The 57,671-nt window shown below is 40.8% G+C and carries 45 protein-coding genes and 1 tRNA gene (1 of these 46 running past the window's edge); 16 read left to right on the top strand and 30 right to left on the bottom strand.

What is annotated here, in order from left to right:
* Positions 1 to 193 carry the start of a polysaccharide biosynthesis/export family protein gene (locus KXQ82_RS10130; RefSeq protein WP_219488142.1) on the bottom strand. Its footprint begins 605 nt before the window's first position, so the window shows 193 of its 798 coding nt (coding positions 1-193); its start codon is at positions 191 to 193; its stop codon lies beyond the left edge, outside the window.
* Between the two features lie 410 nt (positions 194 to 603).
* Here KXQ82_RS10130 and KXQ82_RS10125 point away from each other — a divergent pair, with 410 nt between their 5' ends.
* Together KXQ82_RS10125 and KXQ82_RS10120 are read left to right on the top strand one after the other, a co-directional pair.
* Positions 604 to 2,223, top strand: coding sequence for a gliding motility protein RemB (locus KXQ82_RS10125; protein ID WP_219488141.1), 1,620 nt, complete (start codon positions 604 to 606; stop codon positions 2,221 to 2,223).
* Between the two features lie 16 nt (positions 2,224 to 2,239).
* Entirely contained in the window at positions 2,240 to 3,862 is a 1,623-nt protein-coding gene (locus tag KXQ82_RS10120; protein WP_219488140.1) for a gliding motility protein RemB, read from the top strand.
* Here the strand turns inward: KXQ82_RS10120 and KXQ82_RS10115 are convergent.
* The 9 genes from KXQ82_RS10115 to KXQ82_RS10075 form a co-directional block, all read right to left on the bottom strand.
* Positions 3,859 to 5,241, bottom strand: a complete 1,383-nt coding sequence (locus KXQ82_RS10115; protein WP_255563590.1) for an undecaprenyl-phosphate glucose phosphotransferase — start codon at positions 5,239 to 5,241, stop codon at positions 3,859 to 3,861. The genes KXQ82_RS10120 and KXQ82_RS10115 overlap by 4 nt on opposite strands.
* A 78-nt stretch (positions 5,242 to 5,319) precedes the next feature.
* The gene (locus tag KXQ82_RS10110) at positions 5,320 to 6,078 is read right to left on the bottom strand and encodes a WecB/TagA/CpsF family glycosyltransferase (RefSeq protein WP_219488137.1); all 759 of its coding nucleotides are present in this window, start codon (positions 6,076 to 6,078) and stop codon (positions 5,320 to 5,322) included.
* A 104-nt stretch (positions 6,079 to 6,182) separates the two neighbouring features.
* Entirely contained in the window at positions 6,183 to 7,283 is a 1,101-nt protein-coding gene (locus KXQ82_RS10105; protein ID WP_219488136.1) for a glycosyltransferase family 4 protein, read from the bottom strand.
* 81 nt (positions 7,284 to 7,364) lie between these two features.
* Complete coding sequence (locus tag KXQ82_RS10100; RefSeq protein WP_219488134.1) at positions 7,365 to 8,801, bottom strand: DUF4832 domain-containing protein; 1,437 nt, start codon at positions 8,799 to 8,801, stop codon at positions 7,365 to 7,367.
* Between the two features lie 72 nt (positions 8,802 to 8,873).
* Positions 8,874 to 10,040 carry a glycosyltransferase family 4 protein gene (locus KXQ82_RS10095; protein WP_219488133.1) on the bottom strand — a complete coding sequence of 389 codons (1,167 nt, stop codon included), beginning with the start codon at positions 10,038 to 10,040 and terminating at the stop codon, positions 8,874 to 8,876.
* Between the two features lie 12 nt (positions 10,041 to 10,052).
* Positions 10,053 to 11,495, bottom strand: coding sequence for an oligosaccharide flippase family protein (locus KXQ82_RS10090; RefSeq protein ID WP_219488131.1), 1,443 nt, complete (start codon positions 11,493 to 11,495; stop codon positions 10,053 to 10,055).
* A 1-nt stretch (position 11,496) separates the two neighbouring features.
* Positions 11,497 to 12,777 (bottom strand): O-antigen ligase family protein, encoded by a 1,281-nt coding sequence (locus tag KXQ82_RS10085; RefSeq protein ID WP_219488129.1) that lies wholly within the window; start codon positions 12,775 to 12,777, stop codon positions 11,497 to 11,499.
* A gap of 69 nt (positions 12,778 to 12,846) precedes the next feature.
* Positions 12,847 to 15,228, bottom strand: coding sequence for a GumC family protein (locus KXQ82_RS10080; protein ID WP_219488127.1), 2,382 nt, complete (start codon positions 15,226 to 15,228; stop codon positions 12,847 to 12,849).
* A 6-nt stretch (positions 15,229 to 15,234) separates the two neighbouring features.
* A complete protein-coding gene (locus tag KXQ82_RS10075) occupies positions 15,235 to 16,029 on the bottom strand; it encodes a polysaccharide biosynthesis/export family protein (RefSeq protein WP_219488125.1) in 795 nt (264 codons plus the stop codon).
* 239 nt (positions 16,030 to 16,268) lie between these two features.
* Here KXQ82_RS10075 and KXQ82_RS10070 point away from each other — a divergent pair, with 239 nt between their 5' ends.
* Positions 16,269 to 17,336: a glycosyltransferase family 4 protein gene (locus KXQ82_RS10070; protein ID WP_219488123.1), complete on the top strand. Its 1,068-nt coding sequence runs from the start codon at positions 16,269 to 16,271 to the stop codon at positions 17,334 to 17,336.
* Entirely contained in the window at positions 17,329 to 18,246 is a 918-nt protein-coding gene (locus KXQ82_RS10065; protein WP_219488121.1) for a polysaccharide deacetylase family protein, read from the top strand. Before KXQ82_RS10070 ends, KXQ82_RS10065 begins: the two co-directional genes overlap by 8 nt.
* A 24-nt stretch (positions 18,247 to 18,270) precedes the next feature.
* Here KXQ82_RS10065 and KXQ82_RS10060 read toward each other — a convergent pair whose 3' ends face one another.
* From KXQ82_RS10060 to KXQ82_RS10050, 3 genes are all read right to left on the bottom strand, one after another.
* Positions 18,271 to 19,038 carry an exodeoxyribonuclease III gene (locus KXQ82_RS10060; protein WP_219488119.1) on the bottom strand — a complete coding sequence of 256 codons (768 nt, stop codon included), beginning with the start codon at positions 19,036 to 19,038 and terminating at the stop codon, positions 18,271 to 18,273.
* Between the two features lie 73 nt (positions 19,039 to 19,111).
* Positions 19,112 to 19,816 (bottom strand): peptidylprolyl isomerase, encoded by a 705-nt coding sequence (locus KXQ82_RS10055; protein ID WP_219488117.1) that lies wholly within the window; start codon positions 19,814 to 19,816, stop codon positions 19,112 to 19,114.
* Positions 19,817 to 19,825: 9 nt separating this feature from the next.
* A complete protein-coding gene (locus tag KXQ82_RS10050; protein ID WP_219488116.1) occupies positions 19,826 to 20,170 on the bottom strand; it encodes a hypothetical protein in 345 nt (114 codons plus the stop codon).
* 215 nt (positions 20,171 to 20,385) lie between these two features.
* Here KXQ82_RS10050 and KXQ82_RS10045 point away from each other — a divergent pair, with 215 nt between their 5' ends.
* Together KXQ82_RS10045 and KXQ82_RS10040 are read left to right on the top strand one after the other, a co-directional pair.
* The gene (locus KXQ82_RS10045; protein ID WP_219488115.1) at positions 20,386 to 20,706 is read left to right on the top strand and encodes a hypothetical protein; all 321 of its coding nucleotides are present in this window, start codon (positions 20,386 to 20,388) and stop codon (positions 20,704 to 20,706) included.
* Positions 20,707 to 20,803: 97 nt separating this feature from the next.
* A complete protein-coding gene (locus tag KXQ82_RS10040; RefSeq protein ID WP_219488114.1) occupies positions 20,804 to 23,311 on the top strand; it encodes a TonB-dependent receptor in 2,508 nt (835 codons plus the stop codon).
* Positions 23,312 to 23,401: 90 nt separating this feature from the next.
* Here the strand turns inward: KXQ82_RS10040 and KXQ82_RS10035 are convergent, their stop codons facing one another.
* Positions 23,402 to 23,770: a hypothetical protein gene (locus tag KXQ82_RS10035; RefSeq protein ID WP_219488113.1), complete on the bottom strand. Its 369-nt coding sequence runs from the start codon at positions 23,768 to 23,770 to the stop codon at positions 23,402 to 23,404.
* Between the two features lie 118 nt (positions 23,771 to 23,888).
* Between KXQ82_RS10035 and KXQ82_RS10030 the strand changes: the two genes are divergently transcribed.
* Positions 23,889 to 25,430, top strand: a complete 1,542-nt coding sequence (locus KXQ82_RS10030; protein WP_219488112.1) for a YifB family Mg chelatase-like AAA ATPase — start codon at positions 23,889 to 23,891, stop codon at positions 25,428 to 25,430.
* Positions 25,431 to 25,497: 67 nt separating this feature from the next.
* Positions 25,498 to 25,899 carry a hypothetical protein gene (locus KXQ82_RS10025; RefSeq protein ID WP_219488111.1) on the top strand — a complete coding sequence of 134 codons (402 nt, stop codon included), beginning with the start codon at positions 25,498 to 25,500 and terminating at the stop codon, positions 25,897 to 25,899.
* Between the two features lie 810 nt (positions 25,900 to 26,709).
* Here KXQ82_RS10025 and KXQ82_RS10020 read toward each other — a convergent pair.
* From KXQ82_RS10020 to KXQ82_RS10005, 4 genes are all read right to left on the bottom strand, one after another.
* Positions 26,710 to 27,099, bottom strand: coding sequence for a hypothetical protein (locus KXQ82_RS10020; protein WP_219488110.1), 390 nt, complete (start codon positions 27,097 to 27,099; stop codon positions 26,710 to 26,712).
* A gap of 253 nt (positions 27,100 to 27,352) precedes the next feature.
* Complete coding sequence (locus tag KXQ82_RS10015) at positions 27,353 to 28,873, bottom strand: lipase family protein (RefSeq protein WP_219488109.1); 1,521 nt, start codon at positions 28,871 to 28,873, stop codon at positions 27,353 to 27,355.
* A 171-nt stretch (positions 28,874 to 29,044) separates the two neighbouring features.
* Positions 29,045 to 29,614, bottom strand: a complete 570-nt coding sequence (locus tag KXQ82_RS10010) for an N-acetylmuramoyl-L-alanine amidase (RefSeq protein ID WP_219488108.1) — start codon at positions 29,612 to 29,614, stop codon at positions 29,045 to 29,047.
* Positions 29,615 to 29,932: 318 nt separating this feature from the next.
* Complete coding sequence (locus KXQ82_RS10005; protein ID WP_219488107.1) at positions 29,933 to 31,924, bottom strand: ATP-binding protein; 1,992 nt, start codon at positions 31,922 to 31,924, stop codon at positions 29,933 to 29,935.
* Positions 31,925 to 32,090: 166 nt separating this feature from the next.
* On the opposite strand from KXQ82_RS10005, the gene rsgA reads away from it, so the two are divergent.
* On the top strand, positions 32,091 to 33,011 hold the full coding sequence (gene rsgA / locus KXQ82_RS10000; protein WP_219488106.1) for a ribosome small subunit-dependent GTPase A: 921 nt from the start codon (positions 32,091 to 32,093) through the stop codon (positions 33,009 to 33,011).
* Here rsgA and KXQ82_RS09995 read toward each other — a convergent pair whose 3' ends face one another.
* Both KXQ82_RS09995 and KXQ82_RS09990 read right to left on the bottom strand, forming a co-directional pair.
* Complete coding sequence (locus KXQ82_RS09995) at positions 33,012 to 35,381, bottom strand: hypothetical protein (protein ID WP_219488105.1); 2,370 nt, start codon at positions 35,379 to 35,381, stop codon at positions 33,012 to 33,014.
* Positions 35,344 to 36,363, bottom strand: coding sequence for a hypothetical protein (locus KXQ82_RS09990; protein WP_219488104.1), 1,020 nt, complete (start codon positions 36,361 to 36,363; stop codon positions 35,344 to 35,346). Before KXQ82_RS09990 ends, KXQ82_RS09995 begins: the two co-directional genes overlap by 38 nt.
* Before the next feature lie 33 nt (positions 36,364 to 36,396).
* Between KXQ82_RS09990 and dtd the strand changes: the two genes are divergently transcribed.
* Positions 36,397 to 36,849 (top strand): D-aminoacyl-tRNA deacylase, encoded by a 453-nt coding sequence (gene dtd, locus KXQ82_RS09985; protein ID WP_219488103.1) that lies wholly within the window; start codon positions 36,397 to 36,399, stop codon positions 36,847 to 36,849.
* Between the two features lie 4 nt (positions 36,850 to 36,853).
* Here dtd and KXQ82_RS09980 read toward each other — a convergent pair whose 3' ends face one another.
* The 5 genes from KXQ82_RS09980 to KXQ82_RS09960 all read right to left on the bottom strand — a co-directional run bounded on the left by KXQ82_RS09980 (position 36,854) and on the right by KXQ82_RS09960 (position 42,353).
* Entirely contained in the window at positions 36,854 to 37,393 is a 540-nt protein-coding gene (locus KXQ82_RS09980; RefSeq protein WP_219488102.1) for a YceI family protein, read from the bottom strand.
* A gap of 148 nt (positions 37,394 to 37,541) precedes the next feature.
* Positions 37,542 to 39,992, bottom strand: coding sequence for an outer membrane beta-barrel family protein (locus tag KXQ82_RS09975; protein ID WP_219488101.1), 2,451 nt, complete (start codon positions 39,990 to 39,992; stop codon positions 37,542 to 37,544).
* A 132-nt stretch (positions 39,993 to 40,124) separates the two neighbouring features.
* A complete protein-coding gene (locus tag KXQ82_RS09970; RefSeq protein WP_219488100.1) occupies positions 40,125 to 40,355 on the bottom strand; it encodes a hypothetical protein in 231 nt (76 codons plus the stop codon).
* Complete coding sequence (locus KXQ82_RS09965; RefSeq protein WP_219488099.1) at positions 40,352 to 41,989, bottom strand: PspC domain-containing protein; 1,638 nt, start codon at positions 41,987 to 41,989, stop codon at positions 40,352 to 40,354. Before KXQ82_RS09965 ends, KXQ82_RS09970 begins: the two co-directional genes overlap by 4 nt.
* Before the next feature lie 25 nt (positions 41,990 to 42,014).
* A complete protein-coding gene (locus tag KXQ82_RS09960; RefSeq protein WP_219488098.1) occupies positions 42,015 to 42,353 on the bottom strand; it encodes a PadR family transcriptional regulator in 339 nt (112 codons plus the stop codon).
* A 169-nt stretch (positions 42,354 to 42,522) separates the two neighbouring features.
* Here KXQ82_RS09960 and KXQ82_RS09955 point away from each other — a divergent pair, with 169 nt between their 5' ends.
* The 3 genes from KXQ82_RS09955 to KXQ82_RS09945 are packed head-to-tail and all read left to right on the top strand — an operon-like array spanning position 42,523 to position 47,598.
* Positions 42,523 to 45,672, top strand: coding sequence for a SusC/RagA family TonB-linked outer membrane protein (locus tag KXQ82_RS09955; protein ID WP_219488097.1), 3,150 nt, complete (start codon positions 42,523 to 42,525; stop codon positions 45,670 to 45,672).
* Between the two features lie 10 nt (positions 45,673 to 45,682).
* Positions 45,683 to 47,149, top strand: a complete 1,467-nt coding sequence (locus tag KXQ82_RS09950; RefSeq protein ID WP_219488096.1) for a SusD/RagB family nutrient-binding outer membrane lipoprotein — start codon at positions 45,683 to 45,685, stop codon at positions 47,147 to 47,149.
* 11 nt (positions 47,150 to 47,160) lie between these two features.
* On the top strand, positions 47,161 to 47,598 hold the full coding sequence (locus tag KXQ82_RS09945; RefSeq protein WP_219488095.1) for a hypothetical protein: 438 nt from the start codon (positions 47,161 to 47,163) through the stop codon (positions 47,596 to 47,598).
* Positions 47,599 to 47,661: 63 nt separating this feature from the next.
* Here KXQ82_RS09945 and KXQ82_RS09940 read toward each other — a convergent pair whose 3' ends face one another.
* Entirely contained in the window at positions 47,662 to 48,069 is a 408-nt protein-coding gene (locus KXQ82_RS09940; protein WP_219488094.1) for a DoxX family protein, read from the bottom strand.
* A 1-nt stretch (position 48,070) separates the two neighbouring features.
* Positions 48,071 to 48,976 carry a S66 peptidase family protein gene (locus KXQ82_RS09935; protein WP_219488093.1) on the bottom strand — a complete coding sequence of 302 codons (906 nt, stop codon included), beginning with the start codon at positions 48,974 to 48,976 and terminating at the stop codon, positions 48,071 to 48,073.
* A 169-nt stretch (positions 48,977 to 49,145) separates the two neighbouring features.
* Here KXQ82_RS09935 and metG point away from each other — a divergent pair, with 169 nt between their 5' ends.
* The 3 genes from metG (at position 49,146) to KXQ82_RS09920 (ending at position 51,687) form a co-directional block, all read left to right on the top strand.
* Positions 49,146 to 51,212, top strand: coding sequence for a methionine--tRNA ligase (gene metG, locus KXQ82_RS09930; protein ID WP_219488092.1), 2,067 nt, complete (start codon positions 49,146 to 49,148; stop codon positions 51,210 to 51,212).
* Positions 51,213 to 51,351: 139 nt separating this feature from the next.
* A tRNA-Arg gene (locus KXQ82_RS09925) sits at positions 51,352 to 51,423 on the top strand.
* Positions 51,424 to 51,528: 105 nt separating this feature from the next.
* Positions 51,529 to 51,687 (top strand): hypothetical protein, encoded by a 159-nt coding sequence (locus KXQ82_RS09920; protein ID WP_219488091.1) that lies wholly within the window; start codon positions 51,529 to 51,531, stop codon positions 51,685 to 51,687.
* A gap of 787 nt (positions 51,688 to 52,474) precedes the next feature.
* On the opposite strand, the gene KXQ82_RS09915 is transcribed toward KXQ82_RS09920, so the two are convergent.
* The 3 genes from KXQ82_RS09915 to KXQ82_RS09905 all read right to left on the bottom strand — a co-directional run bounded on the left by KXQ82_RS09915 (position 52,475) and on the right by KXQ82_RS09905 (position 57,097).
* Positions 52,475 to 54,064 carry a TROVE domain-containing protein gene (locus tag KXQ82_RS09915; RefSeq protein WP_219488090.1) on the bottom strand — a complete coding sequence of 530 codons (1,590 nt, stop codon included), beginning with the start codon at positions 54,062 to 54,064 and terminating at the stop codon, positions 52,475 to 52,477.
* Positions 54,065 to 54,766: 702 nt separating this feature from the next.
* Positions 54,767 to 56,209 (bottom strand): DUF2971 domain-containing protein, encoded by a 1,443-nt coding sequence (locus tag KXQ82_RS09910; protein WP_219488089.1) that lies wholly within the window; start codon positions 56,207 to 56,209, stop codon positions 54,767 to 54,769.
* Positions 56,210 to 56,341: 132 nt separating this feature from the next.
* Positions 56,342 to 57,097 carry a hypothetical protein gene (locus KXQ82_RS09905; RefSeq protein WP_219488088.1) on the bottom strand — a complete coding sequence of 252 codons (756 nt, stop codon included), beginning with the start codon at positions 57,095 to 57,097 and terminating at the stop codon, positions 56,342 to 56,344.
* Positions 57,098 to 57,671: the final 574 nt, after the last annotated feature.

The raw sequence follows: 57,671 nt of genomic DNA, 5'->3' as shown, positions 1-57,671 counted from the left end.
GCTCAATACGGTGGGGGCCAATATTTACTTTTTTACCTTGTTGTACAACGTAAACAGTTTTTACAGAATCTAAGGGTACTTGTTTATCAGTTTTAAAAAAAACGTTTTTTGTTTTGTATGAACAAGCGCTAAATACAGAAATACACAAGCACAATATTATACTATTTACAACTATTTTGTTGGTTTTAAGCATTCGATTTAATTATATGCACTAAATTTTACGAATATATCAAAATTATTTGATATCAAACTCTGACTTTATTGTTTCGGTGGGGAAAATGAAAACTTGTTGAACTATTAACATAACGTTAATCATCATAAAACACCTGTGCTTAAATTTAATATGACCTTGCCTGTAGTTTTAATAAACTTTTTCAACAATCAAATATAATAAATTGACACGTTTAAACTAATATAGAAAGTTTGCATTTTAACTTTATTAACCCAGGGCAGAACAATATTTAAATTATAATGTTTTAAAAATTAAATCGAATCATTAACACTCTTTTAAAAACCTCTTACCTTTATTGCTTAGTTTTGATTTTTTTATATAAACCATCTGTTTTGATATTACATAAGCCTGCAAACAACATATTCTTTTATATGAAATACAAATTACCGGAGTGTTGTAAAATATTTACCGTCTTTTTTATTACTGTAAGTTTTACTGTAAATGCTTATTCACAAATCATATATCAGCCTTACTCATACCAGTTCTATCAAAAATTGAACAGTGATATATATTCAACAGGTTCGGCATTACATACAGCGATAAAACCATATTGTATTGCTGACTCGGCTCTGAAACTTAAATACGACTCCTTACTGCATACAGATTTACATACACCAAAAAAAAGTTGGTTACATCGTATTTTATTTGATCAGCACATGGTTGATATTAAAAAGGAAGATTACACTTTTTACTTTGATTATATTACCGACTTACAATTGGGCCGCGAGTTTCAGGCAGGTACGAGTACCAATTTGAACACGCGGGGCTACCAGGCAGGGGGCACAATAGGTTCAAAATTCTTTTTTTATACCAGCGGTTTTGAAAACCAGGGTAAGTTTGCCAACTACGTGCAAAACTATATCAACACGGTTAAAGTTGTTCCGGGGCAAGCGCCCGACAGATCGCTTATCGGGCAAAGTAGCATTAAAAATAGCAGCGATTGGTCTTACGTAACCAGTATGATTGGGTTTGCCCCAAGCAAAAATTTAAGTTTTGAGCTTGGGCAGGATAAAACCTTTATTGGTGATGGTTACCGTTCTGTGCTGTTATCGGATTATGCAGCAAATTACCCCTTATTGCGTTTAAAAGCTGATTTTGGCAAAGTGCAATACATGGCCATGTGGGCTTATATGGATGATCAGCGTGCCGTTACGTTTGACCTGAACAAGAGCGGACCAAGTAACAGAAGAAAATGGGGCGTATTCCATTATATCGACTGGAACGTAACCAACAAGCTATCCGCCGGTTTTTTTAATGCCTTAATTGCAGCCGAAACTGACGATAAGGGTAACCGCCACGGGTTTGATTTTAATTATATCAACCCTGTTTTATTTGTACCATCATTAGGCCCCGGCGGCCCTATACCCGATCATGCTTTATTTGGCTTTAACGGCAAATATAAAGTGTTAAGTAAAACTACAGTGTATGGGCAGTTACTTTTTGACCAGAGCACGGGCAGCAGTGATACACGCACTGCATATCAGCTTGGATTTAGAGGGGCTGATCTGTTTAAAGTTAATACCTTAAATTATTTATTTGAATACAATACCGCATCGCCTTACACTTATGCAAACCAAAACCCCGTTGTTAGCTATGCTAATTTTTCAGAGCCGCTGGCGCATCCATTTGGGGCAAACTTCCAGGAGTGGTTAGGTATTATGAATTATTCGGTTGGTAAATTTGATTTTCAGGGAGAGGTTATTTATAGCCGTTATGGGCTTAATACAAATAGTTTAAATTATGGTAAAGATATAACCCAGGCTGATAATGTTTCATTACCGGCCGGTAACGCGTCTACCACGCAAGGATTGGCCACAAGTTTGAAGTATGCCGAAGGTACGGTATCGTATATGCTTAACCCGAAGTTTAACTTAAGGGTAGAGCTGAGCGGTTTGTACAGGGAAGAAACCAATAACTTATCGACAACAAAAACTACGCTGATCACAATTGGGTTGAGAAGCAGTTTCAGAAATCTTTATCATGATTTTTAAAATACAGGATACAACTATGTTTATAAAAAGATACCGTATTATATTAACTGTTATATTAATTGCATTTGGCCTAAAGCAAGTGAATGCGCAAGCTATATATCAGCCCTATTCATACCAGTTCTATCAGAAATTTAATGCTGATGTATACTCGGTCAAAACAAACTTTCATAGTAGCATTAAACCATATTTTATTGATGATACTTTGATAAAACACACTTACGACTCGCTGATGCTATCGGGCGTTAAGCAGGGTGCTAAGGGTTGGGGTAAACGTAAATTATTGAATGAGCATTTGGTTGATGTACAGCAACCCGGTTATACGGTATATGCTGACATTTTACCCGACCTGGTAACAGGGTATGATTTTACTGCAAACAAAAGTACCTGGCAAACAACTTTAGGCTATCAGGTTGGCGGCACAATTGGCAGTAAGCTTTCTTTTTATGCGGCCGGCTTTAACAACCGTGCATCATTTGCTGATTATGTTGCCACTTATGCAAACACTGTTGGAGTTGTACCCGGGCAAACGCGGGTTACCGGTTATGCAAATGGGGTAACGGATTGGTCGTACTATACGGGAGCTTTATCATACACTCCTGTTAAATATGTAAACTTTACCGTAGGGCAGGATAAAACCTTTATTGGTGATGGTTACAGATCAATGCTCCTGTCGGATTACGCCTCACCCTATCCTTTTGCAAAAGTTACGTTTAGTTTAGGCAGTGTAAAATATATGGCAATGTTAGCCAAATTTGAAGATGGCATAAGCACCAAAGTACCCGGCAGTACTGATAACAGAATAAAATGGGGCTATTTTCATTACCTTGATTGGAACATTAGTAACAGGGTAACTATCGGTTTCTTTGATTCGGTAGTATCAGCCGATCAGGACAGCGTGGGGAATAAACGTGGGGTTGATTATAGCTATTTAAATCCATTCAACTTTATGCGGCCCATTGAAGCCTCGCATGGTTCGCCTGATAAAGCAGGCCTGGGCTTAACAGGTAAGTGGAAATTCGCAGATAAGAATATAATATATGGTCAGTTTGCTTTAACGGAGTTCCAGGCTAAAGATTTCTTTTCCAACAATGGGAGTCCGCGCAATAAATATGGCTGGCAATTGGGTTTACGTGGTGCCGACTTGCTTAAGGTTAAAGGCTTAAACTACCTGGTTGAATATAATACAGCTAAGCCATACACCTATTCGGAAACAGAATCTTTCAGAAATTATTCGCAATACAATGAGCCCTTAGCACATCCGTTTGGTGCTAACTTTAGGGAGTGGCTAAGCATTGTAAATTACTCGATAGGGCGCTTTGATCTGCATGGTCAAATAAATTATGCTTATTATGGCTTGGATATAAACGGGCTTAATTATGGTAAGGATATATTCCGGTCATACCAGGTGCCTGCTAAACAATCAGATAATTTTACCGGGCAGGGTTTACGCACCAATTTTTATTACCTGGAAGGGCGGATCGCTTATATTTTAAATCCAAAATATAACCTCCGTTTAGAGTTAGGTGCAATTTATCGTGATGAGAAAAACAGTGCCTTCGATCATCAATCGCCTATGATAACATTTGGATTACGCAGCTCTTTCAGGAATTTTTATACCGATGGAATTACATCGCATTAAAAAGCGTTATCATCGCCTTTTACAGTAAGCCAAAATGTTAAAACAATGATATTGATATCTAAACCCAATGTCCAGTTTTCAATATACCATACATCATGTTCAACCCTTTTTCTTAATTGCTCATCTACCTTGATTTCGCCCCTGAAACCGTGTATCTGTGCCCAGCCTGTTATGCCGGGTTTTAAGAAGTGACGTATCATATACTCATCGTATATTTTTGAGTATTCATCGGTATGTTTAAGCATGTGCGGCCTTGAACCTACTACCGACATATGCCCCATTATAACATTAAAAAACTGGGGCAGTTCATCTAAGCTCGATTTACGTAAAAAACTACCCAGTTTTGTAAAGCGGCTATCATTACGGGTTACCTGTAACGTGTCCGATTCTTTATTTACCTTAAGGCTCCTGAATTTTATACATGGAAAAGGTATGTTGTTTTTGCCTGATCGTTGCTGAACAAAAAATACGGGTCCGCGCGAATCTAATTTGATGAGTAATGCAATAATTGGTACTAACCACGATAATAAAAAGATGCATACCAGACCACTGAATACAATATCAAATACCCTTTTTTTCAATCGGCCGGCACTGCTTTCCAATGGCTCTGATCGTAATGATAATACGGGTATATCTTGTATGTAATCTAATTTAATTTCGCGATTAACAAATAAGCGCAAATCAGGCACGAATTTGAACCGGATAAAATTACGCTCCGCGTTTTCCGAAAGCTTATATATTTCAGGATCTTTTTCGGGCGAAAGGGTACAATATATTTCGGATACTTCGTTGGCAACACAATAGGCAAAACATTCCTCAACTTTCCCCAAAAAAGGAAGGTTGGGTATATGCTTTGCATTCTCTTTATAATCAAAATAGCCTTTAATTAATACCGTTTTGTTGAGCTGCGAAAAGTGATGAACAATGGTATCCGAAAGCTCATTATAACCAATTATTATAATTTTTTTCTTCGCGTTATCATCCTGGTACATGAAAAAGTTAATACCTACAATTAGCGCCCGGCTTAAAAACAGGTATGTTATAAAACCCACCGCACTAAAAATTACAAATTGCCTGTTATAGTATGGAAGAAAAAAGTTGAATAAAAGAACCAGGGATAAAAAGATAAGAAAGGCACTTCCTGACCGTTTAAAATTGCGTGAAAAATCCGTAAAATCATTATTTACATACACTCCGGTAAGATAAGAGCATATTAACCATACCATGATTTGGTATATATATGATACGATATAAAAGTCCGGTTTGGCAATTACATAATCCCTGTAAATGTAAATTAGGATAAGTTGCACCGCACTTAATGCAAAGAGATCGCAAAAAGAAATAAAAATTCTATAGGCGTTATTATATCTTGTTATCATTTACCGCTTATAATACTATTTGGCTCCTAAATTATTAAAATTTGTATAACAATACTGTTTACCAGCTAAGAAACAACGCTATCTTTTCCGGTTAAACTTTTGTTCCAGCATTAACTTAACAAAAACCGGCCCATAATATAAATAGCGTCTGGACATTCGTTTGGGTTCCTTTGCCAAACGAATAAACCATTCAAGCCCCAGTTTGACCCAGAATTTTGATGGGCGTTTAACTGTGCCCGCAAAAAAATCAAAAACGGCACCTATTGAGCATATTATTTTTGCATCAATTTGGTTACGATGTTCATAAGCCCAGGTTTCCTGTTTTGGCGCTGTCATCCCTACAAAAAGCACATCGGGTTTAAATGCATTTATAGCGGCATGCATCTTATCATTATCCTCGTCAGAAAATTGTGATTTGTAAGGAGGAGAGTAACTGCCGAACTTAATATTTGGATATTGGCTATGTATACGTGCGCCAATTTTTTGTAATGCATTTTCGGTAGATCCTAAATAAAAGCAACTACCGCCCGAAGCATTCAATAGGTCTAAAAGATGAAAGTGAATATCGGCACCGGCTATTTTTTTCAGCTTGTCGCCGCTTATCATTCTTATCGCGAGTACAACGCCAATACCATCAGGCAGTAATATAGCGCTTTTGGCCAGTGCATTTTTAAATGCCGGATATAACTCGGCCATGCAATAAGAATACTGGTTAATGGTGTTAATAAGGGTTTGTTGATTTACATTAAGGGTGATGTCTTCAAGAAGGCCCTTGTACACATCATAACCAATAAATCTCGAAGTTAAATAGTTTGTCCCCGTTTTTTGATCTGCCATTTAGTTTTGGAAACAATTACAGTTGTTAATTATACTTAATAAGGGCGGCAATGTATCGCTGCTGATTATCTGCAATATAACAATTGCAAGATAATACAAATTAATTAGTTATTTAAAACAGAGCTATAAAAAGTAACATACTTAGCCGCAACTTCATATATACGATATTTATTGAGCGCCGGTTTTCTAAATTCCCGCATTTCTGCTTTTGAAGCATTAGCTGCTAAAGCTTCATCTATCTTCTCAATAAAGGCTTCTTTATCAAATGAACCGGGTATGTAGCATCCGGGCATTTCGGTACCTATTTCCCTGTGCGGCAATATTGGCGAAAGTACGCATGGCGTTCCGATAAAAAATGCTTCCAGCACGGTAATGGGTAAGCCTTCATAATGCGATGTATTTAAAAAGCAATCGCACCGGTCCATTAGCGAATATATTTCGGCAGGTACTTTAATACCCAGGTAGTGAATGTTGTTTACTGTTTTAAACGATATCAGATCCTGATCGGCAGTTTCTTCCAAAATCCCACATATCAAAAATGAAATATCCTTTCCCTCGTAATGTTTAGCAATAGCTACCGCTAAAGGGTAATTTTTTTGGTGTGATAATTTGCCTACCATTAACACCAACTTATGGGCCGGGTTTACTTTATAATCTTCAATAATTTTATTGGCGCTGTTATTTACAACGGGTAGCTTAATGCCGTTTTCAATAACAACCTTAGGGCAATTGCGCACTACGCTGGTTTGTAACGATGCCTGCGAGCAATAAATGGATGGCGTGTGTTTATTGGTAAGTAAAGTTTGTTTGTTCCACTCTTCGGGGGCGTTGTGTATGGTGGCTATATACTTGGCTTTAACCATGCCCAGCTTAAATACTTTTAAATATAAGGCTACAATTAAGTGCGTAAACTGCAGGTGGGTATTGATAATATCGGGACTGATGCTTTTTATGATCCGGCCCAGTAAAATAAAGCTTTTAAATATGCTGAAGTTTTTGCCTGGCTTTCTTTCTAAGGTAAAAACGGGTATGTTGTTTTCAGTTAGCTGTGTAGTTAAAAAGGTTTCGAATTGCGAATGATTGAATTTGTCTATCAGTACGATATATACATCATTGCCGGCCTTTTTTTGCTCAATAGCTAAGAGCACTACAAAAGTTTGTGCACCGCCGGCATACAAGTTTGCAATTACGTGGCAAATTCTCATGCCACAAAATAAACCTAATTATTGAACAATAAAAATGGAAAAGAATTAACTGATTATTAGGCCTGACTCACAAAAACCGGTTTAGTTTACAGTTACACCGTTATTTAAGATGTACCAATTGTTTGTCGTTTTATTGGTATTGCCTAATTTGTAAGTAGGGGCAATATCAGTTTTATTAACAAACAGGCCTACAGCAACGGTATAGTTGCCCGGGTTTACCCCGGCAAATGTTACGGCGCTTTGCTGTTTTACAACAGTATCAGATAACCATAACGATGGGTTAGCGCTATCCAACCATTGCTTTTGTACAACATTGCCTGCGCCATCCAACAAAGCGATGGCAGGGTAGCATGATTGATAAATATTGGTTACCCCTTTGTTGAGCACCTCGGTTTGTATAATATAAGGTGAGCCATTTTTTATTGCGGCGGGCAGGCTAACGCTTTTTAATACAAAGTGGTAACCAACACGGTTAGCAACCTGTGTGTATAGGTCCTTGTTGGCGGTGTACATTTCGGGGTCAAACTGGATGTAGCTTGGTTTACCAATTTCGATGTATTTGTTTAATGTATCGGGGCTCCAATAGCCTTCGGATGTTATCCAGGCGTAGTTTGCCGTGTACTCAAAAATTGCCGGGGCTTTGCCTGCGGCACGGGTACATTCGCTGCCGTTGGAGTATTTAAAAATTCCATCGCTGCGTATGCCTATACCATTTTGTACAGCCCAGTCATAATCGCCATTATAATCTGTTGTGCCCCATGGTGTAATTAACTGCGTGTTAGGGAATGCCGTTTTGTAAACCTGCAGGTGCTGGGTTAATAGCTGCTTGGCCGTGAGGGCTACACCATTAATTTCATAAGTATGTTGCTCGCCCCAGTTACCATATGAGCGGATATCAATAAAAGCTATATCCTTGCTTCCATTATACCGCTGCCCTAAAATTGTGATGAACTGATTAAGCTTTGCTAAAAAAATGGCATCGGTCCAAACGGGGATAACCTGGGTAAATAACTGGTTGGTTTCCCAATAAGTAGTTTGTATGGTACGGCTTTTTGCACCTGCGGTAAATACCCATTTTGGTGTTACATATTTCCCCTTATCGGGAGTGCTCATAGAGCGGGCAGTATTGGCGCACATTACACCAAAAGCGAACTTTTTACCGGCAGCCTTAAATTTTTGTATTTCGCTGTCAATCAAACTCCAGTTAAATACACCTTGTTGTGGCTCGATGTCGCTCCAATCGTATCTGCTGTAACCGGTGCTGATCTGGTCGGCGTAGGTACCGTCAAAATCCCAGTATTGTACAAAGCCTTTGCCGGGGTTAGTTATTAGTTCGGTACTCTCTGTTGGATAAACGGTTAGCGTAGTGCTGTCTGCGTTATAGCTTTGGGTAGAAAAACTTGCCTTACGTGCAAAATTTGGTGTATTAGCCTGTTCAGGATTTATTAATGTTGCTTTCTGGCAGGCGGTACCCAGTATCATTACCAGCAAATTTATCAATAGCATAGTGCGTTTCATGTGCTCCCGTTTTAATTAAGTAGGTTTAATTTTATACGGGAGTATGGTTTTAAGGTTACATCAATTTTTCATTTATGTATTGGTGTTTTGAGCTAAAATTAATTTGCTGTTCACTAACGAAATATTTTGTGATGAATAATCAACTATCTGTTGTTTGTTTTTCATCACCAGGGCCTCGTTAGTAATTAGATTCTCCATTTTATCTGTAAGGCTTTGCAGATCCTTATTGGTAAATGAAAAATTCTCTTTATCAAAACAGTATTCCAACAGGCCCGGGCAATCTGATACCAGCACCGGCAGGTTAAAGGCATAGCAAGTCATGATAACGCCGCTTTGCGTAGCATCAAAATATGGCAGTACACACAGGTCGGCATCGGTCATTATCTCGGCTAACTCTTCTAAACCGATAAAGTGATTACGTATTTCAATATTAGGTTGTGGGTTGTTATTTAAAAAGGGAGGCGCATAACCTTCATGTGCTTTACCGGCAATTACAAAGTTAATATCAGGGTTGGTTTTGCTGATATGCGCTGCTGCATCATAAAAAAGTTCAACGCCTTTGTAGGGCGATAAACGACCAAAAAAAACTATCTTTTTTGTTCGCACCTTTTTGGTTGGTATTTTAATATCCAGTTTCTGACTGGTGAATATCGGCATTTTAAAAGTTAACACCTTATTGGCGTAATCCGGGTAATGCTGTTTAAACAATCCTGCCGAAAACTCAGAATAAGTAATGAATTTTTGCAGGTACGGAAAGTACAGTTTATTGATAAGCTCGGTGCGCCCGCGGCCCTCGCCGGTATGTGGTTGCGGATCGTGAATGATGTAGTATATTTTTTTATTGCGAAGTTTTAGCAGAAGGTACCAATCGGCCAGGCTTAGTGTTTCAATAATATTCAAATCTGCTTTTAGCAATCCGGGGTTGTTACGCAAAAGCTTGTGCCAACCCAATGCGTTTTTATAACTGCTCTCTTTATGCTGTTCAAATTTGCAAAGCACGTTGGCGCCTTCAAAATAAGGGTTAAGCCTGTGGTATAGTTCGCCTTTCAGTACATCGCCAAGCTTCAAAGTTTTGTCAAGATGGGCTGCAGCATCTTCGTCACTAATGCCAAGGTAGCCTGCACTTTCGGGACTGATGATAATAATAACATTAAGATTTACCAGGTTTTTAAACTCGCGGATAAACTCTATCGAAATATCGAAAAACCAGGGCCTTGTTATATAGTTTACCGTTAACATACTGTTGTAAATTTATTCCCCTTTTAGGGATACCGAACGCCCGGTTTTCTCTTTTATAAAATTGAGTATCCTTTTGTCAGTGCCAATAATTGCAGCCAGTAATACTACCCAAAACAGGATGAAGAGCATGTAATTGTTAAGGTGGCCTGATAAAAAAACATAAGCCGAAAAACAGGCTATTACGGCAATATAACCGTAAGCTATCTCCAATACGGTAGCTACCTTGTTTTTCACCAAAATATAATCCTGTAAAAGGTGGAACACGATAAAGGATATAAATATGGAAAGGTTAATAACTGTGAGCGTTCGCCAAAACATAAAACCGCTTAATGCCAGGCCAACATTTACAAAAAGGCTTATTACGTTTAGCCACATGTCTTTCCGCTCCAGTTTTAATATAATGAGGATGTTTGCCTGCAATATAGCTGTAGGGAAAACCAGCATGGTTAAAAACATCTCTTTGGTATTGTAAGCAGCCTCGGGTTGTTTAGGGAAGGCCGCCATTACGATAGGATCAACAAATGAGTAAATAAAGGTAAAACTAAGGAAACCGTAAACAAGAAACAGTTTGAAAAATAATTGGTACAGTTTATTAAATTTCTCCATGCCATCTTCGCGGTATGAGCGCAATAGTTCGGCAAAGATGGTAGATGATACGATAACCGGAATCAACTCTGCTACTGAGAAAAATTTAAACGAAACCTCATATATATTCACGTTAAATACCGGCAGATATTTTGATATGAACACATTGCCAATACGCCAGTAAATAACCGATACGCTGCCAACAATAATAAAGGGCCAGTTAGCAAAAACAAGTTTTTTTACATAGTCCCAGCTTACATCACTAAAAAATATGGAGCTGAAGTTTGCCGATCCGGATGTGGATATCCGCAGGAAAAGGTTCAGGGTAAATATCCGTATCAGCACCAACACTACCGACATTTGGATGATGCTGTAAGGGTAAACGTATATTAGCACAGCTAACAAAACACGTAAAGCAGAATCAATAGTTAGTACCGTAAAAGTTTTGTTTTGTTCAAACTGCGCGATGTTAAGGTTGCGTATGGTATAAATAATATTATCGAAAATAATGTTTAGGCCAATGAGCACGCTTAGCAGCAATATCATCCGGTCATCATACAAAAAGTAGGTGATCGCTACGTTTGCAATGTAGAAGAAAACGCCCGAGTATATCTGTATCTTTAAAAATCGATTTAGGAACCCTTTCTGATCAGTTTCATCCGGCAGCTGGCGAATGAACCACTGCCCCAAACCCAAAGCCGAAAAGGATACCATCATTTGATAAAAATTATTGGCTACATAATAATTACCCAGGTCGTTTTTAGGAAAGTTGCAGTTAACAATAACAAAAAATACAATAAGCAAACCCTGCTGCCCAAATTGCGATGCAAGCCCCCATATACTATTTTTTAATACTCCCTTGCCTGCCATATCAATCTATCAGGATAAAACCCTTATCATACCTTTTTGAGTAGGCAATTAATACACAGGCAATGGTTGATATCAGTATCATGATACGGGTATCGCTAAAGGAATATACCGAGTAAAAGCCCAGCATCCAGGTAATGAGTGAAGCAATGAGGAATACGATATAAAAGTCTTTCACCTTTTTCAAAAATGTTTTTAAGCCCCTGTATATTGCCGAAAATATAAACATTAAAACACCAATTGTACCCAACAGGCCAAACTCGGCCAGGTATTTAAGGTAACCGCTTTCGGGGTGGTCAAAATAAACCTTTTCGCCGCCAACCAACCAATATTGATCTTTGGCGTGTACCTCAACATAGCTGGAATAGTTACTGATGCCTATACCGAACAAAGGGTGTTGAGTAAATATTTTTATGGCCACCTGCCAAATTTCGTTACGGGTATCATACGAATCTTTTAATGATTCGCCGCGATTAAATATAGCAAAATAGCTGCTGAACACAAATGCGAGCGCTACTACAACACCTGCACCGGCAATGGTAGCAAAGCGTACTTTATTATTGCTGAAGAAAGCGATAAACACGACACCTGCGGCAAGGCCCAATAATGCAGCCCTGCCACCTGTTAAAAAAAGCGATAGTACCGCGAATACCAGCAACGCGTATTTGTATTTGGTAAACTTTGGTGATGTGGGCGAATCAATAAGTGTAATAAAGCTAAGTGCCGATAAAAACTGCGCGAACTTTTGCGGATCCTGAAAAATACCGGGGTAACGTATGGCTTCGAAAGTAATGTTGGGATTATCGGTAACAAAGAGTGCGAAATTTAACCCAAGCCCAACCTGCAGGAAAACGAATATAATGGCTATGAGTAAATTTAATTTTAAGATGTCGATCACTTTGAACATAAAGCTATCGTCTTCCAAAACCTCAAATAACAACACGTGAATAAATATTATTATAGGAAGGAAACCAATAAGCCCGACCATAGCGTGGGCCATAAACTCGGATAATAGTGCACCCACAAACAGGCAGATAATAACGTACCACACCAAAGGATGACTATACTTGCTGAATATGGGTTTATTGCTGCGGAAAGAGTAGAAAAAATAAAAATAAGTGATAGCCTGGAATACGTTGTAAGTATGGTCGGGCGAATAAATGAGCGGGAAAAAGTACAAACAAAAAAGCACATAAGCCCTCGACGCGTTTTTAGCCCTGAACAGGTATATAAAAAACAGCAGGAATGTTATGTAGGGTAATACACCTAAAATTGCGCCTTTCAATGTGCTATTTATTTAGTTTTTATAGGGTTTAAACATATGCTGTTTTAATCCCTATTATTAAATAAATTACTAAAATCTTCTTAAAAAATCTTTTAATAATTTAATAAGATCAAATGGTTGTTTTATTTTAGGATAGTAGCCTTTTCCGTAATCGTACCCGGCCGGTTTTTCACGGATGCCATTAAATACGATGTTCATTTTATTAAGATCGTTGCTTTGGAATATCCTGTTGATGTATGGCAAAAACGCACGCTTGCTAAAGTTATGTCGTACCACATACAAGCATACACCGCTCAGCCCTGATAGTATAATAGCATCGGTAACCAGTTTTAATGGTGGCGAAATGATAATGATATCATCATAGTTTGAGCGCATCATCCTGATCATGTTTTCAAAATCAAGATGCTCTATCAACTCGGTTGGGTAATGGGTTACGTGCCCGTTAGATATTACATGCAGATCCGGGTGAACATGCGTTACCTGTACTATTTCTTTAAAGGTAGCCTCTTGTTTTAAATGATCGCTCAGCCCAACGCTTAGTTGCGGCAGATCGAATATTTTAGCTATCCGTTGCCTGCGCAGGTCAAGATCAATAATAATAACCTTACGCCCCGATACCGCTAATGATGCACCCAGGTTTGAACCTATGAACGCTTTACCCTCGCGTGCTACGGTTGATGTAATGAGCGTTACACGGCCTTTCTCGTTATTGTTATGCTGCAGCAATATTTTGGTGCGCAAAAATCTGAACTGCTCTTCAACCTCTACATCGCTTTGATCGAGTATGATGATCTGGTTGCGGGCATATACCGCGTTTACTTCGGCAACAATTGGTGCCTCAGTAGCATTTTCAATTTCTTTTCGGCTTGCTATGCAATCGTTAAACACCTGCCTGAACAACAGGAGCATTATAGGCAGCACCAGCCCGCCAATAAGAGCCATACCCAAAACCAGCATCTTATTTGGCCATTTTAACGGGCCGGCATAAGCACTGTCAATAATACGGGCATCGGCTATAGTTGAAGCATAGCTTAATGATATCTGTTCGCGATTTTTAAGCAGGTAGTTATACAGGTTTTCTAACAGGTTTTGCTGGCGCTGTATGCCAATAAACTCACGCTCTTGTGTGGGTATATTTCTTATGGCCTGGTCAAAACTTGATTTATAACCCTGTAGCTGTTCAAGCGTGCTGAGCAGCCCGGCCTTAACGTTGGTTATTTTTACACGGATGGCTGCTTTTGCAGCTTCTATCTGGCTGTTTATGGGGTCAAATATCGGGTTGTTTTCGGGAGTATTGGCCAGCATGCCATCGCGGTCGAGCTCAAGCATGGTGAGTTTTTCAACCAGGCTATTCAAGCCAGGGTCGTCAATACCAAAGGTTGAAGGAACACTTTTATTGTGCGCATTCGAGTTTACGTAATTTTCTATGGTGCCGGCAACCTGCAGCTTAACACGGGCTTCATTCAATCTGCGCACATTGTCCTGCTGGTCTTCCAGTGATACCCTCGATTTTGAGTTGATATCCGTTATGCCCCGGTTGCTCTTAAATACTTCGGCCTGGTGTTCAACACTATCCAGCTCAAGCGAAACGGTAGATATCCGGCTGTCAATAAACCTTAGTGTACTTTGCGTAATGCGGTTTTTATCGGCAATGGTAGCCAGGTTATAAACCGTAATAAGGTGGTTTAAAATATCTTTACCACGGTCGGGTATCTGCTCTGTTATGCTTAGCCCAATGGTGGGGGATTTTTTGTTGACGAGCGCTACCGTGATCTGTTTTTGATACTCGGTTATTACCGCATTAACATCGCGCAGCGACATCATGATCGAATTATCAAAATACTCACTGGCATGTGGCGTTACATCAAGCTTCCAGGTACCAAAATCGCTGTGTATAACTGTGCCAAACTTGTATTCTTTGTTGGCTACAGATTGCGCACCTTTTTTTTCGGTTAAGTAAAATGTAGTAGTATCCTTAATAAAGATAACAAAGTTTTTGCCTTCGATCTTCGGATTGGATGTAAGAAGGGTTATTTTAACCGGGCTTTTGCCATACAGGTTTTCTTTGGCTATTCTTTTATTTGATTGATAAGTGGCCCACAATTGCAGATCGTTAACTACCTGCGATATCAGGTTTCGCGATTTGATAACTTCAATTTCGTTATCAACCAGCTTATCCGTTTCAGATATATCCAACTCCTGTAAAACAGATGCGGCACGCGAGTTATTGGTAACCGTATTATCTTCTTTAATTAAAAGTTCGGCAGTTACATCATAAACAGGTTTGGCCAGCTTTAAATAAACCACCGCTACCGAAAATGTGAAAAGCAGCGCTAATAAAAATAACGGCCAGTGATATAAATACTTACTTATAGTTTCCCGGGGCTTAAATGAGTCGTCTTCGTTAAACGACCGCACCATGGGGTAATTATCTGTTTTTTTAGAATGCATATAATGCTATCTGTGTAAAGTAGAAAATACAATTGCTACAACCGACAGGGCCGAAATAATAATGGTTAAATTGCGTGCTCCCAAATCAACCAGTCCATATTTTGCCCTGTTAGGATCAACGTATATTTGATCGTTGCTTTTTAAATAGTAGTATGGCGATGTAAACAGCGCTTTTGATGTCAGGTCAATATTTACATATTCCCTGTTGCCGTTTTGTTCACGTATCAACAATACATTTTTGCGGTTAGCGGTAATGTTCAGGTCGCCTGCTAATGATAGCGCTTCCAATATAGTTATCCGCTCGTTTTGCACGGGGTAAACATTTGGCCGTTGCACATCGCCTAAAACTGATATTTTAAAATTGATAATACGTACGCTTACGGTAGCATCTTTTAAATAATTTGGCATGAGTTGCTTGGTTAACTGGTCGCGCAGGGCGGCGGTAGTTAAGCCGGAAACTTTTAATTTACCCAGGCTGGGGAACATAATGGTGCCATCATTATCAACCAGGTAACCAATAATGGGGTTGAGTGGATTATCGGGCGTATTGTCCGATGCGTTACCATTCATACGCGCCAGGTTATTGTTATATGGCGCGGCCGATTTTGGCTCTGCCGCGCTGATGAATATCCCTAAAATATCGTGTGGTTGTATGGTAACCTGTGTGGCGTTATCTATAGCTTCCTTGGCCGAACCCTTCAATTTAAGGTCCTGAAAATAAGGGATGGTTTTATATGTATTGCACGAAGAAAAAATAAGGCAGGCTATTATCAAATAGTACTTCTTAAATGCTTGATACATAAATTATTGCAATTATTAATATTGTTAAATTCCATCATGCTTTTGGGCGTTTTATTCTCAAAAGAAAACTCCACACCCAAAAAATTAAATAAAAGTAGGGATAGTTATATTAGAATGCTTTAAAACTTGCGTTAATGTTAAAAAATAGCCGATTGTTAAAAACTATAAGCTGGTTTGGGTAAATAAATTTTTTTTATGAAGTGAAACCATTAGTTTCGGAGTGTATATACTCCCGATATATGAAAATTATAATCACCTCGCCATCACTTAATGTTAATACCAATGTAAGCGGGGTTTCTTCTGTCGCGAATTTTATTATCAAGCTTAATCCTAAACACCGGTATATCCATTTTGAGGTGGGCAAAAAAGATGTGGATGCGCGGGGGCTAAAAATGATTTTCAGGATATTAATAATGTACATCAAGTGGTTTGCTTTAATGTTCACCCGGTTCGACCTCATCCATTTTAATTTCCCGGTTGACAGGCGTTCGGTTATACGTGATGTTCCGATGGTGATGCTTGCAAAGCTTTTTGGTAAACGTATGGTAATACACCTGCATGGTGGTGAGCTTTTGTTGAGTAACAATGTACCGGGCTGGCTTGACTTTTTGGTAAAGATCGCCTTATCGGGACGGCGGCCTATTATTTTTTTAAGCTCCGAAGAAAAGCATTTTATTACACAAAAATACAACTGCTATTGCTCCGAAACATTACCCAATGCCATTGATTTAACAGATGCCGAAAAATTTGAAAGAAAATATAGTGCTGATGAAATACCTACTCTGTTGTTTATAGGTAGAATAACCGGCGAAAAAGGAATAGCACAAATTTATGATGCACTTAAAATATTAAAAGAGCAAGGGCTCAATTTTAAATATGTTATGGCGGGCAAAGGCCCGGCGCAGGCAGAGTTTCATAAAAAATTTACCGACTTGCTGGGTGATAAATACGAGTTTAAAGGAATAGTAAGCGGAGATAGCAAAACCGAAACCTTTAAGCAATGCAATATATTTTTGTTGCCATCATATTATGAGGGTTTGCCTATTGCTTTACTCGAAGCGATGTCGTTCGGCTTGGTACCTGTTACTACCGATGTTGGCGCTATGAAAACAGTAGTGGTAACCGGGACTACAGGGATAATTGTCGGCGTAAAATCAACTGAGGATATAGTAGCCGCGGTAAACAAACTTGCAGCAGATAAATTGTACATGAAAAAGATAAGCAAAAACGCTAAAAAATTGGTGCGTGTTGCCTATAATCCACACAAATACATTGAAATGCTGAATAACGTATATCAGTATGAATAAGATCCTGAACTTTCATTTGGTTAATGATATGGCTTGGTTTGAAAAAACCATCATCCTGATCAAATCAAAATATAACATGGTAAGTATTGATACGCTCGATGAATACTACCAGGGTAAAATTAAGCTAAAAAACGCCTGCCATATTACCGTTGATGATGGCGATGAAACCTTTTACAGGATCATTTACCCGGTTTTAAAAAAGCATAATATACCGGCATCATTGTACGTTTCGCCAAAAATATTTAACGAACAAATTAACTATTGGTTTCAGGAAATAGAGGGTTATGATTTTGATATCGTAAAAAAAATAGTTGCCGAAATGACCAACACCCCCGTTGATAAACTGGCACCTTATTCTGTTTGGGATATTATGAAGGTAATGCAGGTAAGCACCATACACGATATTTTAACAGAATACCGAAAGCGTACCAACACCCCGCTAAAGCCTTATCAAAACATGAGCATTGCCGAGCTTAGGGAAGTTGACCAACAGGGCCTGGTTACCATTGGCGGGCACACCATGAACCATCCGATATTAATGAACGAAAGCGATGAAAGCAGCCACTATGAAATATCAAACTCCATAAACGAACTCGCCAAACTATTGGGGCACCCGGTTAAATGCTTCTCATACCCTAACGGTATTCCAGGTTATGATTTTACCGACCGTGAGTGCGATACCCTGAAACGAAATGGCATTACACTAACCTTCTCAACCGAAGCACGTGATTTTTCGGATAAAGACAATGTTTATAAAATACCACGCATAGGCGTATCCAACAGCGAAGGCCAGCTGTTTTTAAAAGCCAAATTATTTTTAGGGCCGGTATGGCTTATCCTGAAAAAGCTGAAACCAAGCGGCGAGTATGTTAACCGTGTGCAGATAAAAAAGATAATAGGTAACCAGTAAGCTATTTAAAGCTTTATCTATAATTTAAATATCCAACTCCAATAAAACCGGGCAATGATCGGAGTGCCGCGCCTCTGATAGTATGGCCGCGCGTTTAATATGCGGTTCGAGTGCTGTGGTTGCCATATTATAATCAATACGCCAGCCTAAGTTTTTAGCTCTTGAGTTTGCACGGAAACTCCACCAGGTATAATTGTGTGGTTCCTGATTTAAATGACGGAAGGTATCTACAAAACCCGATTGGATAAAGTTTTCCATCCACTGGCGCTCTTCCGGCAAAAAGCCCGATGAGTTAGCATTTGATTTTGGGTTATGGATATCAATAGGGCGATGGCAAATATTATAATCGCCACAGACAACTAATTTAGGATAAGCCCATTTTAGCTGGTTAAGGTATTCGCCAAACTCATCTAAAAAGCGGAATTTAAAAACCTGGCGCTCATCGCCGCTTGACCCTGATGGGAAATAAACGCTCATTACCGACACTTCCTCAAAATCAACACGGATGCAACGGCCTTCGCGGTCAAAATCGGCAATGCCGCAACCGTACTCAACATGTATTGGCTTCTGTTTGCAGAAGATGGCCGTACCGCTATATCCCTTTTTTTCGGCCGGGAACCAGTAATGCTGGTAGCCCATTTGCTCAACCAATAACAGGTCGGTCAATACATCGGGGGTAGCCTTAATTTCCTGCAGGCAAACTACATCAGCATCGGTAGCTTGCAACCACGAGAACCAGTTTTTAGTAATTGCCGAGCGTATGCCGTTAACGTTGTAGGTGATGATCTTCATGCCGGGTAGTGGGTAATAATTTGAATGCCGAATATCGAATTTTTATTTGGATCTCTCAATCAGTAACCAACATTCATTGCAATCCAAGTATCTTATCTAACTGCTTACACTCCCTTTTGCTTAATAGTTCTACCGTCATCGGTATATCCTGTAAAGGGCGGTTACGCGGGTCTTTACGTACCGCGGTAATACGGTCAACCATATCAAGGCCTGTTACTACTTCGCCATAGGCAGTATATAAACGATCAAGCTGCGGTGTGCCGCCAACTGTTTTATACATTTCACGCTGCGATGCCGGGATCTTATAATTCATACCTGCGTAGCGGGGTAGTTTCTCTACCTTATCTAAGGTAGAATCGGTATATCGTTTACCCTCAACAATATAAAACTGCGAAGAGCTTGATGCTTTTTCCGGGTTATCATCACGTGCGGCAGCCAGTACGCCACGTTTGTGAAAAATACTGTCGCGAAACTCCGCGTCCACTTTATATTTCAGTCCGCCGTTACCCAACTCAACACCTGGTTTGGCACCTTTTGAATCCGGGTCGCCGCCCTGTATCATAAAATCCTGGATAACCCGGTGAAACAAAGTGCCATCATAAAAATGAGATTTAGCTAATTTAATGAAGTTATCGCGGTGCTTTGGGGTTTCGTTATACAGGCGGATGATACAAATACCATAGCTGGTTTTAATACGAACATATTGGTTTTTTGGACCACCGGCATACACGGCAGAAAAAACAGTTAGTAACAAGATCAGCGTAAATATTCTCTTCATGTTTCTTTATCAGGATAAAACTTCGTCAAAATAATCAATTATGAGCGATTTGAGGATCATCTCCTGCTCAAGCAAGGTATAAGGCGGTATGGCGTTAACCAGTTTCCAATGCGGCCAGCCATCCTGGTCCAGTCCTTCTAACTCATAAAAACCCAATTTACTAAATAGTTTGCAATTGGCAATATGCATCAGTTCTTCTTTTTGGCGTTTACTGAATTTGCCCGGCCCCTGGCCAAGCTCTTGTACACCAATTAAAAATAGCATTACTTTTATATCGGGTGTATCGGTATCAAAATCAGTGGCAAGTCGTTCTTGCAGCTCTTTATATCTTTTATTTACTTCAGCTGGGGTCATTCAGCAAATATAAGGTTTATGCAGGCAACCACGGCCCGGCCCTTTATATTCCATCACATCATTGTTACGCAAGTATGACACTGTATAAAAACCAATTTTCAGGTAATCTGCTATATTTGTTAACGTTTTTATACTGACAGGCTAAAAGCAATGTTATTTTGATTTAATAACATTCATAAAAAAACAATTTTGCAAAGGGCTTTGTTGCCTTACAAATGAAGAACCGTTTACGCCATATCACTTACTCCTGGATCGTACTGATCTGCTTTGCTGTAGGGCAGGTTACGGCTTTTTCGCACCAACACCTGGCGGTTATTAAATCGCATTCATCTCTTTCAAAACAAACAACATCAGGACAAACCGTAAAAGAGAAATGTTATGTGTGCGATGCAATGCACCACACCAGCATGGCTGTTTTTACTGATGTTACCCCCATTATTTACGTAACTACCGTTGATACCCAATATACCCGTGAACACGATTATAAAGGTATTGCTTTAATCCTCTCGGCCGATCGTGGGCCTCCTGTTGCCTGATCTTATTTTTTTATTTACAAAAACCGTTTAACACATTATTATGATGGGTTAACACTGTACGGAATTAATCAGGCATTTTATCATCTAACTATAACACATGAAAAGTAAAATATTCATATTACTGTATATATTTTTATTACAGGTAGCATTTGTTAATGCTGCCACGACCTCCCCATTGTCGGGCGAGGCAGGCAATGGCACTTTAAGTGGCAAAATAACCGACAAAAAAGACGGATCGCCGCTGATAGGCGTAGCTATATACGTACCCGACTTGAAAATTGGAGCTACTACCAATGCCGAAGGAAAATATATTTTAACGCATCTGCCAAAAGGCATTTATTTAGTACAACTTACCTATGTAGGTTATGGTGCAATTAACCAAAAAGTTGATTTTTCGAAAACAAGCGTGCTGGATTTTGAAATGGAAACTTCATCGATAGAGATAGCCGAAGTAATGGTAACAGGTGTAAGCCGCGCTACCGAAATTAAGCGCAGCCCTATACCCCTGGTGGCAATAAGCAAAACGGTTATTGATGAGCACGCCGCCGCAGGTAATATTATCGACCAGATAGCCAACCTGCCTGGCGTGAGTGCCGTTACTACCGGGCCCAATGTATCAAAACCGTTTATACATGGTTTGGGCTATAACCGCGTGGTTACTTTGCAGGATGGTATTCGCCAGGAAGGCCAGCAATGGGGCGATGAGCATGGCGTTGAGGTTGACCAAAACTCGATAGAGCGTGTGGAAGTAATAAAAGGGCCTGCCAGTTTAGGCTACGGGTCGGATGCTATTGGCGGGGTAGTTAACCTCATCACAGCTTCGCCGGTTGCCGATGGAACTGTAAAAGGATCTGTGCAGGGTGTATATGGTACCAACAATGGGTTAGTTAGCGGCTCAATTAACCTGCAGGGCAACAGCAATGGTTTTGTATGGGGTACTGTTCTGTCGTCTAAGGCAGCTATAGATTACCAGAACCAGCACGACGGCCGTGTTTACGCTACTAACTTTAAAGAAAATGATGCACGTATAATGTTAGGCCTGACAAAAAACTGGGGCTATTCTTATTTAAATGCATCAATATTTGATGATGAGCAGGCGATTCCCGACGGCAGTCGCGATTCGGTGAGCCGCCAGTTTACCAAACAGGTTACCGAAGCTGATCTGAGCAGGCCCATAGTTAATTATGCCGATCTGAACGGGTATGCTATACCTGTGCTGCACCAGCATGTGCAGTTATACCGCATTTATAATAACAGCAGTTTTAGTGTGGGCGATGGTAATATATTGCTTAACCTGGGTTACCAGTACAGCCACCGCCGTGAGTATACGCACCCCGAAGATGCAGCTATCCCGGGCTTAAACTTGCAGTTAACCACGTTTACTTACGATACCAAGTACAACTTTAATATTGCAAAGGAGTACGAAACATCGGTAGGAGTAAACGGAATGTACCAAACCAACTCCTTAGGTTATAGTACAGATTTTCCAATACCGGCATATCACCAGTTTGATATTGGCCCGTTCTTTATTGTTAAAAAGAGCTTTGGCGATTTAGATTTGGTGACAGGCGCGAGGTATGATAGCCGTTCGTTTACCGGTGACCCTGCTTATATTGATACCTTATCATCAAAATACACTACATTGTATACCGGAGCTAACCCAACAACAGCTACAGGTGTGGTAAAACAGTTTGATGCCTTAAGTAAAAACTTCTCAGGGTTTTCGGGAAGCTTTGGCGCTACATATAATTTCTCGAAGAAATTTTTGCTGAAGGCCAACATAGCCCGTGGTTTCAGGGCGCCGAGTATTGCAGAGCTTTCTGCCAATGGCCCTGATCCGGGTTCGCAGATCTATCACGTGGGTAACAGTAATTTCCAGCCGGAGTTTAGCGTGCAGGAAGATTTTGGCGCGTTTTTAACCTTGCCAATGTTAAGCCTTAGTGCCGAATTATTTAATAACGATATCTCCAACTACATTTTTCAGCAGCAGGTGCTGGATGCAACAGGCGCGTCTGTTATTACAAACGGGTATAACACCTTTACTTATGTACAAACCAAGGCCCGTATTTATGGCGGCGAGTTGAACATGGATATACATCCCTACAAATGGTTGCATTTTGAAAACTCGCTTAGCTTAACGTATGGCCAAAATTTAGGCTCGGGCGGTAATGTTGCCGATAGCTTAAAATACCTGCCTTTTATTCCACCGTTACATACACACTCGGAGCTGCGTGGTAACTTTGCCAAAGGTTTTGGGTTTTTCAAAAACTTTTATGCCGAAATTGGCTTTGATCATTTTAACGCGCAAGACAGGTTTTTTGCTGCTTACGGTACTGAAACCTACACTGCCGGTTATAACCTGATAAGCGCTGGCGTAGGTGCCAATATTGTAAACACAGCCGGTAATCCTATCCTCAAAATATTTATTGAAGGCACCAACCTTGGCGATGTAAATTATCAATCGAACATGAGCCGGTTAAAATATTTTGATAATGCCAATGGCGCCGGGCCGGGTGTACAGCCAGGCATATTTAATATGGGCCGTAATGTGAGTTTTAAAGTTATTGTGCCTTTTGATTTTACAGCTAAGGCAAAAAAATCTTAACCATAACGTTTTAATAAGAAAAGCCACCCAAAAGGTGGCTTTTCTTATTTTATATAGTCTCTGTCAGACCATGGCGTGACGGGTGTGCTTTTACATCTTCACTTCTGCAACTTTTATCTGGGCCGGGTCGGTAACAACAATCTCGGCTTTGCCTTTATAATCAACCAGTGTCCCGGTAACGGTAATGGTTTTATCTTTAAAGGTATCTGCAGGATTTTCTTTAAATTTTTTAAGATCATCACCTTTTATGACTATAGTGAGCGGGCTATCAGGAAATTTGGCGCCTACGTTTAAAAATACGATGGACGACTGATCCAGGAACCTGGCGCTAAAAACTTTCGAGGAAATGGTTACGTTTTCGCCGATATGCTTGGCGGCATCGGCAGCGGCGATGGTTGTTTGCGAAAATGCTTTTACCGATGCGAATGCGATGAACAGGATGATGCTTAATTTTTTCATGTGTCAATTATCTGTTTGTTAAATGTAGTATCATTTTGCACAAAAGCAAAATGCTTTAACGGCAGTTTTTGCGGTTAGGTATATTTCCTTATCTTTCGTTTATAATTATATATAAACTGTGTTAGTTAAAACCTTCGGAAGCGCCGTTTACGGCATACAGGCCACTACCATTACTGTTGAGGTAAATATTTTGCCGGGCACTAAATATTTTATTGTTGGCTTACCCGATAACGCTATTAAAGAAAGTTATTTCCGTATTGAGTCGGCGCTAAAAAATTGTAACTATAAAATGCCGCGCCAACAGGTAGTGGTTAATATGGCTCCTGCCGATGTGCGCAAAGAAGGCTCGGCATATGATCTTACCATTGCCACCGCGGTAATGGCTGCATCGGGGCAGATAGAAACCGAAGAACTTGATAAATACCTCATTATGGGTGAGCTTTCGCTGGATGGAAGTTTGCAGCCCATAAGGGGTGCTTTGCCTATTGCCATACAAGCCCGAAAGGAAGGTTTTAAGGGTTTCATCCTGCCAAAGCAAAACGCGCGCGAAGCCGCAATTGTAAGCGACCTTGATGTTTATGGTGTGGAAAGTATTAAAGAGGTGGTCGACTTTTTTAATGGGGACGCGGTACTGCGCCCAACCGTAGTAAATACCCGCGAAGAGTTTTTTGACAGCATTAACAATTATGATAGCGATTTTAATGAAGTACGCGGCCAGGAGAATATCAAACGCGCTTTAGAGATAGCCGCTGCGGGCGGGCATAACGTGATATTGATCGGCCCGCCTGGAGCGGGGAAGACCATGCTTGCGCGAAGATTGCCGTCAATATTGCCGCCATTAAGTTTGCAGGAAAGTTTAGAGACCACCAAGATACACTCAGTGGCAGGTAAACTGGCCACTACCGATGCGCTGGTTACCGTGAGGCCCTTCCGCGCGCCGCACCATACCATTAGCGATGTGGCTTTGGTTGGTGGCGGCAGCAACCCGCAGCCCGGCGAAATTTCGCTGGCGCATAATGGCGTGCTGTTTTTGGATGAGTTGCCCGAGTTTAAACGTACCGTTTTAGAAGTAATGCGGCAACCTTTAGAAGAGCGTAAAGTAACTGTGAGCCGTGCCAGATTATCAGTTGAATATCCGAGTAGTTTGATGTTAATCGCCAGTATGAATCCTTGCCCTTGCGGATACTACAACCACCCGGAAAAAGAGTGCGTGTGCCCGCCGGGTGTGGTGCAGAAATACCTGAGCAAAATATCGGGGCCATTATTGGATCGTATCGATCTGCATGTAGAGGTAACCCCAGTAAACTTTGACGAGCTATCATCAGACCGTCCCGCCGAAAAAAGTGAGGTGATACGCGAGCGCGTGATCAAGGCCCGGGATATACAAATAGCCCGTTTTGGCAGCGGGCAGGATGGCCTGCACAGCAACGCCCAGATGAGCACCAAAATGGTGCGTGAACTTTGCCAGATCAGTACCGCCGGGCAAACGTTGCTCAAAAAAGCGATGGAGAAACTGGGCCTGAGCGCAAGGGCTTATGACCGTATTTTGAAAGTAGCACGCACCATTGCCGACTTAGCGGGTAGCGAGGAAATACTATTAGAGCATTTAGCTGAAGCGATACATTACAGGAGTTTGGATAGGGAAAATTGGGCGGGGTAGTTTTGATGGTGCGGTGATAACACCGACCATAGGCTGAAATTTTAGATAAAAGAATAATTTTATGACTATGAAAGATAAGATATCGATGATTTTATTCTTGTGTGTTTTTTTTCTTAAGTGTACGTGGGGGACAAGTGTTGACCACCAGAATAAGTTTTCGAACATAACTGAAATAAAAATCATTAATCGTACCACCAATAAATTTGTAAAAAGGGATACCACTTTAACTAAGCATGATGATTTAGAGAAAATAGTCGGCCAACTAAAACAAATGAAAGGCGTACCTAATGTGAATGGGAAAAAAAACTTTGGTTTTTTTGAACTAGTACTGTCATATTCGGACCAGAAGTCAGATACTTTTGAAGTTGTGTATACTGCCTATGACGGAGTTATCATTTTTGATGAAAACAAAAACCTCAGCTATAAAAATGATGAATTAGAAGATCTCATGCTCCAATATTTAAAATAAACTTTCAAAAAGTGGTCTTTAAGCTTTATTTGCGACCAGCAGTGAGCCGTGACAAGTGACAAAATTGAATTATCCACTCAGCTTGTGGTCGGTATGTAGTCGGAGACTACATGCATATTCGTCCGAAGTTTGGAAACTTCGGACAACGGGAGAGCGAGGAGATATTGTTAGAGCATTTGGCTGAGCCAATACATTACCGGAGTTTGGATAGGGAGAATTGGGCAGGGTAGGTGGTAAGCCGGAAGCTTAAATATTTAAGGTCGAAGTTGAAACCTTCGACCAGTGGGGTTAAGATAATTTTTATGTTAAAATACCTATTTATATTAATTTATTCGTCTATTTCTAAAAGTATAGATGTTTCGAATAGAGCTAGTAGAGCTTATGCGCTTGTATCTTATTTATTGTCTTTTTGGATAATTAACATTTTAATCATAATTTATATCATTTTCGATTTAAAGAACAAAATACAAGTGGTAAATAATGTTTTAATTTGCATTATCGCACTCCTTATTTTCATGCCTACGTATTTTTTTTGTGAAAAGCATTTCAATACCCATGGCAGAGGAAAAAAGATTATTACGATATATGAATCTTATAGCGATATGAAAAAGAAACCGGTTTGTTTAATGGCTTTGTTACTCATGATTAGTTCTATAGCTATATTCATTTATTTGGGATTGTCTTTTTAAAAAAAGAAATGCTAATACCACGTAGGGAAAATCAAAAGCGGCTTTAGTACACGAAATAATGAGAAGCCGAATAAGCTCTCCAGCCTGTGGTCGGTGTTATCACCGCACCACTAATACACTGTCAAATATGCTCCATATAATGAGTGATCAAGCCCGTGTCATCAATATTATTAATGTAATAACCTGCCGAAGAATAAACGTACTCTTCCGCATGTTGGCACAAGTTTTTCCGGACAGGGTTATGGTGAATATAATCTAATTTTTGCTCCAACAACGACCTGTTGTACATAGTCGATTTGTATGGCCTGCGTTCCCAAAATTGGTATTCCCTGTCGTTTTGTGTGCTTTTGTAATACTGCAAAGTTTCCTTATCGTCAGCTTGCAAACTAAATTTTAGTTGTTGCCCGGTGAACTTAGAAAAATGTTGTTGCACATTCTTATCTACCCATGCATCTTGTTTGCACCATATATATGAACGTGATTTGGCATGATCACATAACCGTAAAGCCATATCCGGTTGTTAGTCACCAAAAACCGCAAGCTGTCTAAGATGATATTTTTGTGCTTTTCAGATTGTAGCAATGGTTGCCAGTTTAAACAGGTGGCTGTGTAAAATTCAATGCCGGTATTCATAAAGCAAGATACAAACTTTGTGGTAATGTGGTGCGGTGATAACACCGACCACAGGCTGTGGGTGAAATATCGTCAAATGCTAAAGGCCAACCTTACGGCCGGCCTTTAGCAATTTGTTCAAAACTATCAACCTACAATATATCCCAACCCTTTTTAGCTAAAAACGCCGGGGTAAGCAAGCTCAGTAAAGCGCTGCCTATCATTGGGGTCATTTGCTGTACAATGAGTTGCGGGTTGCTTTGCTTATCAACTATGTTGGTATAGCTTTCATCGAGCGAGTTTGTTGCTACCAGGTTGTTGATAATGGCCTGCGACAGCGGGTGCATGGCCGAAGTACCCATCAGGTAAGTGTAGCTGGTTACGTGCTGATACACCAATTGGATAAGGAACAGGAATACATTTTCCACTTCAAAAACAATGGATTCGAGCACAACGAAGAGTTTTTCTATCCACTCCTTATCTACAGGTAAGGCTGCCAGCTTGGCGCGCAAGGCATCCATAAACTGGTCGATTGTTTGTTGGTTCAAAAACTCTTTTACCAACAGATTAATACCATCAATAATTAGCGCGGCCAGCATTTTGTTCACTTTTAACAGGATAAGCAATTCATCAAGCCCCATATCGATCAAAAACTGCAGTACCGATGCTGCCGATGGATTTGCGGCACTTGCCACGTTGATCTGCCCGGGAAGGGGTGATACCTGCGGCATTAGTTGGGTATAAAAACCACCTTCTGGGTAAGGCAATGTGCCCTGCAAACTTTGTTCTACAACTAAACCTACCAAACCTTTAAACAGGTCGCCCGGCTTTAGGAAAGGGTAGTATAAAAAGGGTACAAGTTCAAGCAGGTCGGGCTGCCAGCCATGCGGAACTGGATCTAATTTGTTCCAGAAGCGAATGGTGCGCATACCCATCACTTTGCTGTGATGGTCTGAAAATGCCTTGTTGCCCGGCGATGCGCCCGCAGTAGGCATTGATGAAACGTTAACGCTGTTGGTAGGGTTCCAGGTTTTTGATGTTTGTGCCAGGTACAAACCCAATACCGACGACATGGCCCCGCCCAGGCTATGCCCGGTAACCACCAGTTGTGTTTGTGCATTTGAACCGGCAAAGGTGGATGTTAAAAACTGTACTAACGTTTGGGGAGCGGCGTTTTGCAGTCCGTTTATGGTTGATGATTGCATGGAAAGCAAATGCATTAGGCCCAGGTATGAGCCGTTGGATATGCGTGGCGCGGCGGGTAATAGTGTATTAGTTGCTTGCGGCTCGTTGAGCGCTAATACCCAGGGCACCATGGTGCGTACGTCAAAATCTTCAACAAACCAGCCATATTTTGATATGGGGTTGGTTGCCGATGTGGCTACTACATACTGGTTATCCGCCGCATTGTAAGCTACATACAAAGCGTTGGATACAATAGACTTTTCGGGATTGTTGGCATCGCTGCCGTAAGAGCCTACTACGGGCCCCCAAACCACTTGCCATTGCCCCATTAAACTCTGCACATCGGCATCGTTAAATATGGCATTGAGCATCAGGCTCAGTTCTAATTGTAATTGCTCATCCGGTGCTTTTTTGTCGCTCACCAGGTTGGCAAACATGTTCAGTGTAAATACACTTTGTACATAATTAAAAGTGGGTTTTGGGTTCATGATAAGGATAATTATTGTGATAAGGGTTAGGTTTGATCATTAAATAATATCTATGTCTAAAGATAATAGATTAACAAAAATTGATTTACCCCGATCAGTATTTTCCGTGTTTTTACGCTACTAATCAGGTGTTTATACGTTTTTATCATATCCAATAAAATCATCTGCTAATCATGCAGATACATTATGCTCGCCGCTATGCAGTGTAATCAACGCTGTTTGTACTTCGGCTATTAATTTAGTTTTAACAACATTTTTGCCGGGGCATTTGTGCGTGGTTAACGGGTCTTCTTTATGTAGCTTAATAGTGGAGGGCGATATACCCAATGTGCCACATAAAATACTGAGCACGGCTACGGCATTTTTATGTACGGCAAGGCCGCGGCCACTGTTAAAGGGTTCAGTTTCGTAATCGCCCAGCATCTCTACACCTAATGCTACCGAGTTCCACGAAGGGGAGTGTACCCCGGGGGTAGTGAGTGGGGTAAACACCCAGATCTGATGATCATCGATAAATAAGTGCGGGCCTGCGCTCCAATGCTGGTCGTCGCGGTAGTATTTTACCAGGTCGAGGATGTGTTGGTTAGTTAATCCTTTTGGGCGTTGGGCAAGTGTGGGTACGCCGGTATTGTGTAATACAATAAATGAGGGGCGCCACACGGGCCATTGTAAGGTTTGGCAATAGGCGGCAAATTGGTCGGGCGTAAAGCTCTGACCAACGATGGGTTTCCAGGTTGGCATAATGTTGTTGTTTTGGTTTAATTAACAGTGGTTGGGATGTGAACAGGGGTGTTCCGGGAATATTTATAAAGAACAATTCAATGTTTACCGGGGAGGTAAAAATAATACACAAAAATACAAAAAACCGACTGTATATTAAAGTGTTAGCTGTGATTTAGAATGAGTTTATATGAGGGTGGTTTTTGGAAACAAGAAGAATTTTTTGTATATTATATGGATGAGAAAAGATGCAGGAATCGAGATATAGCTGAATAAATCTTACTTATCCCCCCTTGCTAAGGATTGAACGATTGACAGACTGGGAAAAGATATTTGACTTTAAACTATTTTAAGAGCGAACATAAAGGTTGAGCCCTTGCCAGGGACGCTTTCGGCCCAAATGCGGCCCCTGTTAGCTTCTATAAACTCTTTGCAAAGTACAAGGCCAAGGCTTGTTCCTTTTTCATCATTAGTGCCGCTGGTGCTTACATTGCCCAGGCTGAAGATGCTTTGAAGGCGTTGCGGCTCTATCCCTACACCGGTATCTTGTATGCTGAATATAGCTTCGCACTTTTCGGTAACTATTTGCGCAGCTACAGATACCGTACCACCATCCGAAGTAAATTTAATAGCATTTGATAACAGGTTTCGTATCACAAACTCAAAATGATCGGCATCTGTTAATACCTTACAGCCTTTGTTTACCGTATTTATAATGCTAATACTTTTTAACTCGGCCGAAGCGGATAACAAGGCAATATTACGTTCTATAATGTCATAGGGCAACAGGATAACGGGCGTCAGGCGAATGCCTTTGATCTGCATTTCTCCCCATTTTAGCAGGTTATTTAAAATATCCAACGAGGCATTACTGCTCAGCACAGCCATATTGATGATCTCTTTCCTTTCTTTGGCATCCAGTATATCATCATTAATAAGCGAGAGCAGGCTAATGATAGAAGCAAAGGGCGATCGAAGATCATGCGCTAAAACAGAAAATAGCTTGTCCTTAACGGTATTTGATTCTACCAGTTCAGTATTGGCTTTGTTAAGCAATGCGTTTAATTTGCGGGTACGGAAATAGAATAATACCATTACAAAGAGCAATATAAATGCTCCGGCAGCTATAACTAAAACAATCCGTTGTACCAATAGTGAGCGGCTATTCTCAAATTTTAATGCCTGAACATTTGCCTGCGATTGGTTAAGATCATAAGCTGATTGCAGGCTGTTGATCTGCTTGGCCATTTTTTGATAATAGTATTTATCGGCTATGGCATATTGCTGTTCTTTAATGGCATAAGCGGCGCTTTCGTTTTTCTGTATGTGATACATATCGGCCATACGGCCCAATATATCTATCTGCGATCTTTCAGAACCACGGGCCTTTATCAGTTCGTTAGCCTGCTTTAAATAAACCAATGCCGATACAGGGTCGCCTTTACCATAGGTATCGGCAATACTGGTTAGGGTTTGCAATTCGCGGATATAGTTATTGATAGCACGGGCTTTTACCAGTGCCGATTTTAATAATACCAACGAGCGATCTTTATAGCCCTGTTTAGCATATACGGCTGCAAGGTAAGTAGTAAGCGTAATATTGAGGCCCTGGTATTGCGGGATATCGCTTTTGCGGATACCTTTTTGGAGATAGCTGATAGCCTGATCATAATCCTGACGGGCAGTGTATAATATACCGAAATCAATATAAAGGTTAAGCGAGAAGTTTGAGAAGGGTATGGTTTTATCCAATTCTTCTGAAATTTTGAGGTTTTGGAGGGCGAGGTCGAATTTCTTTTCAGCAAGGTAGCATTCGCCGATTGTTAAATAAGCCTCCATTTTACCATGCGCGTTGTTTATGGATTCGCTCACTTTTAGCGATTCAAGAAAATAGCCCATCGCTTTGTCATAATTGCCTTTGCGCATTTCAACAACGCCAAGACGCACATCTTCGGTAGCTATGCCGCTTTTAAAGCCGGTTTGTGTATAAAGCTTTCTGGCTTCAAGATAGTTTTCCCTCGATTCGTCTGTTTTACCCAGGTTATCGTTTATAATACCTACCTGGTTTAATATTTTAGCCAAACCGATATCATCCCTGTTCTTTTTTGCCAGTAAAATGGCTTTGTTGGAAAAATAGATAGCCGAATCCGGTTTATAGTAACGATAAAAAGCGATGAGTTTATCGTAATCAGGAATAGTAAGTGTACTTGAATTGGGGTTTACAGGGGGATGGGATTGAGGTAATTGGGCAAAGCACAGAAATACGGATAATTGCAATAAAACCAGCAGAAAAGCTGATTTTAAATAGTTTTTACAGTATTTATCCATCATCAATGTGTAAACTCGGGGAACAGTTATGATGGCAAAGATAAGCACCTGATTGCCAAAAATAATTGCCCCGTGTTAAAAAATATGTTTACGTAGTGCAGGTTGTAATTGTTTCGGGTATTAGATAAGGTGTTTTATTTAACGCATACTGCTATCTTTGCAGCATAAAATGCAGGGATTAATAACAAAATCGACCGGAAGCTGGTATCAGGTACAAACCCCCGACGGGCATAAACTGGATTGCCGGATAAAAGGTAAATTCAGGATAAAGGGTATCACCACTACAAATCCGATAGCCGTTGGCGATATAGTTGATTTTGATATGGAGCCCGAGCAGGAAACCGGTGTAATTACCAAACTGCACGAGCGTAAAAATTACATCATACGTAAATCCATCAACCTGTCAAAACAAGGGCAGGTTATTGCTGCCAATCTCGACCAGGCTTTTTTGGTAGTTACATTGGCATCACCCCGTACATCGCTTGGCTTTATTGATCGTTTTTTGGTTACTGCCGAGGCATACCACATTCCGGCAATCCTTGTATTCAATAAGCTCGATCTGTTTAGTAATGAAGGTTTAGAGGTACTGGCCATTTACAGATCAATATACGAGGAGTTGGGTTACCAATGCATGCAGGTATCGGCTTTAAAAGGTACCGGTGTTGATGAAATAGTTGCCGCCCTTAAAGATAAGGTAAGTTTGTTTTCGGGCCATTCGGGAGTGGGTAAATCAACGCTGATCAATAAAATATTACCAGGCTTGAGTTTGCGTACTACAGAAGTATCAGAATGGCACGATAAGGGTATGCATACCACCACATTTGCCGAGATGTTTGAGTTGCCCGGAGGCGGGTTTATTATTGATACGCCCGGCATCCGCGAATTGGGGATAGTTGACATAGAGCAGGCCGAATTAGGCGGGATGTTCCCCGAGATACGCCAGTACCGCGAAGATTGCCGTTTTAAAAACTGCCGCCACGTTAACGAACCGGGTTGCGCTGTTTTAACTGCTGTAGAAGCGGGTGAAATAGCCCCATCACGATATGATAGCTACCTCAGTATTTATCATGGTAACGATACCCGTGCCTGATCATTTTACACGGATGTAATCTTTAAGGTAACTGCATTCATTCACAGCTTTTTTATAGAAAGCCGTTTTGCTGTAATTTTTTTTCAGTTCGGGGAAATAGAAATTGTTTTTTAATTGTTCCTTGTACTTTTTATCGAGCACATCAAAATTATCGGTTATTGACCAATTGGGCCTTATAATTTGCTTTTGGCGGCATTTGGCTGCCATAAATATGCAACGCGCCCTAAATTCCTGTGTTTTGCTTAACTGCGCGGCTTTAATAAAATATTTTTCGGCATAACTTGTTTTTATATAATCATCATCATAATAGTTCTCTTTTTGGCGGCCAAAATCTTCGGCCGACCAATAGTAGGATATGAGGTACCAGGCATTACCATAAGTTGATGTATTATAAATGCCCGCGCCTAATTTATAATAGTAGGATGCCGTATTTGCCGGGTCGGTAATAACGTTTTGTTCAAGCGTGTGCATGGCTGTGGCAAACTGGAGTTTATTATAACCTTTTGACTGGCCGTAACGGTATTGTTTAGGATAATCATTTATCAGTTCAATAAAAGGGTCGGCTACGGTATAGTCATGGTCTTTGTTTAAAGTTGAGGCGGCTACATGCTTAAAGGCGGCAATTGCGGCAGTGTAATTATGCTCGCGCAGGTAAGTTGTGCCAAGCAGCTCGTACATATCGTTCACCGGGCGTGGTGTAAGCCTGGCTGTTAAAAATGCCATGTACGGGTTTGCAGGTGGCGTTAGTTTATAATGTAATAGTGCCTGTATATGGTTGCTATGCAACTGGTTTTGCCAAAATATGGTTCCTTCATCCGTTCGTAACAATACCAGGGCGGCCATTGTGGTATCGCATTGTTTAAGGTAAGCAGGAGCTAATATTTGCTGATAAAAATTTCGGGCAGTGGTGGTAAATGGCTTTGGTACGGTATAATAATAATCATTACCGGGAGTAGGTTTGAGTTTTTGCTCGGCCCTTACCTTGCCTTGCAGCCACCGGAGTGTTGGCAACAGTGTGGCTTCGTTTACGGTATTTAGTACTTCTATCTGTTGGGCAGTAAGTAATAGCTGGATGATCTGTTTTTGATCATTCAGTTTTTCATCAAGTTTTACGTCATACAAAGTTCTTAACAGATCAGAACCTTCATCGGTATTACCCTGCATCCACGCCAGGTAAGCCTGGGATAGCGTAGCTAAATTAGCATCGGGGTAGTTTTTATCCGCAGCAAGCACCTTACAAAAATCTTTAAGCTGTTGGATATATTTTACAGATCGTGCTTCGGTAGTGTCTGCAGGGGTGTACCAGTTTGATGCATTGCCATAAAGCAGCCTGCTGCTACGTTCAAGCTTTGGGCTGAGGTAAGTTTCTTCCAATTTGTTGATCTCGCGGGCCAACAACACAGCCACCATGGGCGAAGATGGATCATAATTATAAACCTGCTTTAAAGGCGCTGTATTTACCTGCGGGCTACCAAAACCGGCAATGCCATATATTACGGCTTTTTCGGCTTTGTTGGCAGCAAGCGCTAATACCTTATCTGTTTGCGCATGGGTATACATGTAGTTTTGGTAAGCCGTTATCCGCTTTTCGGGGTATTGGGCAAACACCTTAGAGAAGAGGTAGGCCGCTTTAACAGCATCGCCCAGGCGCCGTTCTTCGCCGGCTTTAAGCGCCAGTGCAAGGCCTTTAATGTGGCTATCTGTAGGCATAGCAGCAAGGTACTTATCATACACTGCCATAGCCTGCGCATAGCTTTTGCCATAATGCAGCAGGCGCTGTGCCTGGTAATAGTAACGTACTTTTATAAAGCCATCTTTTTCAGTTTCGGCACTTTTAAGTGCCACAGCCCCTGCTTCGCGTAAAGCAACCGAATCAACAGGCACAGGGTCCCATGGATTGTAATTGGTAATGTTGGCTACCTTTTCAACCCCTTTTGCAAAGCGGTAGTACTTAAGCGCGCCGGTGTTGTTTACAATAGCTTTTAGAAAGGTGTTGTTGGCCAGGCTATCCGGCAATTTGGCGTTACTTTTTAAATAACCAATTTGCAATAGCGAGTCAACCCGTTTGGGTAAGTTGTACATGGCCTTGCGCACATCTGCCGCCTTTACTGTGTTGCCCAGGTAGGTTGCCCACTCTGATGCATTTATATCAGCCTCGCTTGCCGGTTCGGTATCATCGTATAAAAATGTAGCACCGGTATAATAAAATGGTTTGTAATCTTTTTCGCCCTTTAAATTGCTATGAAAAAAAGACACATAATAGTCATACGGGTCAACCTCGCCACCACATGCCAGATCAATTGCAACCATGGCCCAAAAGCAACCAATAAAACTAACGCAGTATTTTAGCCACGTTTTCCAATTCATCATAGGTGTATTTTTTTAACAGATTTTCATCTAAATGAAAATAAACAACTTCAATATTTTCCTCTTTCAGCCTTGGCGAAATATAAGCCGCTGTTTCATGCAAGGTATTTAACGGTACGTCTTCCCACCGCACCTCATCGTTCTTTTTTAACCCAAATTGTGGCATATCTGTTTTTGCAAAATACATATTGGCCCCTGTGTGGCTAAACATGTTCCCATTGTTTAAGTTATTAAAATTTATTTGTCTGGCAATGCCAATGTACTGCTTATCGCGAAAAGCAACTGCCCAGCTAAACAAAGGCAGGCCAATATCCATTTTTATGGGATAACGTGTTAAATTATCACCTAAGTATTTTTTTAGTTCAGTTACTTCAATTATTGAGTTTTGCGGGCCGTATTTACGCAGGTTGCCCATGTTATAACACATTAGCAAGGCTTTATTAACAGGGGGTATACCACAGTTTTTTTGGTTTTTTATTTGGTGCAATCGTAGCGTTATTGACAATGTTTTGCCCTTGGTGAGGGTTTTAAATTCATTAAGCAGGTAAAAGTAGTTGTCTTTTGTATCTGCCGTCCAATCACAGTCTATTTGTAATTCACTATAGCTTTTCTTACCCGCCTGAGTTACTTTGGCATCAACAAAACGGACTATTTTAGCGGCCATATCTGCAAGGCCTGTTTTGGGAATTATCTTAAACGCATTATTAACAATAAATACAACAGGTACAATCTGTATTGCATCTGGCAATTTTTGTTGGAAAGCAATTGGCGAAACAGGTACAGGGTTTATACCGCTATCGTCCATATCAACATCCATAATGCGCACATACATTTTGTTGCTGTGTAAATGTTCAGGATATTCGCTTTCGGCAGGGTTTTGTTTGTATACGGTTTTCCAGTAATAAAAGGAAGTGCTTACCTTTCGGGGATGTTTACAACCTGTAAACAAGATGATAATAAGCAGAAACAAATACCGGTTACGCATTAACCAAAGTTATTATAAAATAGGTAAAGATAAATGAGGGTAGTTATTCAGCGCGTTTCGCAGGCATCATGTACGGTAAGCGGTACCGTTACCGGGAAGATTGAAGCAGGCTTACTGGTGTTATTGGGTATTGAAGACGCAGATACTGCCGATGACCTGGAATGGCTTGCTCAAAAAATAGTGAACATGCGTATATTTGGTGATGAGAACGGACTGATGAACAAAGCGCTTGCCGATGTTAATGGGGATATATTATTGATATCTCAGTTTACGCTGTTTGCTCAAACTAAAAAGGGAAACCGGCCATCGTTTATTCGCGCGGCAAGGCCGGATAAAGCAATCCCGATGTATGAGCAAATGAAAACGCAATTACAAAGCCTGCTTAATAAACCTGTGGCCACAGGTATTTTTGGCGCCGATATGAAAATAGCACTGGTGAATGACGGGCCGGTAACTATCACAATAGATAGCAAAGTAAAGGAATAACTGATCAGCTTGCCGGAATGGCAGTTTCAAGGCCAACCGAAATGGTTACTTCGTTTGATAATACCAGGCTGCTATCGCCAATGCCAAAATCTAAACGGTTTATTTTGAAACTGCCTTTAAAGCTGCCCGTAGTACCTGTTTGAGCATAAACAAATGGCACCTCCACAAGTTTGGTTTTTCCCTTTATCGTCAGTTCAAACTGCCCAATGTAATTGTTGCTCCCTTTTTGTTTAAATGAAACAGATTTCATGATCATTTTTGGATAATGGTCCACATCAAAAAAATCTTCCTTACGCAGGTGAGCATCACGGGCATCATCATCAGAATTTATAGTTTTTGTTTCAACTGATGCTTCGATGGAGCTGGCAACAAGGTGTGCTTTATCAAATTTAACTTCGCCTGCAAAACCGCTTAAAAAGCCCAAGGTTGTAAATCCCATGTTTTTTATCTGGTATGTTACAGTAGCTTTAGTTATTGTTTGTTTTGTTTGCGCCATAGCAACCGTAGCAGATAGCAGCAACGCAATTAGGGTAAGCTTTTTCATGTATTTTACTAATGTATTTTCAAACCTACCAAATAGACTGAATTATTACTGCAAGGTTTTATAAATATTACAAATATGTGCAACAAAAAAAGCCAGGGGCTTTATTAAATAAAGATCCTGGCTTTTATACATAAAATTTGCCGGATAATTATCCGCCGCCGTTTACACGGCTTTTTTCGCTTTCGGCACCGGTTGAGTGCTGGCGGGCTTTAATTTTTGAGTTACCAAAGTTATAGGTAAAGGTTAAGCGCGCAACACGGGTTTCGCCTTTTTGATGGAAGGCAAAGTTGAGGCTTTGATACAAGCTTGATGCAGCATTTCTGCGTGTATCAAATATATCGCTCACCGAAAATTTTAAGGTGGCAGCTTTGTTGAACAATAATTGGCTTATGCCCATATCTGCCCAATATTGCGCATTTAACTTTAATACCGCATAAGTTTGTGGCGTGTTGTATGATGTTGAAAGCTCGGCCCTTAATGTTTTATTGAGCTGGAAGTTTTGCGTTACCCTTATTTGTGCTGCCGGCGCGCCTGCATCTAAATTGCCGCCAAGCAAAGCCTTGCTTTTTATTACTAAGTAATTGGCATTTATATTGGCATTACCTGTCCACCATTTGGCAAACTGGAACGGGGAGTTGATATTGATGTTATAAACGTCCTGAGTGTTAAGATTCAGTGTGGTTTGGTAGGTTGATTTTCTACCATTATCGGGTAATATGATCTGCGATATCACATCATCAGTATGGCTGTAGCTTATGCTTGCGTTAATAAATTTGGCATAAGTATAATCAAACTGAAAAGAGTGAGTGTATTGCGGATTTAAGAATGGGTTACCTTTTGAGTAAGTATAGGCATCCAGGTTATACTGGAACGGGTTAAGGTTATCATATTGTGGCCTGTCTATACGGCGGCTGTACGAAAAACCGATATCATGCTTTGCAGATAAGCTGTGATTGATAAATATGCTGGGGAACAGATCGGTATATTCCCTGTCAACAATTTGTTTTGTGGTGAGCGAGTTGCCAATAGAATGTGTATCCTCAAGCCTTAAGCCTATTTGTACCTGTGTTTTTTTATAAGTTTTGGCCAGGTTAATATAGCCCGCGGTTACGGTTTCTTCGTATATAAAATGGTTGGTACGGCTGCCATCGTTTACAAAATCTTTGCTAATGGTATCTTGCAATTGTGCCTGCAGGTTATTATCCGTTTTAACATAACTTGATTTAAGGCCGGCCTCAAACTTCATATTTTTATTGAAGGGTAGGGTATAGTCTATCTTTTCGGTGTTGATCTGGATGTTTGACGGCGACTGGTTGCGCTGAACCAACGGTTTGTGCTGTGTAGCGCCGTTTCCCAAAAAATAGTAGTTATTGTATAACGCGTTGTTGGTATTGGTAAATTTGGCATAATCTATATCAATACTGATATCTTGTCCAAGACTATCAATATGGAACTTATCGTACAGATCGAACTCATAGTTGCCGTAAGTTTGCCCTATGGTTGAAGTAGTGTTTTGTAATGAATCGGTAAGGCCGGGTTTTGAGCCAATAACGGTATTATTTACATTGTTATCATTTTCGCCATTATAGTAGCCGCTAAATAAAAAGCCAATGGTGTTTTTTTTACCCATATCATAATCAACACCCAGGCGGTAAGTGTTATTATAGCTGGTTGAAGGCATAAAGGTATGCTGAGTAAAATAGGTTTGTTTGCCTATTGAATCGATCACACGATCAATATAGATGTTATTTGCACGCTGGCGGCTGCCTATGCTGTAAGAACCAAAAAAGTTAAGGTTACCCTCTTTATGATTCAGCGAAAGCGAAGCATTGCCTTTTGGGTAAATACCAATAGCCCCGGTTGCACTTATCGAGCCGTTAGTACCAACAGAATTATTTTTTTTGAGTATGATATTGATGATACCCGAATTACCGGCAGCATCGTACTTTGCCGATGGGTTGGTTATAACTTCGATAGATTGAATATTGTTACCATCGGTAGAGCGTAGCAGAGTAGCCAATTGCGATGCCGAAAGGCGTGTTGGCTTATCATTTATCATTACGGTAACGCCTTGCTTGCCTTTAAGGCTAATGTTATCGTCTTTATCTATGGTAACACCGGGAGCACGTTCTAATATTTCCATAGCATCGTTTCCGGCAGCCAAAACGCTGTTTTCAACGTTCATCACCATACGGTCAAGCTTACGCTCTATAAGCGGCCTTGCAGCGTTTACGTTTACTGGCCCTAATGCTTTTGCACCCGCGCTTAGTTGTATAGATGGTACATGTACATCTTGTTGCGCTACTGCAAAGCTTTTACTGTAAGCTTTTAAAAAGCCAACCGTGGTAACACGTACAATATAGCTGCCCTGGCCAATGCGGTCGAAACTGTAAAGGCCCGCATCGTTAGTAATAGCTCCTTTTACTACAGAGGAGTCTTTAGCCTTAAGTAAGGCAACTGTTGCAAAAGGTAGTACTTTGCTGTTATTGTCAAAAATAGTTCCGGATACTTTTACCTGCGACTTTGCTACCTGGGCCATTGCCATACCGGTTTGCAGCAGTATAATTATACCTATTAATAGTTTGTAATGTGTTTTCATATTGTGTAGTTTAAGCATAATACATCCATTAAAGGTTTTTATATTCCTTTTAGGATGCTATAATAAAAAATGGTTCAGTTATAATAGTAAGATGCTGATATGTGGTAAAAGGTTACACGCAAAAGCAAATATTTAATTATCTAAAACCGGAAGGAGTTTTTTGAGGCCGCCATTGGTAACAAAATGCAAAGAGTTATTTACAGCAACCCATAAAGGAGTTTGATCTGTTTGTAATATCTCTTTTTTTACCTTTTTAAACCAATACAATTGCACGTACGCCAATGGCGAGTGCACCTGTTTAGCTTTTTGCATAGGCCCGCTTATTAAAAGCAGGCCTAAACAAATTATGGTTGCGCGTTTCATTTGGCTATGGGTTGTTTTAACAGCCATGCTGTTGTATCAACTTTACAGTTAAGGCCGCTATCAGTAAGTATAAACGGTGCACTGGTCCAGTTGGGCTGCTTGTTCTTCTCCTTGCAATCATCAATTTCAAGAATATTCCTTATCAGGTAATTGATATTTTTATCCACAACCAGTATAGTATTGTAAGGCACTTTTAATGTGAGTTCTATTCTTTGATCACGCCATGCTTTTCCCTTAGGTATTTCGAGCATACGCGGAAATATTAACAGCGAATCCTTCTGGGTAAAATTGTATACTGCATTGCGGGCATTTCTTATCGCATCTTCATCATTTGCGCCGTGGGCACTAAATTTTTCTTCCAGCGTTATTCTGTCAACATCGCTTTTTACAATTTCTATTTCAACATTACGTGGCATGTTATCATCACCATAACGGTCATCAAGAATAATTTTCCCGTTAAAATCATGATCAAGGTTCATGCGCAGGCTATCCTCTTTTGTCAGAAATTTAATATCGCTCAATTGCAGGTGGTAGGTATTGTTTTTAACGGGCTTAATATTGATGGTTTGGCTAAAAGACTCATAATCCTTAAACTGGCGGGTGATTTTTGCAGCATCGTATATAACAATACAGAGCGATCCTATCCATACAATAAGCATGGTATATCCGGCAGTACGGTTTAATCCCGCACTGTTAAATACTACTTTTAAAGTAAGGGTAATAATTGCAACCAGTGGTATAGCAACAACAATAAAAGCACTAAAGTATAACATGCTGCTATATATACCGCTAACCGAATTTAAAATAGCAAAAGGCAGGAGGTGATAAATATCATTACCGTATGCTAATAGCGCAATTAAGCCAATCAATGCAGCCATAAAAAAACTAAAGCAAGCAAATAAAATAACTACCCCCAGTAATTTTAAAAACAAACGGCACGCACCTTCCAAAAATATCCTGAAATGGTGAAAAAAGTCGCCTGTAAAATCGCGGGCCTTGTATACAAAAGGTTTTGCCTCGTGGCTTGCTGTTTTAAATGTGGTGTGCAGGTTCTTTAATTCTTCTTCAAAGTTCCTTTTAAAACCCTGCAGATCTAATTTTTCACCTTTCATGGCCATCCTGTCTGAGCGGTTATTGGCTTTTGGTACAACTATCCATAGTATAATGTATAACATAAGGCCTGTTCCGGCAAAGCAGATGGCAAGCGCAAAAGCAATGCGTATCCAAACGGTTTGTACATCAAAGTAATTAGCAATGCCGGCACAAACACCTCCAAGCAAGTGATCGTCAGGGTCGCGGAATAGTTTACGGCTATCAGTAAATTTTTGATGGGCGGTATAGCCTGTTTCTGTTTCATCGCCCCCTGCCGAAATTTCAAAATCTTCAACAGTACCCATTTGCCCTATTATGGTATTCACATCGGCAGTAACAATAACCTGCCTGCTTTCGCGCATTAATACATCGTTAAACATTTCGGCTATGCGGTTTTCAATGTCGGTTGTTATCTCCAGGCTGTCTTCGGAGTTTGCAAAATGACGCTTAACATCCGTCATATAGTTTTTTAATACTTCGTAAGCATCTTCTTCGATGTGGAAGATGATACCGTTTATATTGATGATGATGGTTTTATTCATGATATATTTTGTGAGTCAGTTTTGTTTATTTTAAGTTTCTTCCGGCTAAGGCTGTTTCAACGGCAAGCGAAAGCTCGGCCCATGTAAGGTCAAGCTGCTCAAGTACGTCGCGACCCTCCGGCGATAGCACGTAATACTTCCTGGGTGGCCCCGATGTTGACTCGACCCAGTTATAAGTTAACAATCCGTTATTTTTCAGGCGGGTTAAAAGGGGGTACAGTGTACCTTCCACTACAAGCATCTTTGCTTTTTTTAATTCGGCAATGATATCAGATGCATAGGTTTCGCCTTTTGAAATTATGGAGAGGATACAGTACTCTAATATCCCCTTTCGCATTTGCGTTTGTGTGTTCTCTACAATCATAATACAAAGATATATGTTTTAGATTGTATTATGCAATACATAGTACTAATTTATTTTACTGACTAATAAGTCATTTTTGTATATCGGCTATAGAAATAATATTTTTTATATGAAAATCATCTTAACTTTATATTAATTAATGATTAACTGACTTTATTGGACTGAAAACATGAAAAAACTTCTACTCGTAAGTTTGTGTGTTCTGTTTTGCTATCTGCAAACTTTCGCACAAAATCGTACCGTAAGCGGTACTGTAATTGCTAAGGAGGATGGTACTCCCATACCGGGTGTCGGCGTTAAAATCAAGGGTACAACCATTGGCGTTGTAACCGGTGTTGACGGCAAGTACTCCATTAACGTGCCGGCATCAGGCACAACATTAGTATTCACTTTTATTGGTTACGCTCCGCAGGAGAAACTAATTGTAAGTAATACAGTAAATGTTACACTCGAACTTTCTAACAAACAATTGGGTGAGGTGGTAGTAACTGCACTGGGTATTACCAGAGAATCAAAATCACTCGGTTATTCCGTTGGTGTGATCAAAGGCGATGACTTGACACAATCGCGCGAAACCAACGTTGTTAACTCGTTAGCAGGTAAACTTGCCGGTGTTAACGTAACATCATCATCAGGTACATTAGGTGGCGGATCTAAAATTGTATTGCGAGGAGCAACATCTTTAGGTTCTGATATCCAACCTATTTTTGTTGTGGATGGTTTGCCAATTGACAACCAGGCACAGCAGTTATCTACAGTTAACGGTGTTGCACAGGGAACCAGCTCCGTTGATTTTGGAAACAGGGCATCGGACATTAATGAGGACGATATCGAGTCGATCACGGTATTGAAAGGTGCTGCAGCATCTGCGCTGTATGGAACACGTGCAAAAAACGGGGCTATCATTATCACTACCAAACGTGGAAAGAAAGGCGCTGCTACAATTGATATTAATTCAAGCATACGCTTTGATAATGTTTTGGTTTTACCTGATTATCAAAATGAATATGCGCAGGGTAATCACGGCCTATATGGTACAAATGCCAACCCAACTGCGCTAAGTGCTTCAATTAATGGTTGGGGGCCTAAAATAAGTGAGGTTCAAGGAAGAACATTTACCAACTTTTTAAATCAGCAGGTAGCATTGCAGGCTTATCCTGATAATGTTAAAGATTTCTTTAAAACCGGTAAAACTGTAATTAACTCTGTAGCAATGGGTGGTGCAGACGAAACAGGCGATTACCGTATTACCTTTGATAATACCATTCAACGAGGTACTATTGAACAACAAGAGCTTAACAAAAATGCGATAAGCTTTAATGGCGGTAAAAAATTGCCATACGGTTTTGATATCAGAACCAATCTGAATTATACACGTACTGTTGGCGATGGTTTAGCGGTTCAAAGTTCTAATAATCCTAACGTGCTTACCTCATTAATATTCGGGTTACCAAGAACAATTGATATCAATCAATTACGTGATAACTATATTGACCCGGTTACCGGTCAGCAAAACGCGTTAAACTCATCTAAAAACTCGAACAACCCTTATTGGATCATTAACAACAATAAGTTTGGGAATAGTGTTGACCGCTTTTTTGGAAACGCTATTTTGAGTTACAAACCAACTAGTTGGTTAACATTATCTGATAATATTGGTACAGATTTTTATACTGAGTTTCGTAAAGGTGTAACACGACCAGGAACGATAGGTGCATTAACTGGTAACTTTTTTACAGGTAATATTTATAACCGTGTAATAAACAATGATTTTCTTGCAACCCTTGATACCAAGGTAACTAAAGATCTGGCTTTGAAATTTATTGCTGGTTATAACGTGTACGAGGCTTATTACCGCAGGGATCAATCAGATGCACAAACGCTTACAGTAGATCAGTTATACAACTTTTCGAATGCTGCATCAGTAACTACTACCAACACATCTAATTTAAGAAGATTGCAAGGTGTATATGGTGATTTAGGTTTATCATATAAAAGCTTTTTATATGTAGACGTAACCGCCAGGAATGACTGGAGTTCTACTCTGCCAAAAATAAACAACTCATATTTTTATCCATCAGTTAGCGCGGGTTTTGTATTCAGCGAATTGCTACCGGCAAATAAATGGTTATCTTATGGTAAATTAAGGGCAAGTTATGCCAACGTGGGCGGCGATACAAGTCCTTACCAATTGGCATTTACATATGCTCCGGTTAGCACTGCATTTGCGCAATACGGTTATGGTTCAAGCTTTCCATTTAACGGTTTAATTGCATTTGGTATTCCTTCAACCGTGCCGCCTTTAGATCTGTTAAAACCACAAGATCAAAAAACGAATGAGATTGGTACAGAATTGAGATTTTTAAACGACAGGGTTAGATTGGACGTTACTTATTATAACTCTAAAACATCTAATCAAATTATCTCTTTAGGATTACCTCAATCCAGTGGCTATGCAGCCAAACTTATTAATGCCGGTTCGATCACAAATAATGGATGGGAAGTTCAGTTAGGTGTTACACCAGTTAAGCTAAAAACATTCAGCTGGGATATAGATGCAAACTGGTCAAGAAACACCCAAACCATTGATTTGCCTGCCGAAGCTCCATTATATGTTGTACAAAGCGGTTGGAGCGGATTGCAACTAAAAGCTGAGCCTGGTACATCTGTTGGTATTTACGGCACTGCCTGGGTGCGCGATCCTGATGGTAATATTGTGATTGACCCCGCTACAGGTTTAAGAAAAACAGTTTTAGATAAAAGATTAGGCAGTGTTAACCCTGATTGGGTAGGAGGTATCACTAACACTGTTAGATACAAAGGGTTTGCATTAAGCTTCCTTATTCAGGCCCGTAAAGGCGGTATAATGTATTCAAATACAGTATCAACATTGCGTACAACCGGTTTAGCTCAAGAAACTGCTTTGAACAGGGGTAATATATTTATAGATAAAGGCGTTGTAGCATCTGGCTCTACATTTATTCCAAATACAGTACCTGTACAAAGTATGCAGGATTATTGGGGCCAATATTCAACAACCAATACTGAAGCAAATATATTCGATGCTTCTTTTGTTAAGTTAAAACAAGCAACATTGAAATATACTTTTCCGCAAGCCTTTCTTGATAAACATGCTAAATACTTTAAAGGCTTAACAATAGGTGTTGAAGGACGTAACATATGGATCATATCTAAAAACGTTCCTTACATTGATCCTGAAGTTAACTTCTTTGGATCTGGTGCCGCAGGTGATGGGGTTGAATTTAACTCTCAGCCATCAACAAGAACTATCGGCTTTAACCTGGGAATCAAATTTTAATTTTAAAAACATGAAAAAGAAATTTATATATGCATTTTTAGGTGTTATAACGCTAAGTTTAAGCCTAACATCCTGCAAAAAATATTTGGATATCAATAAAAATCCAAACTCGGCAGAAGCTGTCGATCCTAAATTGTTATTTGCATATGCTGCAACTACGTATGTTGATTTACGTGCCAGCGGCGACTATTGGATACCTTTCGCTTTAGCCGGACAAACCGTTAGCGATGGCGGAAATAATCCAACAGGCTGGGGCATACCTGATGCCGGGGAATATGTTATATCAACATTTAGTACAGGTAACTCATGGAGATCTTTATATACTACCATGGGTGGAAATTTAAGACAAGCCATTAGCCTTGCAGAATCAGCATCGCCTAAAAACAATAACGCTGCTGCACAATGTAAGGTGTTATTAGCCCTGGCTTTTTATGATGCTACTACAATGTATGGTGATGTACCTTATACAGAGGCGATCAACCCGCTTATCAGCTATCCGCACTTTGATTCGCAACAAACCGTGCTGGAGGGTGTAGTTGCTACTTTGAATGATGCAATTGCTCAATTTGATACGTCAAGCCCGTTAAAAATAGGAGGTATTGCTGCAATTGATGATCCGTTTTATGGAGGAGACATCGCAAAATGGAAAAGGTTGGCTACCTCGCTTAAATTGCGTACCTTAATGGTATTAGTTGATAAAGACCCTACTAAGGCCACACAAATTGGCGCAATGCTTACAGCGGGTGGTTTGATTAGTTCTGCAGCTGATAATTTTAAGATACCTTTCCAAAATGTTACTCAAAAGAACAATCCTAAATATGCAATCAACCTGCAATATAATGGCGGTATCAGCTTCTTTTTTGCTTCAAAATACATTACAGATGTGTTAGATCCGGTTAACGATCCCCGTTTGCCTAAACTGTTTGATAAACCTGCAGGCGCAACACACTATGTAGGTATTACACAAGGTGATGACGGCGATGATACATTAAACCCAAGAATATCTGCAAGTTTACATACTGCTACAGAGCCCGAAACCATATATGATTACCAGGATGAATTATTTTATGAAGCTGAAATATATGCAAGAGGCTTAGGTGTTCCGGTAAATTTAGTTACTGCGGCCGCTTTATATAAGCAAGCTGTAGCCGAATCGTGTAAGTTTTATGGTGTAGATGCAACTACTGCAAATACATTCTCAACTACGGGTTTACCTGCTTTTACCGTTACACCGGTTGCAAATATTCATTACCAACACTGGATAGATCTGATGGACAGGCCATTAGAAGCCTTTACAGAATGGAGAAGATCAGGCCCTGAAGGTAGCGAAGTGCCAAACTTACAAATACCTACAGGTGCACCGGCAAACGGCTTGTTTAGGAGATATGAGTATCCTATTACAAACGAGATTTCGGTAAATCCATTCGCTCCTAAAACCGTAATTAAATATTACACTAAACAATGGTTTGATCTTTAAACTATACGATTATGAAAAAAATAACTTTATATATACTATTTGCCTTGGTCACCGGTATAGGTTTTCAATCATGCAAAAAAGCATCCCCCGGCGATAACTATGATTTTAGCAATAGCATACCTCCGTATGTAACCTTAACAAGTAAAAGCGTTAGCGTTGCAGCTGGCACAAACACAGGGAATGTTAATATTAACGTGCGCGATGTACTTGAACAAGCTGTTACCATCACTTATAACTTAAGTGGTATTGTTACGGCAACAAACCAAACTGTTGTTTTACCAAAGGAAACTTTAAGTGTGAACGCTGTTGTTACCCGCCCTGCAACAGGTACAACTACAGGCAACGTAAACCTAACAATTGTGAAAGCCACCAAAGCAGATGGTACAGCAATGACCATTGGGCAGGATAATGTTGCAGCTAATCAGGTAGCAGTTGTAAAATTCAATTAAATAATTATTCGTCAATTAAAAAGGGATGCCAATTTTGGCATCCCTTTTTTGTTAAAGACAGCTTTATTTCTTATCTACACTATAACTACCAGGGCCAATAAATAACAAGCCTAAAAATACAACGCCATCTTCAATGGCATGCGCGGCCTGCTCAATGCCGCCACCGGTGCCAAAATGCATTAAGGTGGCAACTATCATATTAATTAAAAGTAAGAAACACACCGGGCGGAATGCCAGGCCCAGTACCAGTAAAAAGCCACCAAAGGTTTCGGTACAGGCGGCCAAAAAACCCCATGCTTTTGGCAAAAAGTGTATGCCTGCATATTTTGTAGCGCTGCCTATGGCTTCCCATTTTTCGGGCCCGCCTAACAATTTGGGATAACCGTGTAAAACAAACATTACCCCAAGGCCAACCCGCATAAACAGCAGGCCGGTATTTCTGTATTTTCCTAATTGCGCAAATAGTGCCATGTTAAATATATTTAGCGTGTGTATAATGAGTTTCTACTTTAAAATGCAAATCGCGACCTAATATTAATGCCCGGTTATCGGGTATATGCCCTGCGGGGAAATCAAAGCATACGGGGTAATTATAATCTTTTACCACCTCCATTACAATTTGTTGTATGGTTTGCCCGAAAGGGATGTCGTTATCCTTCACCTCGGTAAAACCGCCAACCATCAATCCCGCAAGGTTAGTTAATTTACCCGCACGTTTTAAGGTGCGCAGCATACGATCGGTACTGTACAGGTACTCGCCAACATCTTCAATAAATAAGATCTTGTTATCGTAACTAAAATCAGATGCCGAGCCCAGCATCGCGATAAGCAAAGATAGATTACCGCCAATTAAAATACCTTCAGCCTCGCCCGGTCTGTTCTCACTATGTGATCTGAAATCGTATTCAATATTCTCACCAAACAAAGCGTTTTTAAGCGTTTTAAGCGATGTTGCCGATGCGTCGGGAATAGTTATGGGCATTTGTCCGTGAATGCTTTGTAGCGCGTGATTTGCCCAAATGTGGCTATGTAAAACGGTAATATCACTAAAGCCAACGAGCCACTTTGGATTCTTAGCAAAATCAGTAAAATCAAGATCATCAATAATACGGATAGTACCATAGCCGCCACGCGCGGCAAAAATGGCTTTAATGCTATTGTCATCCAGAAAACGCTGCATATCGCGGGCACGCAAAGCATCATCACCTGCAAATTGGTGAAATGATGCTGTTACCGTTTCGCCCAACACAACCTCCAGCCCCCACGACTCTAACAATGCAACAGCATCCGTCATCGGTTTAGGCAATTTTTTTGCCGGGCATGTTATTGCGATCTTGTCGCCGGGTTTAAGGTAGGGTGGATGATTCTTGCCTGTCATTTTTGTTATTTATTTCGAATTTCGGATTTTCAATTTCGGATTTCTGCCTGTCAAATCAAAATATTGAGAATCAAACTAAATTCGAAATTGAACATTCGAAATTCGAAATCAAAATCACATCCGAAATCAAAACACTATCTTTGCCCCTCAAAACAATACCGCTTAATAATTGGAACCACAAAAATATAAACGTTACACCATTACGGCCGCACTGCCGTATGCAAATGGTCCAAAACATATTGGCCACCTTGCGGGAGCCTATATCCCTGCTGATTTATATGCCCGCTACCTGCGCCTGCAAAAGCGCGATGTGGTTTTTGTTTGTGGAAGCGATGAGCACGGTACCGCCATTGCCAACCAAGCTATGAAGGAGCATACCACGCCCCGCGAAATAGTAGATAAATACCATGCCCTGATTGAAAAATGTTTTGCTGAAATAGGAATATCGTTTGATATTTACCACCGCACCAGTTCGCAGTTGCACCATGAAACCGCGCAGGACTTTTTTACCAACCTGAACGATAAAAACATTTTTGTTGAAAAGGAAAACGAACAGTATTACGATGAGCATGCTTCAGCATTTTTAGCCGACCGCTACATTATGGGTACCTGCCCCAACTGTGGTAACGAGAACGCCTACGGCGACCAGTGCGAAAAATGCGGAACAAGCTTAAGTCCGGAAGAACTGATCAATCCACGATCGACCCTGAGTGGTAATAAACCCGTTTTAAAGCCAACCAAACACTGGTATTTACCTTTGAATAAGTACGAGGATTGGCTAAAGGAATGGATATTACAGGGCCATGCGCACGATTGGCGCAGCACCGTTTACGGCCAGTGCAAAAGCTGGATTGACGGCGGCCTGCATCCCCGCGCCGTAACGCGCGATCTGGATTGGGGCATAAAAGTACCCGTACAAGGCGCGGATGGCAAGGTGTTGTATGTTTGGTTTGATGCACCTATAGGCTATATATCGGCCACTAAACAATGGGCCATTAATAATAATAAAGACTGGAAACCATACTGGCAGGATAAAGAAAGCAAGCTGGTTCATTTTATTGGTAAAGACAATATTGTGTTCCATTGCATTGTGTTCCCGGTGATGCTGAAGGCACACGGCAATTATATATTGCCTGATAACGTGCCCGCCAACGAGTTTATGAATCTGGAGGGCGATAAGATGAGCACCAGCCGTGGTTGGAGCATAGAGATGCACGAGTACCTTGAGGATCTGCCAGGCAAAGTTGACGAGCTGCGTTATTACCTTACCGCCATAGCACCAGAAAGCGCCGACAGCGAGTTTACCTGGAAAGATTACCAGGCTCGAGTAAATAACGAGTTGGTGGCCATACTGGGTAACTTTGTAAACCGGGTGATGATATTGATGCACAAGTTTTACGATGGAAAAATAGAAAGCGACAGCGCCACCATTACTTTGCAGGACGATAACCTGAACACCGAATTAGGCAGGTTGTATGATGAAATGGAGCGTAATTTTGAAGGTTATAAGTTCCGCTCAGCGCAGCAAACCATGATGGAGATTGCCCGCTTAGGCAACCGTTACCTTACGGAGAAGGAGCCATGGAAAACCATTAAAGAGTATCCTGCCGAAGCAAAGCTGGCCCTGCATAATTGTTTGATATTGATAGGTCATGTAGCCACTTGTATGCAGCCCTTTTTACCTAATACCGCTAAAAAGATATTCGGCATGCTGAACCGGGAAAAAGATACTGTTGCCTTTGATGAGGAAATGATATTTGCAAACGGACATCAATTGAATCCGGCTTCATTACTGTTCGAGAAGGTAGAGGACGAGTTAATAGAACGCCAGATTCAAAAGCTCATCGACAAAAAGTTAGCGATAGAAGGCCCGGCAGTAGTTGCCGATGCGCCTGTTATCCCTGCAAAGGAAAACATCAGTTTCGACCAGTTTGCCGCCATGGATGTGCGTATAGGTACCATCCTGACCGCCGAAAAGGTAGCCAAAACCAAAAAGCTGATGAAACTGACCATAGATACCGGTATCGACCAGCGCACCGTAGTATCGGGCATAGCCGAACATTACGAACCCGAAGGCATCATTGGCCAGCAGGTAAGCATCCTGGTAAACCTTGAGCCCCGCGAAATTAAAGGCATCCTATCGCAAGGGATGATATTGATGGCCGAGAATGCCGAAGGTAAACTTAGTTTTGTTACACCATCGGTGTGGATGCCCAATGGATCAGTAGTACGGTAAATGTGCAAATGAGTAGATGTGTAAATGCTTTTCCGCGTTGAAAAATACAAATTTGGACGTATGCAGATAGATTTAAAATTTGCACCTATACACATACGCACATTTGCACATTATTTCTACATTTGCACATTGAATAAAAGGTCCCGTAGTTCAACGGATAGAATAGGAGTTTCCTAAACTCTAGATATGAGTTCGATTCTCGTCGGGACCACTTTTTAAATTAAATAAATCCTGTTAGTCAAGCACTTACAGGATTTTTTATTTTAATTTGGATAAATATCGGACACTAAAGTGCCTTTCATGATTATTATTTGAAATGGAAGAGCAACTATCGGCAAGTGCATATCAGGATTCGAACCTGGCTTCATGTATTGCTACACGTTTTCAACCAGCGAAGTATCACCTGCCTACGGCATCTTTCATCAATACCATTAAAAAGAAGAGCAACATTAACCCGCGTTTGATTAGCGATTAACAGTCGAAGTAACGCCTGGTTTACGGCATCTTCTTTTATGTTTATAAAGAGCAACAAGCAGCGTGTGCCTGTCAGGATTCGAACCTGCCCGCTTTCGCGGTTTCACCGGGCGAAGTATCACACACTTACGGCATCTTTATATTTTCAATTTCGTTAAAAAGAAGGGCTAAAATCAATAAGCCATTCATTACCTGCGCGTAGCTATGCCCGCCAACAGGACCGGGTAGAAGTAAGGCTTATTTACGGCACCTTCTTTTTGTTTTTTTACACCGTCGCTAAAGCTAAGGCGTACAAGGTAGAGAGCAACAGGCAACGCGGGAAATTTTGTAAGGAATTGAACCTTATACAGTTTGCACTGCACTGACCACAGCATTTCAGTTTGGGCGAAGTAACCCGCATTTACGGCATCTTTATATTTTTAATAATTTTTAAAAGAAGGGTAAAAAGCAATAAGCCAATCTTTCTTCCCCTGCTCTGATCCATCTGAGCTACATTAATCTAAATCTATGGCCGGACTCGAACCGGCGACCTGGGGGTTAACAACCGAAGTAAGACTTATTTACGACACCTTCTTTTATGTTTTTACGCCGTCGCTAAAGCTAAGGCGTATGAAATAAGGAGCAACAGGCGAACGCGGGACGGGGATACGCATGCGGACTCGAACCACCAGCATCACTGTTGCGACACTGCCCTTCCCCTTGTGAGCGCGAAGTAACCCGTTTCTACGGCATCCTTATGTTTTAATTTCTTTTTAAAAGTATGGGGCATTAGCCACCCCATACCGGTTTTACAATTCTATCTGGTTGATAGCATCCAGTGCCGAGCCTCCGGCTTCCAACGCGGCTAATACGTCGAAAACTTTATCGCTCCAGCCGGCTACCAGGTACACATCGTTTTGCAACAGTGTGAGTGGCGACTGGCCGTAACCCTTCAAGTCAAACAAATAGAGTTTGGCCTGTGGGGCAACCTGGCGCTTGTAACGCTCCCAGTAGTACTGGATATGCAGTTTCGAGCCATCGGCAGCGCTGTTCCACAACTGGCAATCGGTGAAGAGGAATACTTTATCCATGATCACCTTACGGGATAGTATATCCTGTATCACCAGGTGGCCGTTGGTGCTGTAGCCTACTTCGCCCTCGCGGCGGTAGAACTCCTGCACGTTGCCAAGTATGTTGGCGCGTGGCACCGCTATGGTTTTCCAGGTATCACCAAACATACCTACCTCAACGTTCTTGCAGCGGCTTTGCAGCAGCATGGCCAGCATCAGGCCCACGTCGTACAGCAGTATTTTGCTTTTGGCCGATACCGGTGTCTGCATCGAGCCCGATACGTCGCAAGCCAGTAACACGCGGGTTTCGTAACCGAAACCTTTGATGTTGGCGGCAGCGGCCTGTACGGCTTTTTCCAAAGCGTCCAACAGTTCGCCGGTGTAGCCTTTGTTTTGGCCTTTAAACAACGCGCTCACTTGTTTGTACACGCTTATGGCGGATGTTTTTACCGATGGCTCAGCGATCAGCTCGCGGTAGGCGGCCAGGTAACGGAACGGGAACTGCTTTGCCTTTGCCACTTCATCGGCATCGGCTAAACGGGCGCATACTTTTTGGAAGTGGGTGTAGCTTACGCCCGCCTCCTGTATGTTACGCAGGTTACGCAGCAGGGCCATATAGCCCAGCTTGCCGCTGTCTACCAGTTCTTCCCATTTGGCTTTAAAGGCCGCGGCTTTTGCTTCCTCGCTGTCGAAACCGGCCTGGCCTAGGGCAGATAGTTCAGTTTCCCAGGTGTAAGGGGTTTGCAGGGTACCGGCCACTATTTTGTTGAACAGGGCCTGCTGTGCATCGTCTTTAGCACGTGGGTGCACCAGGAACAACGCGTCGCGCAGTTTGATGGCGGTATCGTGGTTGTACTTGGCAAACTGGTACTCGTCGAAACGGTTGAACGCAGCCTGCAAACCTTTTTGCAATTGCTTGCTTAAGCGGTTCAGCTTTTTGGTGCCGGTACGCTGGTTGAGCATTTCGTAGCAGGCCAGCAGCTCGGTGATCTCGTCGGCACGGTTAACCACGCCTTCGGTTACCCGGGCGACCAGATCGTCGCCCGAGTGCAGCTTAGCCAATTCGGTTACCAGCACCAGCGGTACCGAACGCATATACATTTTGGTGCGCACATACACCGCCAGCTTGCCCACAAACGCAGGGTTACAGGCTGCAATTAATACCTGCAGACGTGCCAAACACACCTCGTTCTTCTCGTAAAAGGAATCGTTTAAGCTCCAGGTAACCACCGCGGTGTACAGCTCCATCTCGGGCGATAACACAAAGGTCTTTGCACCCTCGTGGTTAGTTGTCTGGTTTTTTAATTTGCTTAACAGGTTGAATTTCATTGTGAACCTCCTTTTTTGTTTTGTTGATACAAAGATTGGGAGGTACTGCGCAGTGTATTTGCGCAGGTGGGTAATATTTAAAAAAAGTTTAAGATATTTTTTATTTTTACATGGATTTCCTGAAAAATAACCGTTTAGTAAGCGGAATTGCACCTAAAGAAGGACAAGTTCGATTCCCGCCCTGAGTACATATGTAACGGTTCGACTCCGGCGCTGGGTACAACCCTCTTTAGTGCCGAGTCCCTTCTTCCGCACACCGGGGTTCGAGCCCCATCATTTACCCCAAAGTTTTCGTTTACTTTAAAAATTTGCATAGTTATACCTGTTAACCAGCAATTTGTAAGTTACCATCTTAAAAAAATTAAGAATATGGAAACTAACAAATTTGAAAATTGGGAACCTAAAAGAGTATGAGTTTACAACAAGAATGGTAAAACATTGATCAGCTGCCATTGTGTAGTACCGCAAGACGATTGTTGTTGTGAAGATTGCCAGGAACGACATGGCTACAAAACATGGTATGACCGGGAAAAGAAATGCTTCTGCTATGAGAAAAATGGAGTAGTCAAAATTACTACTTTTGTCTCGGCCGAAGTATTAAATGTTTAGATAATATTTGAATTTTTACTACTGTCCTGCTTGTGGTGATATATCAAGTATCCCACAAGCGAGGACGCTTGCGGGAGCAGGAAAAAAATAACCTTAAAATGATTTAGTCGGAATTTTATCGAACATATTTAACTTAAATTTATCTATTTTTCCAGTTGATTGATTATAATAGGCTTCGTAAAACTCAAATTGCTCTCGCTTCTGAGCTTTGCATTTCTCACGGATGATTTTGATTATTTGTTGTTTATCTGCGACTGGTGTTTTCATTCCAAAAATAACGCCTTTTAATTGTTGAAAGTCGTATGTCAATTTTCGCTTTACAGGATCGTTGTATTCGTAAAGAATATCATTCAGAACCAAGCGATACTCTTCCTCATAAGCCCATTCTTCAAGCTTGACAGAATATGCCTTTTTCGCAGTTGCCCAATATTCTTCACGCCATTTATCGGTGTTAACATCGGTGGCGCAAACGCTTGTCTTACCTAAACTATTTTTATACCAAAGATGATTTAGTGTATACAAAGGCGCTTTACCTAGTGATCTAAAAAAGTCAACCGCTACGTGTTTATTATGATAGCCAATCTTTTGAAAATAATGCTGTTGTAAACCACTTAGTGGTTCATCATAATTATGTCCGTGAGATTTTGTAAGGTTTAGTGTCATTTGTTCTTCAATATAATCAGGCGAAAATATCAAACAAACCCCACGATGATTATCAGCATAGTGTCCCCAAATTGCTGAGTTAGTACAATTTCCGAGAAAAGACGCCGAATACCAATCAGAGAACATTATCTTTTCGAGCTTATCCAAAAAGCTATCGGGCAGCTCAACAGTCAAAAAATATGCGTTAGAGTTCAGGTGCTCTGAGGTTGTGTCATTATACTTCACCGCAAGCGAATGTTGTTTGCGAACTTGGTCAGCCATTGAGAAAATAATATCGGCAGAATTAGTAACACCAACAAGCTTTTTTTCAAGTCGATTAGTCAACTTAGCCAATAAATGGCTCTTTGAAAGATATTTATCCATTTCCGGTAAATCATGATAAAACAAACGTGTTGTACTAAGGCCCGCTTGAAAATACTGGTCAGAAACTGCATTTATAGCGTAGTGTTGAACAAAGGAAAGATAAGGAAGAAGCTCACGCCTTCGAATTGGAGATGTGCGTCCTGTAAGAGCGTCAGGTAATGTCTTAATAAATTTATTTTTGAAAAAAACTACTTTGATTTTTTCAAAAAGACTCAAACTTTGGGGCGTTTCGTTTCCATAACCATACGGATGAAGAGGTAAATCGTCTACTGTAAGCTTTTTTGATTCACCCAACAATAAGTACAAAAAGAACACATGACTTACACAACGTAAATAGTTAATCAAAAAGTTTTCCCAAACGATCTGATCACCTTTCCAAAAAATATCACGATACCCTTCCATGGGGTCATTTAATTGTTCGGGTGACGCAAAATATATTTCTTGTTTAACTAATTCTTGGTGTTGCCCCAACAGATTCTCAATCCGTCGGAATCGGTAAATTTCATTCATGTGTTAGGCTTTGGTTTGATGTCATTTGACTTTGATTTGTTCTATCTTAGCTGTATCATCTAGGTCTTTAATTGTAAAATTCAATTTTCTGTCTCTTCGCTTGCTCATACGTGCCGCGTGTGCTTCAATGTTTTATTCTGCTTTCCGGCGCCACCAACTGTAACCCATCCTTGCTATAAAATATATCAACAAAAAATAATAAGTCGGGAAGTTACCATTACCGCCATCTTTGAATACAAGAACGATTACAAAAAGGCCAACGATTAAAAAAACCGTCAATTTGATTGCAAATTGTTTTAGGTTTTCCTTCCTTGCTTTTCTTGTCCATTTTTTTCTATTCGACTCGTTAACTCTGTTGACTTTTATTTCTTCTGCCTTTAATAGTTCCAGCACCTGTAGGTTGATGTCGGCCCATTGTTCATGATTTTCGAGGGTAAATGCCTCATAGAGACTCAGGAAATTTATCAGCTCTTCCTGAAGTTGGTTTTCATTAGGTAAATAATACATCACATAATCCTCAAAAACGTAGATCGTATTATTTTCAAACGAGGTTAGTGTATTCCATGATGATAAATTGCCGACGGTAGTAGCTACTTTTTCTGCTTCTTCAAAATTGAAGATAGGGTATCGGTGATATATAAGAGCCAAAAGCACCCTATAGCAAATAGGATCGTTTGATGGGGTAACATATTCGTTGATTATCTCGATAAGGTGATTCGCATTGTTACCTAACGATATTTCAATAAAAAGGTAATCAGGTTCATCGGTGTTTGTTATGATATCGTCGGCCCATTGTATCACCTCATCTTTTTGTATGATACCTTTGCTTAGACCCAAATGAAACACCTCCAGTAGTAATAAAAAGTCATTGAGTTTAGGCGTTTCCATCTGTATGTAATATTATGTATAATTTTATAATTATCTGCCGAGGGCTTCCATTTCCCCCCAATTTTCACGATATTGTATCGAAAGCTGCGAGAGCGTTTTGGGGAGTAGAAGCATTTTAAAATATATCCACCTTTACCCCCTGTCATTTCGACCAGAGGGAGAAAACTTCTTCAACCTGACCGGCCGTAGGCACTCGCTTTGAGAAGTTTTCTCCTCCTTACAGTCGTTCGAAATGACATGATGGACCAAGTTTTGTTTTTTAATTATACCCATAAATACCCATGTCGCCGGTCGGCGGCTTATGGGTGTGGAATTATCAAAATGGCAATAGCGCACCCAATTTCTCTTTAAAAACACCCAAGAATACCCAAGATTTTCTATAAAATATGGGTGTTGTATTATGAAAACGGCAATTTCTTGTTGGTTCATTACTTCATTGGTGCTGTCGTTGGGTTTACCTGTCGCCTGGTTATCCTTCTGATGGGGTGCCGATCTCAACTTAAGTCGGGACGGCATGACCCGCGTTGGTTACCCATGTCGCTTTGCCGCCTGTCTCAGTGATTGCCACGCTTCG

It is taken from the genome of Mucilaginibacter rivuli (assembly GCF_019391655.1).
GTDB classification, from domain to species: Bacteria; Bacteroidota; Bacteroidia; order Sphingobacteriales; family Sphingobacteriaceae; genus Mucilaginibacter; species Mucilaginibacter rivuli.
Note: the sequence above shows the minus strand (reverse complement) of the source record. Positions and strands in the feature narration are given on the sequence as shown.

Bases quoted from the DNA above. Each gene is read 5' to 3' on its own strand.
- KXQ82_RS10035 (WP_219488113.1), bottom strand. From the start codon at position 23,770: ATGAAAAAATTAAGCATCATCCTGTTCATCGCATTCGCATCGGTAAAA.
- KXQ82_RS10005 (WP_219488107.1), bottom strand. From the start codon at position 31,924: ATGATGGATAAATACTGTAAAAACTATTTAAAATCAGCTTTTCTGCTG.
- KXQ82_RS09970 (WP_219488100.1), bottom strand. From the start codon at position 40,355: ATGAAACGCGCAACCATAATTTGTTTAGGCCTGCTTTTAATAAGCGGG.
- KXQ82_RS10045 (WP_219488115.1), top strand. From the start codon at position 20,386: ATGAAGAACCGTTTACGCCATATCACTTACTCCTGGATCGTACTGATC.
- KXQ82_RS09965 (WP_219488099.1), bottom strand. From the start codon at position 41,989: ATGAATAAAACCATCATCATCAATATAAACGGTATCATCTTCCACATC.
- KXQ82_RS09995 (WP_219488105.1), bottom strand. From the start codon at position 35,381: ATGATGAATTGGAAAACGTGGCTAAAATACTGCGTTAGTTTTATTGGT.
- KXQ82_RS10115 (WP_255563590.1), bottom strand. From the start codon at position 5,241: ATGATAACAAGATATAATAACGCCTATAGAATTTTTATTTCTTTTTGC.
- KXQ82_RS10080 (WP_219488127.1), bottom strand. From the start codon at position 15,228: ATGCATTCTAAAAAAACAGATAATTACCCCATGGTGCGGTCGTTTAAC.
- KXQ82_RS10125 (WP_219488141.1), top strand. From the start codon at position 604: ATGAAATACAAATTACCGGAGTGTTGTAAAATATTTACCGTCTTTTTT.
- KXQ82_RS10110 (WP_219488137.1), bottom strand. From the start codon at position 6,078: ATGGCAGATCAAAAAACGGGGACAAACTATTTAACTTCGAGATTTATT.
- KXQ82_RS09905 (WP_219488088.1), bottom strand. From the start codon at position 57,097: ATGGAAACGCCTAAACTCAATGACTTTTTATTACTACTGGAGGTGTTT.
- KXQ82_RS10100 (WP_219488134.1), bottom strand. From the start codon at position 8,801: ATGAAACGCACTATGCTATTGATAAATTTGCTGGTAATGATACTGGGT.
- KXQ82_RS10050 (WP_219488116.1), bottom strand. From the start codon at position 20,170: ATGACCCCAGCTGAAGTAAATAAAAGATATAAAGAGCTGCAAGAACGA.
- KXQ82_RS10020 (WP_219488110.1), bottom strand. From the start codon at position 27,099: ATGGCTTTACGGTTATGTGATCATGCCAAATCACGTTCATATATATGG.
- KXQ82_RS10070 (WP_219488123.1), top strand. From the start codon at position 16,269: ATGAAAATTATAATCACCTCGCCATCACTTAATGTTAATACCAATGTA.
- KXQ82_RS10015 (WP_219488109.1), bottom strand. From the start codon at position 28,873: ATGAACCCAAAACCCACTTTTAATTATGTACAAAGTGTATTTACACTG.
- KXQ82_RS09990 (WP_219488104.1), bottom strand. From the start codon at position 36,363: ATGCGTAACCGGTATTTGTTTCTGCTTATTATCATCTTGTTTACAGGT.
- KXQ82_RS10095 (WP_219488133.1), bottom strand. From the start codon at position 10,040: ATGTTAACGGTAAACTATATAACAAGGCCCTGGTTTTTCGATATTTCG.
- KXQ82_RS10065 (WP_219488121.1), top strand. From the start codon at position 17,329: ATGAATAAGATCCTGAACTTTCATTTGGTTAATGATATGGCTTGGTTT.
- KXQ82_RS10040 (WP_219488114.1), top strand. From the start codon at position 20,804: ATGAAAAGTAAAATATTCATATTACTGTATATATTTTTATTACAGGTA.
- KXQ82_RS10105 (WP_219488136.1), bottom strand. From the start codon at position 7,283: ATGAGAATTTGCCACGTAATTGCAAACTTGTATGCCGGCGGTGCACAA.
- KXQ82_RS09935 (WP_219488093.1), bottom strand. From the start codon at position 48,976: ATGACAGGCAAGAATCATCCACCCTACCTTAAACCCGGCGACAAGATC.
- dtd (WP_219488103.1), top strand. From the start codon at position 36,397: ATGAGGGTAGTTATTCAGCGCGTTTCGCAGGCATCATGTACGGTAAGC.
- KXQ82_RS10060 (WP_219488119.1), bottom strand. From the start codon at position 19,038: ATGAAGATCATCACCTACAACGTTAACGGCATACGCTCGGCAATTACT.
- KXQ82_RS10090 (WP_219488131.1), bottom strand. From the start codon at position 11,495: ATGGCAGGCAAGGGAGTATTAAAAAATAGTATATGGGGGCTTGCATCG.
- KXQ82_RS10075 (WP_219488125.1), bottom strand. From the start codon at position 16,029: ATGTATCAAGCATTTAAGAAGTACTATTTGATAATAGCCTGCCTTATT.
- KXQ82_RS10120 (WP_219488140.1), top strand. From the start codon at position 2,240: ATGTTTATAAAAAGATACCGTATTATATTAACTGTTATATTAATTGCA.
- KXQ82_RS09960 (WP_219488098.1), bottom strand. From the start codon at position 42,353: ATGATTGTAGAGAACACACAAACGCAAATGCGAAAGGGGATATTAGAG.
- rsgA (WP_219488106.1), top strand. From the start codon at position 32,091: ATGCAGGGATTAATAACAAAATCGACCGGAAGCTGGTATCAGGTACAA.
- KXQ82_RS09910 (WP_219488089.1), bottom strand. From the start codon at position 56,209: ATGAATGAAATTTACCGATTCCGACGGATTGAGAATCTGTTGGGGCAA.
- KXQ82_RS09975 (WP_219488101.1), bottom strand. From the start codon at position 39,992: ATGAAAACACATTACAAACTATTAATAGGTATAATTATACTGCTGCAA.
- KXQ82_RS09950 (WP_219488096.1), top strand. From the start codon at position 45,683: ATGAAAAAGAAATTTATATATGCATTTTTAGGTGTTATAACGCTAAGT.
- KXQ82_RS09955 (WP_219488097.1), top strand. From the start codon at position 42,523: ATGAAAAAACTTCTACTCGTAAGTTTGTGTGTTCTGTTTTGCTATCTG.
- KXQ82_RS10055 (WP_219488117.1), bottom strand. From the start codon at position 19,816: ATGAAGAGAATATTTACGCTGATCTTGTTACTAACTGTTTTTTCTGCC.
- KXQ82_RS09980 (WP_219488102.1), bottom strand. From the start codon at position 37,393: ATGAAAAAGCTTACCCTAATTGCGTTGCTGCTATCTGCTACGGTTGCT.
- KXQ82_RS09940 (WP_219488094.1), bottom strand. From the start codon at position 48,069: ATGGCACTATTTGCGCAATTAGGAAAATACAGAAATACCGGCCTGCTG.
- KXQ82_RS09915 (WP_219488090.1), bottom strand. From the start codon at position 54,064: ATGAAATTCAACCTGTTAAGCAAATTAAAAAACCAGACAACTAACCAC.
- KXQ82_RS10025 (WP_219488111.1), top strand. From the start codon at position 25,498: ATGAAAGATAAGATATCGATGATTTTATTCTTGTGTGTTTTTTTTCTT.
- KXQ82_RS10010 (WP_219488108.1), bottom strand. From the start codon at position 29,614: ATGCCAACCTGGAAACCCATCGTTGGTCAGAGCTTTACGCCCGACCAA.
- KXQ82_RS09945 (WP_219488095.1), top strand. From the start codon at position 47,161: ATGAAAAAAATAACTTTATATATACTATTTGCCTTGGTCACCGGTATA.
- KXQ82_RS09920 (WP_219488091.1), top strand. From the start codon at position 51,529: ATGGAAGAGCAACTATCGGCAAGTGCATATCAGGATTCGAACCTGGCT.